We start from the raw sequence: 56,431 nt of genomic DNA, 5'->3' as shown, positions 1-56,431 counted from the left end.
ATTTACCCCAAATCGGACTCACCGGTCGAAACCTGGAAATCTTTCTCCTAGACGGCGATCGAACCAGTCGCCGACCCTCGGCCGCGAATCGGTTTCACCATGGCCCGCGCGTCCGCAGACCCACCCGTTCGGACGGTGGAAATGGCACCGGAATTGCTCCGATAATCGATTCTCGGGAGCGACCGGAACGCCACCCGGCGATTCCTAGGTTCCTCCCAGCCACGGCCGGCCGGTTATGCACTACATTTCTCGGTGCGTGACCGTGCCGCGACAGGCCTCGAGAAAGATGGCCTGCTCAGCCTAGTTTTTCGCGATCTTGGTGAACCCTCGACATCATCCGAACGGATGATGCCCGGGGTTCGGGCCCGATCCCATATTTCTTCCTTAAGTTCCGGCTAAGAATTCATCAATTCTCCAGCGTGAATTGCATTTCCGCGGGCCGGCTCATACCGTCTGGGAGCCGGCGGGAATCAAGGGCCGGATGAGTCTTCAAAGAAGAGGTATCGCATGCGCAGGTCCGCCTACCGTCGTGCGGCCGCCTCGTCCGGGGGCAACCGCCGGATGCTCGCGGTCGGCGCGGTGGTCGCCGCGTTGGGCGCCGTCGTCGCCTTCACGACGATCTCCAACGCCGCCACCAACGACAAGCCCGCCGGAAGTGACGCCGGCAAGGTCGTCAACGGCCAGACGATCCTGACCGACACCTGCGTCGACAGCACGCTGCCGCCGCACGCCGGCTTCCAGGACGGCGACCGCTGCGTCTCCACCGAGTTCGGTGAGGTCGGCAGCGCGGCCAACAACCCGTCGCTCCTGATCACCGACGCGCCGACCTCGGTCACGGTGAACACGCCCTTCACGCTCAAGGTCAGCACCCGCAACCTGATCCGGGACCGCTTCCTCGCGGCCGGCGCGGGCGGCTACTACGTCGAGAGCTCGGTCCTCAAGGACGGCATCGAGCGCGGCCACTTCCACACCTCGTGCCGCATGCTGCCGAACACCGACGAGGCCCCCGACCCGTCGCCGGTTCCCGCGTTCTTCGTGGCGACCGAGGACAGCAAGGGCGGCAAGACGCCGGACGTCGTGACCATCCAGGTGCCGGGCCTGCCGACGACGGGCACCGCGCAGTGCGCCTCGTGGGCCGGTGACGGCTCGCACCGCATCCCGATGATGCAGCGCGCCAACCAGACCCCGAGCATCGACGCGGTCCGCCTGACCGTGAAGGCGGCCGGCGACAACGGCGGCAACAACGGTGGCGGCAACAACGGCAACACCGGTGGCAACACTGGTAACACCGGTGGGAACACGGGCAACACGGGCGGGAACACCGGCAACACGGGTAACACGGGCGGAAACACCGGGAACACCGGTGGCAACACCGGCAACACCGCTGGGAACACCGGGAACACGGGCGGGAACAACAACAACGGTGGCACGGGCAACACCGGCGGCGGCAAGGGCGCGACGACCGCGCCGACCACGAAGCCTCCGGCCCAGGGTGGCAACGACAACGGCGGGACGAGCACGACCGGTCCGACCACCAAGGACGACTTCACTCCGGGCACCAAGGCCCCGACCACGAAGGCCACGACCAAGCCGTCCGACTCCCACGCGACCAAGTCCTCCACCACCGGCTCCACCAAGGCCGATGAGCCGGAGAAGTCGACGCGTACGGAAGACGCCCAGAGCGACAACGACGCGAGCGACAGCAACACGCCGGACGTGACCCCGACGACGAAGGCCGCGAAGCCGAAGGCGAGCAGCAGCTCAGCGGCGGCGGGCGACTACGCCTACTCCAACGACGACGGTGTCCCGAACTCGGGCGTCAAGGGCGAGGACCTGAAGAACGTCGCCAACCCCCCGGCGGCCAAGTCGAGCGGCCCGCTCGCCCTGACCGGCAGCAACACGATGGCCTTCGTCGGTGCCGGCGCGGTCATCCTGCTGGTCGGCCTGGTCGTCCTGGCGATGACCCGGCGCCGGCGGCCCACCGGCGGCAACTGGCAGGGGTAACCCGCGAACCTCTTGATGAGGGCGGCCCGGATTTCCGGGCCGCCCTCCTTCGTGTTCGAGGTCACGCCGGCGGCTTGGGCCGTGAGGGTAGCCTTACCGAGTTCGAGAGACCCCCTCGAGGAAGAGGACTTCCATGGCGAACAGGCCGTCCCGTCCGGTGACCCAGGCCGAGGTCACCCGGGTGGAGCAGCTCACCCCGCACATGGTCCGGGTGGTCGTGGGCGGCGAGGCGCTGCGGCGCATCGAGGCCGGCTCCTGCACCGACCACTACGTCAAGATCCTCTTCGGGCGTCCCGGCGTGACCTATCCGGAACCGTTCGACATGGGCGCGATCCGCGAGACCATGCCGGCCGAGTCGTGGCCGGTCGTGCGCACCTACACGATCCGCCGGTGGCGGCCCGAGGTGCCCGAGATGTGGATCGACTTCGTGGTGCACGGCGACGAGGGCATCGCCGGCCCCTGGGCGGCCGCGGCCCAGCCCGGCGACCCGGTGCGGTTCATGGGCCCGGGCGGCGGCTACGCGCCCAACCCGGCCGCCGACTGGCACCTGCTGGCCGGCGACGAGAGCGCGCTGCCGGCGATCTCGGCCGCGCTCGGCGGCATGCCGGCCGGCGCCCTGGTGCACGCGTTCATCGAGGTCGCCGGCCCGGCCGAGGAGCAGCCGCTGCCGACCACGGCCGACGCGCACGTCACGTGGATCCACCGGGGCGACGCGCCGGTCGGCTCGACCCTGCCGAGCGCGATCCGCGGGCTGGCGTTCCCCGAGGGCCGGGTGCACGCGTTCGTGCACGGCGAGGCCAACTTCGTCAAGGACATCCGCTCGTTCCTGCGCAAGGAGCGGGGCATCCCGCTCGACCAACTGTCGATCTCCGGCTACTGGCGCCGCGGCCTCAACGAGGACGGCTGGCAGTCGTCCAAGCGCGAGTGGAACCAGCAGATCGAGCGCGAGCAGGAAGCGGTTAGTGCAGACCAGCGATGATCATGCGGTTCTGATCGAGGAACCGCCGAAGGGCCGCACCCGCCTGATCGCCGTGGTGGCCGTGCTGCTCGCCGCGTTCAACCTCCGGCTCGCCGTGACCAGCGTCGGTCCGGTGCTCGACGAGATCCGCGACGCGCTCGGCATGAGCGGCACCGTGGCCGGCCTGCTCACCTCGGTGCCGGTGCTGTGCTTCGCCGTCTTCGGCCTGGCCGCGCCGCGCCTGGCCCGGCGGATCGGCGCCGCCCGGGTGATCATGGCCGGCCTGGCCCTGCTCACGGTCGGCCTGATCGTCCGCCCGTACGCTCCCGACACCGCCCTGTTCCTGTTGTTCAGCGTCGTCGCACTGGGCGGCATCGCGGTGGTCAACGTGCTGCTCCCGGTGATCGTTAAGGAGCAGTTCCCGCACCGGGTCGGCGCGATGACCGGGTTCTACTCGGTCGCGCTCAACGCGGGCGCGAGCATCGCCGCGGCGGCCACCGTCCCGGTCAGCCACGCGTTCGGCGGCTGGCGGCTCGGCCTGGCCTGCTGGGCGGTGATCTCACTGATCGCGCTGCCGTCCTGGTTCCCGCTGCTACGGGACCGGGCCGGCGAGGTACGCCAGGAGGCGCCGGCTCCCGACGTACGTGTCAGCCGCAGTCCCGTCGCGTGGGCACTGGCCGTGTTCTTCGGCCTCCAGGCGACCGGGGCCTACGTGATCATCGGCTGGCTGCCCCAGATGTTCCGGGACGCCGGCATCTCGGCCGAGGAGGCCGGCCTGCTGTTCGCGGTCGCCTCGGTTCTCGCCGTGCCGATGTCGTTCCTGCTCTCCGCGATCACCGGCCGCATGCACAGCCAGAGCGGCCTCGCCGCGGGCCTGGCGGTCGCCGGGATGGCCGGGTGGGCGGGCATGTGGTGGTCGCCGGCCGCCGCGCCGTGGCTCTGGGCGGTGCTGCTCGGCATCTCGAACGCGGCGTTCCCGCTCGTGCTGACGATGATCGCCCTGCGCGGCAGCACGCCGGCGACCGTGGTGCGGCTGTCGGCGTTCGCCCAGGGCGTCGGCTATCTGATCGCGATCCCCGGGCCCATCCTGATCGGCTTCCTGCACGACCGGAGCGGCGGCTGGCGGGTGCCGCTGGCGCTCAGCATCGCGCTGCTCGTACCGCAGCTGCTGGCCGGCCTCGCGGCCGGCCGCAACCGCCAGGTCTAGTTATACGAGCCGGAGCAGTTCGGTGGCGACCTCGGCCGGGAACTCGATGTGCGGCGAGTGGCCGCAATTCGGGTAGACGACCTCGCGATAGGCACCGCCGGCCGCCGCGTAGCGCTCGAGGACGGCCCGGGTCTGGCCGATCATCGGCTGGGGCGGGCAGGCCTCGGCGCCCGGCCAGCCCGGAACGACTCCCAACTGCCCGAGGTAGGCGAGGTCGAACAGCGAGGTGTCGGAGACGATCACGTCGCGGTCGCCGCGTACCCAGGTCACCGGAGGCTTCGCCGGGACCGCGACCAGGTCCTCGGCGATCCGGAAGTGGTTGGGGGCCATCGTGTTGAGGACGCCCCGGCCGCCGGGTGCCATGCCGGGCCAGTTCTCGCTCGGCGTGCTGTCGCCCGGGTAGTTGTCGTCGCCGGTCCGGGTCGACAGGACGGTGTCGAGCAGCAGTTGCTCGTCGTCGCCGAGTGAGGCCGGGTCGGCCACATAGGCGGTGCGCAGCACGCCGAGCGGGCTGGTCGGGCCGTCGGGGCTGCGGTCGCCCTCGGCCAGGCGCCGGACGAAGTCGGGGTTGCCGGTGCCGCCGCCGGTGCCCGCGAAGTCGGGGGTGGTCGGGGTGCCGTCGAGGTCCCGGGTGCCGCCGAAGCCGTACGGGCTGACCGGCGCCTCCAGGAACAGGGCCTTGACGCGGGCCGGGTGGTCGACGAGGAGCCGCATGGCCACGCCGCAGCCCATCGAGTGGGCCGCCACCACGACGGGCTCCCGCACCGCGAGGGTGTCGAGCACCGCCGCCACGTCGTCGGCGAAGTCACTCAGCCCGCGGGTCGCGTCGACCGGCGCCGCCTCCGAGCCGCCGTAGCCCCGCAGATCGGGTGCGATCAACCGGAGGGTCGGCGGCAGGTGCCGGGCCAGCGGCTCCCAGAATGCGGCCGACGAGCAGTTGCCGTGGATCAGGAGAACCGGGGTGCCGTCGGCCGGTCCGGATACCAGAATTTGCTGCGTGATTCCGCGCGCGGAGATGTGTTTCGCTTCCATAAGTGGCAGCATTTCACCAGGTCGCGGCCGCTGCATTGTGGGATAGCCACATATGTGGACAATGACAGCTGGTGGTTTCCCAATCAGCCCGTTGACAGCCAATAGAAAAGCGGATTTACTGTTAGGCCTCTTGCCAATCCCCCAAGTGGCTACGAGGTCATCCCCATGAAGAGAAGAACCGTACTCACGTCGGCACTCACCGCGGCCGTCGTCAGCACCCTCGGCGTCGTCGGCATCACCGAATCGTCCGCCGCGACCACGCTCAACCCCGACGTCTCCCCCGGCGGCAACTTCAACCTGGCGATCTGGCAGCTCCAGCTCCCGGTCGGCTCCCCCGGCGCGCCGACGACGATCCAGCCGGCCCAGCTCAAAGGGGCCAGTGGCTACTCCAACCCGGCCTATTTCTGGACCGACAAGAACGACGGCTCGATGACGTTCTGGGCGCCGGAGAAGGGCGTGACCACGCCGAACTCCAACTACGCCCGGTCCGAGCTGCGCGAGATGAACTCCAACGGCAGCGCGGCCGACTGGACGCTGGCCGGCAACCACACCCTCAGCGCCGAACTGCGGGTCGTCTCGGTCACCAAGAACGTCTGCGTCGGCCAGGTGCACCTGGGCAGCGGCGGATCGTCGACCAAGCCGCTGCTCGAGCTCTATTACCACAGCAACGGCGACATCTATCTGGGCACCGAGAACTCGCCCGACGGTGGCCAGACGCTGCACTACATCACCAACGTGGCGATCGGCGCCCACTTCACGTACGTCATCAACGTGACCGGCAACAAGATCAACCTGACCGTGAACGGGGCCAGGACCAGTTACTCGATCCCGACCTCGTTCAACGCGTACAAGCAGTACTTCAAGGCCGGCTCGTACAACCAGTCGTCGTCCGACAGCACGTCCAACGGCGCGAAGGTGAAGTTCTACACCCTCACCGTCTCGCACAGCTGACACAACGCTTACCTGACTCGAACGGTGGGGCGGCCACGGGCGCCCTACCGTTCGCATCATGATCCGTCGATTCGTGGCTGTCGCCGCCGCCCTGAGCCTGGTCGCCGGTTGTTCGCATTCCACCGGACCCGCTCCCAGGCCCTCGAAGACCAACATCGTCATGGTGCTCACCGACGACCTGTCGATGAACCTGGTGCAGTACATGCCGCACGTCATCGCCCTGGAGAAGCGGGGCACGACGTTCGCCAACTACACGGTCACCGACTCGCTGTGTTGCCCGTCCCGGTCGTCGATCTTCTCCGGGCGGTTCCCGCACGACACCGGCGTCTATACCAACAGCGGAAAGGACGGCGGCTTCCAGACGTTCAAGTCGCGCGGCGAGGAGAGCTCGACCTTCGCCACCGACCTCCAGCACGCCGGCTACCGCACCGCGATGATGGGCAAATATCTCAACGGCTACCTGCCCGGCGACAAGTACGTGCCGCCGGGCTGGACCGAGTGGGACGTGGCCGGCAACGGCTACCCCGAGTACAACTACAACCTGCTGTCGAACGGACAGATCCAGCACTACGACCACTCGCCGGCCGCCTACCTGACCGACGTGGTGAGCGCCAAGGCAAGCAGCTTCATCACCGGCTCGGTGAGCGCCGGGAAGCCGTTCCTGGTCGAAGTGGCCACGTTCGCGCCACACGCACCCTACACACCGGCCGACCAGGACAAAGACAAGTTCCCCGGGCTTAAAGCACCCCGGACCGCCGCCTACGACGTGCTGCCGGCCGACCCGCCGGCCTGGCTCGCCGACCGGGCGCCGCTGACCGGCGCCGAGCAGAGCGCGATCGACACCGCCTTCCGCAAGCGGGTGCAGGCGGTGCAGGCGGTCGACCGGATGATCGGATCGCTCGAGAGCACGCTCGACCGGGCAGGCGTCGCCGACCACACGGTCGTGGTGTTCACCTCGGACAACGGCTATCACATGGGCGAGCACCGGCTGAACCCGGGCAAGCAGACCGCCTTCGACACCGACATCCAGGTGCCGCTCGTGATGGCCGGCCCCGGCGTCCGGCCGGCCTCGGTCAGCAAGCCGGCCGAGAACATCGACCTGCGGCCCACCTTCGACGCGCTGGCCGGAGTCACCGCGCCCGCCGACGTCGACGGGCAGAGCCTCGTCCCTCTGCTCGCCGGGTCACCGCCCGCGAACTGGCGGACGGCCGCGCTCATCGAGCACCACGGGCCGGACAACGACCCGAAGGACCCCGATCACCCGGCGCCGAACAGCGGCAACCCGACCAGCTACGAGGCGATCCGCACGACCGGCTACACCTACGTCGAATACGCCGACGGCAACCGGGAGTACTACGACCACCAGGCGGATCCGGACCAGCTGCACAACACCGTGCACGGGCTGCCGGCCGACCGGCTGGCCGACCTCCACCAGACTCTGCTCGGTCTCCAGGCCTGCCATCACGCGTGCTGATCACTTCTTCAGCACCTCGATGACCTCGGCGAACTGCTCCATGAACTGGCCGTTGACGCCGAGGTAGGAGACGTGGAACTCCTCGCGCCGGCGGCAGAGGGTGTCGGCGATCCGCTCCGGCGAGCCGGTGAGCAGCGAGATCGCGCCGCGCTCGGCCATCTCGCGCGGGTCGCCGCCGACCATCCGCTCCAGGTAGGCCGGGAACTCCGACGGGTCGGCGGCGACCGCCGCCAGGTTGAGGTGCAACTCGAGGTCGGCGGCCCGGTCACCCGCGGCGGCGCGGAGCGCTTCGACCGTACGCGCGAGCTCCGGTTCCGTGGTCTTCGGCGCGAGACCCATCGCGACGGTGTCGGCCCGTTCGGCGGCCAGGCGCAACATTTTCGGGCGGCCCGCGGCGACCAGGACCCGGGGCGGCCGGTCGAGTTTGCTGACGGCGTCGATGACGTCGGCGACGCGGTTGAGGCGCTCCCCGGGCGTACCGAAATCGGCGCCGACCGCGGCGGCGTCGTTCTCCGCCCCCGGCCGGCCGCCGCCCAGCCCGAGCTCGAACCGGCCGTCGCTGAGCTGTTGTAGCGTCTCGGACTCCCAGGCCACCAGGCCCGGGGTGCGGTTGGGGACGCTCAGCACGTAGGTGCCGACGTGCAGGGTGGTGGTGGCGGCCGCGGCCGCGGCGAGCGCCGGAAACGGCGCCAGCGTGTTGCGGGTGTCGGGCACCAGCAGCGTGTCGTAGCCCAGCTCCTCGGCCCGGCGGGCCAGACCGGCCCAGCCGGTGCCGGACGGGGTGCGGCCGACCACGACTCCGAATCGAAACTCACGCTCAGTCATGCCGGAAATCCTCGCGCGCACGCTCCGCGAGCGCGTCCATCCGGGGGCTACATCCGGCGTACTCCCCGGGGAGTACGCCCTCGTCACGGGCGCAAGGGTTTTCCCCATTTCGGAGAAGGTCATCGATGCCTAGCGTCTCGTCTCAGGTAGTCCCGGCACGACGCAACGTCGGCCGGGAGCTGAGCCCGCCCCAAACCCCCGGGCGGGGAAGGAGCACCCGCGTGAAACGTCGAACCCCTCTGATCATCGCGCTGGCGGCCGGTACCGCGGCCGCGTCAGCCATGGTCGCGGTGGCCGGACCGGCAACCGCCCAACCCGTCTCGCCGTCGGCCGCCGCGGCGAACGCCGCCAGCGGCGCCGCGGCCCTGGTCGCCTCCCGACCGGCCGTCCTCCAGGCGAGCGCCGACGACGCCTTCGTGGCCGGCGTCCCGACCGTCTCCCACGGCCTGCACTACACGCCGTACTCCCGGACCTTCAAGGGCCTGCACGTCAGCGGCGGCGACATGGTCATCGCCACCGACGACTCGGGTGCGGTCAAGGCCACCTCGGTCGCCCAGGACCGCCCCATCAACCTCGCGTCGGTCACGCCGAAGATCAGCTCGGCGGCCGCGCTGAAGACGGCCGAGAGCCGGCTCAAGACCGTCACCAGCGTCGAGGGCACCCCGGCCCTGGTCGTCTACGCCGGTGAGGGTCGCAACGCCGCCCTGGCCTGGGAGACGACGATCCGGGGCACCGGGTCCGACGGCGCCAGCCGCCAGACCATCGACGTCGACGCGAACACCGGGGCGTTCCTGCACTCGCAGGAGCACGTCACCGACGTGGCCGGCACGGGCACGGGCTTCATCTACGGCTCGGGTGTCCCGCTGCAGACCACGCAGTCCGGTTCGACGTTCACCATGAAGGACCCCAGCGAGACCAACCTGAGCTGCCAGAACGCGGCCAACAACACGACCTTCTCGGGTCCCGACAACAACTGGGGCACCGGCGTCGGCACCGACCGGGAGACCGGCTGCGTGGACGCGCTCTACGTCGCGCAGACCCAGACCAAGATGCTGTCGCAGTGGCTCGGCCGCAACGCGCAGGACGGCAGCGGCGGCGCCTGGCCACTGCGGGTCGGTGACCAGGAGGAGAACGCGTACTACGACGGCACCCAGGTGCAGATCGGGTACAACTCCAAGGGGCAGTGGATCGGTTCGTTCGACGTGGTCGGCCACGAGCTGGGCCACGGCATCGACGACCACACCCCGGGCTCGATCTCGGGCAACGGCACCCAGGAGTTCGTGGCCGACACGTTCGGCGCGGCGACGGAGTGGTTCGCCAACAACCCGAACGACCCGCCGGACTTCACCGTCGGCGAAGAGGTCAACCTGGTCGGCAGCGGCCCGATCCGCTACATGTACAACCCGTCGCTGGCCGGCGACGACAACTGCTACTCCTCCAGCACCCCGTCGGAGGAGGTGCACGCGGCGGCCGGTCCCGGTAACCACTGGTTCTACCTGCTCTCGCAGGGCACCAGCGGCAACGGCCAGCCCGCCAGCCCCACGTGCAACAGCTCCTCGGTGACCGGCGTCGGCATCCAGAAGGCCATCACCATCATGTACAACGCCATGCTGCTGAAGACCTCCAGCTCGTCGTACCTGAAGTACCGGGTCTGGACGCTGACCGCGGCCAAGAACCTGTACCCGGGCGACTGCACCGCGTTCAACACGGTCAAGGCGGCCTGGACCGCGGTCTCGGTTCCGGCCCAGTCCGGCGAGCCGACCTGCACCGGCGGCACCACGCCGCCGACCACCCCGCCGACGACCGGTCCGACCACCCCGCCGACCGGCGGCAGCCAGCTGCTGGGCAACCCGGGCTTCGAGAGCGGCACCGCGCCGTGGACGACCACCTCGGGCGTCGTCTCGACCGCGTCGGGCACCGCCACGGCACACTCGGGCACGCACTTCGCGTGGCTCGACGGCTACGGCACCACCCACACCGACTCGGCCTCGCAGTCGGTGACCATCCCGGCCGGCAGCCACGCGACGCTGAGCTTCTACGTGAACATCAGCACGGCTGAGACGACCACCTCGACGGCCTACGACAAGCTGACCGTCAAGGCCGGCTCGACGACCCTGGCCACGTACTCGAACCTGAACAAGGGCGGGTACACCCAGAAGTCGTTCGACCTCTCCTCGCTCGCCGGTCAGACGGTGACCATCACCTTCACCGGCACCGAGGACTCCAGCGCCGCCACCTCGTTCCTGATCGACGACACCGCCCTCAACGTCAGCTGACGGCATCCAGCAGAAGGGCCGGCGCGGTGACCGACGCGCCGGCCCTTCCGCGTTCCTCCCCGAAGCCGATCAGGGCGTGGAATCGCTGGCTGTGGTTCCCGGGCTGCTGTCAGTCGCGTGAAGGGTGCACAATGCAGCCGTGGCGAGTGACTCGGTGGTAGGCAAGGTCGGCACCGTGGTCAACGGAATCCGGGGCGGCGACCGGCCGGGCGAGGTTCGGCTCGTGGTGGCGGGGATCGCTCACTATTACCTCGCGTACGCCGCGACCGCGTTGGCGGCCGGCACCGACGTACTCGTCATCAACAACCGTGGCGCGCGCCAGGTCGACGTCGAGCCATGGCCCACTGTGCCGCCGGGTGCGGACCCGGACGGCGTCGTAGAAGGGCTGTAAAAGTGTTCGGTTATCGGGTGCCCGCTCCCAATGAGGCGCTTCTGATCAGCGGTCGGAAGCAGCGGGGCGCGGACGCGTTGCCGTTCAAAATCGTCACGGGACACGGCGTGTTCGTCGCGCCGATCTTCTCCAAGGCGAGCCGGCTCACACTGGCGATGCAGGAGGCCGAGGTTCTCGAGGACTGCTACACCAACCAGGGGCTCACCCTCTCGGTGCACGCGGTCATCGCGTTCAAGGTCGGCGACGACCACGAGTCGATCGCCGCGGCGGCCCGCCGCTTCCAGGGCGACCAGACGCAGATGCCGACGCTGGTCGGCCGCATCTTCTCGGGTCACCTGCGCAGCATCATCGGCAGCATGACCGTCGAGTCGATCATCCGCGAGCAGCAGACGCTGGCCGACGCGATCGTCGACGCCAGCAAGACCGAGATGGCCCGCATCGGCCTCGCCGTCGACTCGCTGCAGATCAGCAGCATCGACGACAAGGGCGTCGGCTACATCCGGGCGCTGGCCGCCCCGCACCAGGCCAAGGTCAACCAGGACGCCAAGGTGGCGCAGGCCGCGGCCGACCGGCAGAGCGCGTCGGCGCAGCAGGAGAGCGCCCGCTACCAGGCGGAATACGCTCGCCAGACGGCGATCGCCCAGGCGCAGTACCAGGCCGAGATCGACCAGGCTCAGCAGACCGCGTCCCAGGCCGGCCCGCTCGCCAACGCCCGGGCCCAGCAGGAGGTCCTCGCCGAGCGGGCGATCGTCGCCCAGCGCAACGCCGAACTGCGCCAGGCCGAACTGATCGCCGAGGTGGTGCGCCCGGCCGAGGCGGAGGCGGAGCGCATCCGGGCGCTGGCCCGGGCCGAGGCCGACGCGACCAAGCTGTCGGCCGAGGCGGCCGCCGCTCAGGACCGCATCGCGCTCGACCAGGCCATCATCGACAAGCTGCCGGAGATGCTCCGGGCGGCCGCCGAGGGCCTGCAGGGCGCCAACGTGACCGTGCTCGACGGGGCCGAGGGGCTCAACAGCGTGGTCGCCTCGCTGGCCAGCCAGGGCATGACGATGCTCGAGACGCTGCGGTCGGGGCTGCGTACGGCCGCCCAGCCGGGCACCGACGTGACGCCGCTCAACGGCAGCAAGGTGACGCCGGGCGCCTGACGGCGCGTACACCCGCGGGCCGGCCCTCTCCGGGGGCCGGCCCGTTTTGATCGTCCCTGGTCGTGGGACTGCCGGGCCGCGCCCGGCGCACTATATTGAGCAGCGGCCCCGACCAGGAAGTGATCTCTTTGCGACTCAAGGTCCGAAATCTCGTAGTCATCGGGGTGAGTAGCCTCGCGCTCGCCGCCTGCGGCGGTTCCGCGGCCCACAGCGCCGACGGGCCCAGTTTCGTCGAGCCGAGCGCCACGCCGGCGATCGGCACCGACGCACTGCCCGACGCGGCGGCCGCGGCGGGCTCAACCTCGGCCTCGCCTCCGGCATCGCCATCTGCTTCGGCATCCGCATCGGCTTCGGCGAAGACCGCAACGAAGATCACCTACGCTTTCCCGGTCATCGGCAAGAACTCGTACGCGCACGTCCACCACGACTACCCCGCGACCGACATCATCACGAAGTGCGGCAACAAGGTCGTCGCGGCCACCGGTGGCACGATCGTCAACGTGGTCCGCAAGGACACCTGGACGGCGAAGAAAAACCTGGGCGCGACCCGGGGTGGCCTGGCGGTGGCGATCCTCGGTGACGACGGGGTGCGCTACTACGGGTCGCACATGTCGGCGATCGACCCGTCGATCGCGATCGGGGTCCGGGTCAAGACCGGCGCGACCCTGGGCAAGACCGGCGACACCGGCGACGCGAGCGCCTGCCACCTGCACTTCGGCATCTCCCCGCCGTGCGCCAAGGGCAGCGACTGGTGGAACCAGCGGGGCACGATCTGGCCCTGGCCCTACCTCGACTCGTGGCGCACGGGCGGCGCCAAGTCACCGGTCACCGAGATCAAGTCGTGGAAGTCGAAGAACGGCTGCCCCACCAAACCCCGCACTGATCCCTAGGCGGTCTCGAAGTCGGCCATCATCGCCATGTCCTCGTGCTCGAGGTTGTGGCAGTGCAGCATGAACCGGCCCGGATAGCCGGTGAAGCGGGTGATGATCTCCACCGCGGCGGACGGGTGCACGTCCACTGTGTCCTTCCAGCCGGCGTCGTAGGGTCCGGCGCCCCGCCCGTCGCGGCCCAGCACCTGGAACGGGTCGAGGTGGACGTGCACCGGGTGGTGGAAGTCGGTGACGAAGCGCCAGATCTCGGTCGTTCCCAGCCGGGGGCGGGCCAGCGGCCGGCCGGGCTGGTACTCCCGGTTGTTGATGGTCCAGGTGCCGTTGAGGGCCTGCCGGAAGACGAAGGTCCGGGTCGTGACGGCGCTCCCCGGATCCAGCTTCGGCACGTCACCGAGAACGCTCGGGATCCTCGCCTCCACCCGTTTCGTCCCGTCGACGTCGAAGCGCATGATCTCCTGCGTGCGGCCGCTGCCCAAACGGTTCCGCAGCCTCACCTTCGTCCCGGCTGGGTAACGGCCGAAGTCGACGACCACGTCGAAACGCTCGGCCGGAGCGATGTCCACGGCGTCGTGGGCGGCCGGCCGGGCCAGCAGGCCGCCGTCCGAGCCGATCTGCACCAGCGCACCGCCGCCCGGCGGCTGCGGATCGAGCTCGAGCCGGTAGCGCCGGGCATTCGAGGCGTTGAGGAACCGCAGCCGGTAGTGCGCCCGGTCGACCCGGTGAACCGGCCAGGGCGCCCCGTTCACCAGGACCACGTCACCGAGGACACCGTTCATGTGCCCGGCGGTCCGATAGCGGAAGCCCCCGTCCTCGGCGAACGAGCGGTCGGTGATCATCAGGGGCAGGTCGTGGTCGCCCCGCGGAAGAGGCAGCGCGTCCTCCTCGTCGTCGTGCACCAGATGGAAGCCGGAGAGCCCGCGATAGACGTTGGGACCGGTGCGGCCCATGGCGTGGTCGTGGTACCAGAGCGTCGCGGCCCGCTGGTCGAGCGGGTAGCCGTAGTCGCGGTAGCCGGTCGCCACGTCGCGGGCCCGGTAGCGCGCGCTGCCCATCGGCGCGATCAGGTCGATCGGGTAGCCGTCGCTGTCGGCCGGGGTGTGACCGCCGTGCAGGTGCACCACCACCGGGTCGGGCAGCTGGTTGCGGTGGCGCACGACGGTCCGGCGGCCGGCCCGGGAGACAAGCGTCGGGCCGGGCCAGCTGCCGGCGTACGTCCAGGCCTCGGTTCGCAGGCCGGGCAGGATCGGCAGCCGGGCCACCTGTTGGGTGATCTCGTAGTAGTCGGTCGTCGCGTCGGTGCGGGACGGCGTCAGGACCGGCGGGACCGGGAGCGGCGCCCGGAAGGCGGGCGGGAGCGGGGCGGTGCTCGGCAGGAGCGTGCCCGGCTGGCCCTCGGCCAGCAGACGCGGGGCGAACGGGGCGAGGGCTCCGGCGGCCGCGATCGCGCCTCCGGCGCGCAGGAAGGTACGCCGTTTCATGCCGCCATCTCGCTCACTTGCTTTGCGGCCGGCGCTTCCCAGGCCTCTTCCGGCAGGTCGCTCCACACCGTGCGCATCATCCGAACCAGGCCGACCACCATGAACGCCCCGATCGGCACGTGCAGGAGCAGAATGTGCGTCATCCCCAGCGCGGCCTGCGCCGCCAGCGTCACCGGCAGGATCAGACCGACCCGCACAAGTTCGGAGGGCCCGCCGGCCCGCCGCACGAACAGCACCACGACGGTCTGCACCACCGCCAGCACGACCATCGAGACCCCGCTGTAGAGGTGCATCCGGAGCATGTCGTAGTGCCCGGCCAGGAAACCCCCGGCCAGGAAGGCCTGGCCCACGCCGAGCAACGCGAGCGCCGCGGTGGTTCCGCGGAGAATCAGGTACGGCCATCTCGTCGTCATGCCCGACACCCTCCCGCCCCGCCCCGGTCGCGGTCGTCCGGCTGGAGATGACAATGCGGCTGCTCCCCCGGGCGCAGATCTACCGCCGACTACACCCCCGGCGGTAGACGAACTACAACCCCGGGTTGACGCGCCCGGAGGCCGAGGTGGAATACCGTGCCAGGCATGGCAATCAGGCGATGGCGCGATCCGGCATCGGCGGCGGCGACCGCCCTCGTCGCGGTGGCCAGTGCCGTCACCTCGCCGCCCGGGCGCACCCCGCTCGACGTGCTCGGCGTCGCGCTCCTGGTGGTCGCCGGTCTGGGCACCGCCGTCCGCACCCGGGCGCCGCTGGTCTCCCTCACCGTGACCGTGGCCGCCGGCCTGGGCTACGAGGCCCTCGGCTACCCGGGCCTCGCACCCATCGTGCCGTTCCTGGTCGCCCTGGCCACCGCCGCCTGGAGCGGCCACCGCCGCCCGGCCGTCACCGCCGCCGCGATCATGGTCGTGGGCGGCCTGACCGTCCAGCAGACGATCGGCAGCGCACCCCGCGACACCCCGCAAGACGTCACCCAGCGCTGGTTCCTGGCGATCGGCTGGATGGTCGCCGCGATCGTCGCCGGCACACTGGCCGCGCGCTATCAGACCTATCTCGCGGCGGTCGAGCAGCGGGCCGAGGAAGCCGAGCGCACCCGCGAAGAGGTGGCCCGCCGCCGAGCCGACGAGGAACGCCTGCGCATCGCCCGCGAACTCCACGACTCCCTCACCCACAGCATCTCCATCATCAAGGTGCAGGCCGGAGTCGCGATCCACCTGGCCCGCAAACGAGACGAGCCGGTGCCCGAGGCACTCCTCGCGATCGAACAGGCGGGCGGCGAGGCGATGCGCGAACTCCGGGCGACCCTCGAGGTCCTGCGCGGCGACGAGGAGACCGGCTCGGGCCTCGAGCGGCTCGACCACCTGGTCGAGGGCGCCCGCCAGGCCGGCCTGCCGATCCAGCTCGACGTCACCGGCGACCCGCGCGACGTGCCCGCACCGGTCGGCCGGGCGGCCTACCGCATCATCCAGGAGTCCCTGACCAACGTCCGCCGGCACGCGGGCCCCCACGCCACCGCCTCGGTCCGGCTGGCCTACCACAAAACCGAACTGACCGTACGCATCGACGACGACGGCCCCGGCGCCACCAGCGAGCCCACCGCGAACAGCGAAGCCGCGCTGAACAGCCGAGGCCCGGCGAGGGGTGAAGGCGCGGTCAGCAGTGGAGGCCCGGTCAGCAGCGGAGGCTCGGTCAGCAACGGAGCCGTGCTGTTCAACGCGACCGGCGCGGGCAGCACGACCAGCGGCGACAGCGGAACCGGAAGCGCCGGCATCAACGGCACGGCCGGCGTGGGCATCGTGGCCGGCAGCGCCAGCACCAACCGCACGGCCGTGGCGACCGCCGGGGGCGGTGCGAACGGCGGGGGCAGCACGACCGGCGTGAGCGGCGTGAGCGGCGTGAGCGGCGGTGCGACCAGTGTGGACAGTGGGGCAGGGGTGGGCTTGCGGGGCATGCGAGAACGGGTGGCCGCGCTCGGAGGGTCGCTGGAGGCCGGGCCGGCCGACGGGGGCGGCTTCCGAGTCCACGCCCGCCTCCCCCTGGAAACCCCATCATGATCGCGCCGTCTTCCGGGCTGTTGTCCGCCCGGCGGCCTTCGTCAGCCCTCAACACGGCACCCGCCCGGATGCTCCCGCCACCACGGGCCTGCGCGGTGCCGCCGGCCGGGCCGCCGTCGACAGAATCAGGAGCGGGCGCAGAACCGGTCCACCCAACGGCCTCCGAAGTGTCGCCGGGGGCCACCGGCAGCGGAGCGGGGGTGGGGGCGTGATTCGGGTGCTGCTGGCGGATGACCAGGCGCTGATCCGGGCCGGGTTTCGGGCTCTGCTCGACGCCGAGGATGACATCGAGGTGGTGGCGGAGGCCGTCAACGGCAGTGAGGCGGTTGCGCGGGCGGTTGAGTTTCGGCCTGATGTGGCGCTGGTCGACATTCAGATGCCGGTGCTCGACGGGATCGAGGCGGCGCGGCGGATCGTGGCCGACCCGGCGCTCGGCGGGGTGCACGTGGTGATGCTGACCAACTACGGGCTCGATGAGTATCTTTACCGGGCGCTGCAGGCCGGGGCCTGTGGGTTTCTGGTCAAGGACACCGACCCGGGCGATCTGCTGCACGGCATCCGGGTCGCGGCGCGAGGTGACGCTCTGCTCTCGCCGGCCATCACTCGCCGGCTGATCGGGGCCTTTGTCGCCCGGCCGCCGCAGGCCGCCTCCGGGTCGGCGCTCGAGGTGCTCACCAACCGGGAGCGGGAGGTCGTGATGTTGGCCGCGCGGGGGCTCTCCAACGACGAGATCGCGGCCGGCATGGTGATCAGCCCGGCTACGGCCAAGACCCACATCAGCCGGGCGATGACCAAGCTCCGGGCGCGGGACCGGGCCCAGCTGGTGGTCTGGGCGTACGAATCGGGCCTGGTGTCGCCCGGTTCGGGGTAAGGCGGTCGCCGCACGGGTGCAGGGCGGTTCACCCGCTCAGCGCGGCCCGCACCCCCTCCGAACGGATCTGGCGTAGCCAACCCGTAGGAGGAGATTTCGTGACCCGCTTCGCTCGCCGTGCCGCCGCCCTCGCCGCCCTCGTCGCCGCCCCGGTTCTCGCCGTCGCCGGTCCGGCGTTCGCCGCCGGGTCGGGGCACGCCGCCGGGACGAAGTCCGTCGCGGTCGACAAGGTCGCCTACGAGAACCAGGTCGTCGCGCTGACCAACGCCCAGCGCAAGGCCCACGGCTGCGGCGCCCTGCACATCGACAACCGGCTCGTCCAGGCCGCCCGCGCCCACAGCACCGACATGGTGCGGCGGGGCTTCTTCAGCCACACCGGCTCCAACGGCAGCAGCTTCGTCGCCCGTGAGATCGGCGCCGGCTACCCGCGGAAGGGGCCGTCGGCCGAGAACATCGCCTGGGGCTACCGCACCCCGAAGGACGTCGTCACCGGCTGGATGAACAGCCCCGGCCACCGCGCCAACATCCTCAACTGCGGCAGCATCGCGGTCGGCGTCGGCCTGGCCTACACCGCCGGCGGCAGCGCCTACTGGACGCAGGACTTCGGCCGCATCTGACGGTCGTCACCGCGTCGCGAAAATCGCCCGCCCGGCACCGGGCGGGCGATTCGCGTCGGCACCGACCAAACTGAAGGCGCCCGACCGACCTGAAGGCGCCCGGCCGAAGGTCTCAGGCCGGGCGGAAGCTGTCGCGGGCGGCCGGGGCCGCATGCTTGATCATCACGTGGTGGGTCACCGAGTATTCGGCGATCGACTCCTGGCTCATGTCCTTGCCGAAGCCGGAATTCTTCACGCCGCCGTGCGGGGCCTCGGAGGCGATCGGCAGATGGTCGTTGATCCAGGTGACGCCCGCGTCGAGCCGGTGGGAGACGCGGAGGGCCCGGGCCACGTCGCGCGTCCAGATCGACGAGGCGAGACCGTAGCGGGAGTCGTTGGCGAAGCCGATGCCGTCGTCCTCGGCGTCGAACGGGATCGCCACGATCACCGGCCCGAAGATTTCGTCCTGCACGATTTCGCTGCGCTGGTCGGCGTCGAGGACCAGGGTCGGCGGGAAGAAGAAGCCGGGGCCGTCCAGCGGCTTGCCGCCGACCGCGATGCGGGCGCCGTCGGACGAGGCCCGCGCGACGAACCCGGCGACGCGGGTGCGATGGGCGGCCGAGACCAGGGGGCCGATGTCGGTCGCCTCGGACCACGGGTCGCCCGGGCGGATGCGGGCCAGGGCCGACTCGATCGCGTCCACCGCGTCGCGGTAGGCCGGGCGTTCGATGTAGACGCGGGTGGCGGCGGTGCAGTCCTGGCCGGTGTTGTAGGTGGCGCCCATCGCGACACCCCCTGCCATTTCGGTCAGGTCGGCGTCGGCGAAGACCACCGCGGGGGCTTTGCCCCCCAGTTCCAGATGTACGCGTTTCAGACCGTCGACCGCGCCGCGCATCACCTCCCGCCCGGTACGCGTCGAACCGGTCACGCTGACCATGTCGACGCCGTCGTCGCGTACGAGGGCGGAGCCGACCTCGGCACCTCCCGTCACCGCGCCGACCAGCCCGGGTGGCGCCCCCGCCTCTTCGAAAAGGCGCGTCAGCGCCAGGGTTGTGCGGGGCGTCGCCGGCGCCGGTTTGATCACCACGCCGTTGCCCGCGGCGACCGCCGGGCCGAGTTTCCAGACGGCCATGACCAGCGGGAAGTTCCACGGGGCGATCGAGCCGACGACGCCGATCGGGCGGCGCACCAGCATCGAGGTGTAGCCGGCGGAGAGCATTCCGGCCCCGGTGCCGTCGAGGGAGCGCGCGCCGCCGGCGCAGAAGCGCAGGTTGTCGACGCTGAACGGGAGTTCGCCGTCGCGCATGACCGGGAGCGGTTTGCCGGTTTCCTCGACTTCGAGGCGGGTCAGTTCGGTGGCGTCACGTTCGACCAGGTCGGCGACTTTGAGCAGGACGCGGGCCCGTTCGGCCGGGGTGGTCTCGCGCCACTGTTCGAAGGCGGCCCGCGATCGTGCCACCACTTTGCTCACGTCGGCCGGGGCGGTGTCGGGGATTTCGGCGATTTCGGCTCCGGTCGCCGGGTTGATCAGCGTCGTCATGCGCCCAGCCCCAGCCGTTCGATCGCGTCGGCCGCCACCCGCAGCCCGTTCGACGCCCGAATCGCCCGGCCGGCCTCGGCCGCTCGGTCCTGCAGCGACTTGTCGTTCAGGAGCCGGTCGATGGCGGCGAACAACTCGTCGTCGGTGAACGCGTACGTGTCCAGCCGCACCCCGAATCCCTGCTCGTCGACCCGCTGGGCGTTGTCGTACTGATCCCAGAACAGCGGCAGCACGATCATCGGCTTGCCGAAGTGCATCGCCTCGGTGGTCGTGTTGTTGCCGCCGTGGGTGATCACCAGGTCGACCAGCGGGATGATCGACGTCTGGGGCAGGAACTCCGCGCCGATCATGGTGCCGGCCAGCTCGAGTTCGTCGTGCAGCGGGCCCATCGAGACGATGTAGCGGTGCGGCGTGCGGCCGAGTGCCCCGATCACCCGCCGCATCAGCTCGACGTCGGCCGATCCGAGCGATCCCAGGCTGAAATAGATGGTCTTGCGATCGTCGGGCGCCAGGTCGTAGGAGACGTCGGTCTCGCGCACCGACGACTCCAGCCGGCGCCAGGCCGGGCCGAGTGGCCGCGCGTCCGTGTAGTCGAGCGCCGATGGGTAGACGTACAGGTTGAGGTCGCCCTCGTGGATGAACTCCAGGTCGGGCAGCGGCGGCGCGCCCTGCTCGACCACCCAGGCGTTGAACTCCTCCCACATCGGACGGTGGGTGCGGTCGTATTCGGCGCGGAACGCGTCCCACTGGCCGCGGTCGCCGGCCGGATAGCCGGAGAAAGCCGGGGCGATGCCGGCCCCCTTCACCTCGAGCGGGTTGCACGAGACGATGCGGACGAACGGCACCCCGGCCGTGTTGAGCGCCGGGAACGCGATCACGTTGTCCTCGACGATCACGTCCGGCTCGACCCGGTCGATGATCTCCAGCAGCCGGGGCTGGCAGAAGCGGGCGCCGTCGATCAGTTCCTGCCAGACCGGCTTGACCCAGGTCTCGAGCTGCTCGATCGTCGGTTTGCGGAACTCGGGCGCGGTGTCGCGGATGAAGTCCTTCCAGAACTGCCCGGCGTCCTGCGGCGTCTCGGGTGGCGGCGCGAGGTGCACGAGATCCTCGTCGAAGCCGAGCGCGGTCAGCTTGCCCGCCCAGGACGCCTCGGCGGCGAACACCACCCGGTGGCCGTGCCGGCGCAGCACGTCGCCGATGCCGATGCAGTTGTTGGTCGGCCCGTACGCGCTCTCGGGCATGAAAAGGACGGTCAGCGACATCGACGCTCCCGAAACTGGAATTGAAGCGCAATTCAACAAGGGGTCTTGTGCGGCGTCAATACCCAGGGCCTATGGTGGGGGCCCGCAGCTGAACGGAACCGCCAATGACGACCCGCAAGTCGCGCGCCGAGCGCCGAGCCGACCTGATCGAAGCGGCCCGGCGGGCGATGCTGCGGCACGGCACCGACGGGGTGCTGCTCAACCAGGTCGCCGAGCAGGCCGGCCTGACGTCGGGCGCGGTCCTCTACCACTACCCCGACCTGAGCGACCTGCTCCTCGAGGCGCACCAGGCCGGCATGGAACGGTTCTACGAGCAGAGGCTGCGCCGGGTCGCCGTTCTGGATGACCCGGTCACGAAGCTGGTCGTCACGATCCGGTCCGGGCTTCCGACGGACGCCGACGACGATGACGTACGCCTGCTCTGCGAGCTGGGCGGGTCGGCCGGTCGCAACCGCGTCTACGCCACGCTGCTGACGTCCCTGTTCGACCGGCAGGTGTCGCTCTATCAGATGATTCTCGAGCTGGGCGCGGCCCGCGGGGCGTTCACGCTGGCCGCCGACTCGCTGACGATCGGGCGCAACCTGGTCGCGCTGGAGGATGCGTACGGCTACCGCATCGTGGCCCGCCATCCGACCCTGCGCACGCCCGAGGCGGCCGAGTTGATCCTGTCGTACGCCCGGCAGGCGACCGGCAACCCGCTGGCGATGACCGCATGAGCGAGTCGGCCGACCTGGTCGCGGCCGTGATCAGCGGCGAGGGAAGGCCGGGCCTGCGCGTGTTCGCGCCGATCGATCCCGGCCCGTTGCAGGAGCGCCCGATCACGGTCGATCAGACCAACCGCTCGGTGGTCGTCGGCGAGCGTGTGATCGTCAAGTGGATGCGCTCCCCCGGACCGGACCGGTCCCCCCGGCTGCTGGCCCACCTGGCCGAGGCCGGGTTCACGCGGATGCCGACGCCGCACGCCGCGCTCTTTCGCGGGGACGACCTGGTCGCGCTGATCACCCAGTTCCTGCCCGGGGCCCTCGACGGGTGGGACTGGGGTGTCGACGCGCTGCTCGACGGCGAGGCCGACTTCGGGGCCGAACTGGGCGTGCTGGCGGCCGAGTTGCACGCCGCGCTGGCCACGCCGAGCTCGGTCATCCCGTCACCGGTCCGGGTCATGGCCGGCGCCGACGACTGGAAGACCGCGGTCGACGAGGCGGTCGCGGCGGCCGGGGACGACTGGGTGCGCTCGATCGCCTCGCGATTGGCCGTCGATCTTGCACCCGCCGCCGCCCCCGCCGCCTCCCCCACCCCGGAACTGGGTGGGACGAGTAAACCGGGCGGGTACGACAACTTCGCGGCGTCGTCCACAGAGTCTCTGTCGGTCCGTGAGCGGCCCGGCCCGGCGCTGCTCCTGCACGGAGATCTCCATATCGGACAAATACTAAAATGGCGCCCGAAGGGACGGAGCGAACTTGCCGTCACCGACTTCGACGGCCACCCGACCGCGGCCGACCGGCCCGAGCCACTGGCGCGCGACATCGCCCAGCTGCGCACGAGCATCCTGCACGTCGCCGAGATCGCGAACAAACGCACCGGCGGGCAGCGGGTCGAGGAGTTCCGGGCGTGGGGCCGCCGGACCGCCGACGACCTGCTCGCGGCCTACGTCGACGAGCTCACCGACCGCAATCTCTCCCATCTGTTCGACCCGGCCCTCCTCCGCCCGTTCGAGGTCGAGCAGGAGTGCCGGGAGCTGGTCTACGCCGCCCGCTTCCTGCCCCGCTGGCAATACGCCCCGATGGGCGTCCTGAAATCGTGGTATGCCCGATGAATCCGCACCTGTTCCTCCGGGACCTCGAAGCCAAACCCGCCACCCTGCGAGCCCTGGCCGACACCCTGGACAACCCGTGGCGACACGTTCCACCCACGACCCGCGTGATCATGCTGGCATGGGCAGCTCCCGCTACGCCGCCCAGGTCGCCGCCCGCCGGCTCCGCGCCCGCGGCATGGACGCGGTGGCCGAATACGCGAGCGCCGAGCAGCGCCCCGCCTTCCCGTCCGGCGAGACCCTGACGATCGCGATCTCGGCGACCGGCGGCAGCCGCGAAACCCTCGACGCCGTCGGCCACGACTTCGTGGCGTTGACCAACGACCCGGCCTCCGAGCTGGCCCGGCGCGCGACCACGGTCGTCGAGATGCACGCCGGCGTCGAGGAGGGTGGCGTGGCCTGCCGCAGCTTCCAGCACACCCAGCTGCTGCTGCACGCCCTGGTCGAGCACCTGACCGGCGGCGATACCGCGAGGACCGCCGAGCTCGCGCGCCGGACCGCCGAGGCCACCGAGGACCTCCTCGACCGCCGCGACGCCTGGCTGCCCACCGCCCTCGAACTCCTCGCCGAGGACACCTGCGACGGGATCTTCCCGATCGCGCCGGCCGAGCGGATCTCGTCCGCCCTGCAGTCGGCGCTGATGTTCCGCGAGGGCCCGCGCCGGGCCGCCGACGGGTGCGAGACCGGCGACTGGGCGCACGTCGACGTCTACCTGACCAAGACCCTGCGCTACGCCGCGGTCTTCCTCCCCGGTTCCCGCTATGACGAGCAGGCCCTCGACTGGCTGCACCGGCGAAAATCGACGATCGTCGGGGTCGGCGGCGAGGTGCCGGGTGCGGCCCTGGCGGTCCGCTTCCGGCATGACGGCCATCCGGGCGTACGCCTGATGACCGAGACCCTGGTCTCGGAGCTGGTTGCCGCGGTTTTGTGGTCGCGGGGCCAGGGCCAGTCCTAGTCGAGACCGGCCAGTTCGGCGGTCGGGATCAGGCCGAGCACGACGCCGGCCGCCTGTTCGGCCTGGATGCGGCGCTGATAGAGGCGGCTGGCGACGACGACCACCCGGCTGCCGATCATCAGCCGCCAGCCCCAGCTGGACGGGCCGCTGCGTACGGTGATCGGCTCGGCCCGCCCGATCGTGGCCTGCAGTTCGCGGATCGCCACCCGGCACGCCTCGGCGTCCGGGTAGCCGGCGGGTGCCCGCCCGAGGTCGCGGTTGTTGGTCGCCAGGAGTCGCCAGCTGAGCGTGCCCGCGTCGGCGTCGCTGTCGGTCGCCGTGCGGTGCTGAAGGATTCGAAAACGCGCAGCTGCCAAGGTGTCGCCCCATTCGTACCGGATGTCGAGCCCACACACGTTGACGGGCGCTGGTACACGGCTGACGCACAGCTCGTGAACGACGGGTACTGAAGAGACGACTTCAGGCCTTGCGGGGTTTCCGGGCTTGCGGGCCTCAGGGCTTGCGGGCGACCACGGCCCAGAGCGGCACCTCGGCCGCCGCGCCGTCGGCGTGCCACTGCGGCGCCGAGATCAGGCCGGGTTCGACCAGGTCGAGACCGTCGACGAAGGCGGCGATCTGGGCCCGGTCGCGGGTCCGGATGCGGGGCCGGGCCCGCTTGTTGTAGAACTCCATGGCCAGCACGTTCATCTCGCCGCCCAGCTCGACCGTGGGGTGGGTGATCGCCAGGTAGCTGCCCGACGGCACCGCCTCGACCAGCTCGGCCACGATCTGGCCGGCCTCCTCGTCGTCGAGCACGAAGTTGAGGATGCCGAGCATCATGACCGCGACCGGCTGGTCGAAGTCGAGGGTGCGCCCGGCCCCGCTCAGCACCTCGTCGACGTGGTGGACGTCGGCGTCGACGTAGTCGGTGACGCCCTCGGGGCTGCTGGTCAGCAGCGCCCGGGCGTGCACGAGCACGAGCGGGTCGTTGTCGACGTAGACGATCCGCGACGACGGTTCGATCTTCTGCGCGACCTCGTGGGTGTTGTTGGCGGTCGGCAGGCCGGTGCCGATGTCGAGGAACTGCCGCACCCCCGCCTCACCGGCCAGATAGGTCACGGCGCGGCGGAGGAACCGGCGGCTGTGCCCGGCGACGTCGCTGATCACCGGGAACATCTCGCGGATGCTGTCGCCCATCCGCCGGTCGACGTCGAAGTTGTCCTTGCCGCCCAGCCAGTAGTCCCACACGCGAGCGTTGTGCGGGACCGACTTGTCGATCGAGGTCACGGCGGGAGCCTACTTCTTCGGGGCCTCGGCGACGAAACGGGAGTTCTCGACCGCCATCTTGTGGATCTCGTCCTGGCTGAACCCGGCCTCGAGCAGGCGGTCGGCGAACAGTGCCAGGCCGTCCTCGACCGGCGGGTTGAACGGCTGCCCGAGGTCGCTGGAGATGATCGAGTGCTCGGGCCCGACGTCGCGGATGTGGGCGAACAGGTCGTCCCACGAGACCTTCCCGGTGTACGGCGTGGTGAAGCACCGCTCGAGCAGCGCGCCCAGTTCGGCGAGCTCCCGCTGCTCCGGGACGCCCAGGCGCTGGGAGGTGAACTCGGGGTGGGTGACGATCACCCGGCGTACGCCCTCCTCGCGGGCGGCCCGCACGACCGTGACGATCTCGGGCGCCGCGAGGTGGCCGGTGGCCAGCACCATGTCGTGCCGGGCGATCACCCGCAGCACCTTGCGGACGATCTCGAGCACCTGCCCGTCCTCGTCGACCACGTGCACGATCTCGGGCACGATGCCCTGCGCGTGCAGGTCGGCCTGGAGCGCGCCCCACATCGCGGGCTTGGCGCCGGGCAGGTCGGCCGCGGTGTTGGTGCGCTGGTTGCGGGAATCGACGGTTGGCATCCAGACGACCCGGGCGCCGAGCCGGCCGGCGATCTCGACCGCGGCCGGGTTCATGCCGCCCATCGACCCGTTGAGGGTGATCGCGCCGAGCGCATCGACCCCGGGCACCGCGTTGCGGACGACCTCGGCCCGCTCCGCGGTGGTCACGTAGTGGGATTTCAGCACGAAGCCGGCGAGCCCGACCTCGAGGCAGCGGCGGGCCAGCCCGAGGTCGTCGATGCGGCGTTCCATCACGTCCGGCGCGATGTGAACGTGCGTGTCGTACGCGCCGGTGACCAGCGCACGGGCCGCGGCCGAGGGAGCATCGACGTCTGACATGGTTCTCCTCATCACGTGTGCCGTACTCCGTGTGCTCATCACGACCGAAGTAGACACATCGAACACGGTTCTAGCAGCTACGATTCGTCCTTCACTACCATGGCGCGAGTTCATCACTGATTTTCGATCACGCGTGGAAATCGTCGACAATCTGGTCTACGATCCTCCCCGGCGCGCGACCTGGATAAACGTGCGTCGATCAAGTCCCCCACGCAGGACACTCACTCACTCCCACCCGGTCCGGGTGGGCTCAGGAGGAAACGCATGATCAGACCTACCCGCGCCCTCGCGGCCGTGCTGCTCGCGGGCGTGGTCGCGCTCGCCGGTGCGTGCTCGAGCTCGGACGACAAAGACGGCGGCAAGGGCTCCGACGGCAAGACCCTCGACAAGGTCTCCTACGCGACCGCGTTCGGCGCGGTCGGCCGTGACTCGTTCGTCTGGGTCGCCAAGGAAAAGGGCTTCTACAAGGACGCCGGCATCGACATCGACATCCAGAAGGGCGCGTCCGGCACCAACAACCTGACGCTCCTCAAGTCGGGCAAGGTTCAGTTCGCCGCCCTCGACTTCACCGGCGCCATCATCCAGGCGGGCCTCGGTAAGTTCACCGACTGGCGCGCGGTGGCCGCGATCCACCAGCAGACGCTGGTCTCGATCATGACGACCAACGACACCGGCATCACCCGCCCGACCGACCTCAAGGGCAAGACCGTCGCCACGGCTTCGGGCTCGGTGAGCGAGCAGCTCTTCCCGGCGTACGCGAAGCTGGCCGGCCTCGACCCCAAGACGGTCACGATCAAGGGCGTCCAGACCACCGCGCTCAACGGCCTGATGAAGCAGAAGCAGGTCGACGCGCTGAGCACCTTCCTGCTGAGCCAGACCGCACTGCAGACCGTCACCGGCAAGCCGGTCGTGGTGCTGCCCTACAGCCAGTACCTCAGTGACCTGTTCGGCAACGCGATCATCACCTCGCCGGACACCATCGCCACCAAGAAGGACCTGGTCACGCGGTTCGTCAAGGCCACCATGCAGGGCCTGCAGTACACCGTGGACCACCCGGACGAGGCGGCCCAGATCCTGAACAAGGCCGAGCCCACCTCCGCCATCCCGGCGGCCAAGGGCGAGATCAACGCGATGAAGCCGTACGTGACGCCGGCCAACGGCGCCCCGATCGGTCACATCGACCAGGCTCGCCTCGAGAAGGGCATCACGATCCTGCAGGGCGCCGGGCTGATGCCCGCCGGCCTGACCCCGGACAAGGTCGCCGACTTCAGCTTCATCGGCGCCAGCTAGCCGGTTCGACCCTCGCGTCATCGGGGCCGGGTGGGGAGACCCGCCCGGCCCTTCGCCCTCCACCTGCGATACCGTGCCACCACCCACGATCACGATCGGTGACTCTCTATGACCGACGAACCCACCGGATCGACCCGTTCCCGGGTCTGGGCCAACGTGTTCCTGCCGGCTTCCGGACTGGTGCTGGCGGTCGCTCTGTGGTGGCTCGCCACCATCGTCTTCAGCATCGATCCGTTCTACGTCCCGTCGCCCGCCGACGTGGTCGAGTCCTTCGACAAGGTGCCGAAATACCTGCTCAGCGAGACCTGGGTGACGGTCTGGCGGGTGCTGATCGGCTTCGTCATCGCGATGGTCGCCGGTCTCACCATCGCCATCGTGCTCGCCGCCTCGCAGACCATCGAGCGCATGGCCATGCCGGTGCTCGCCGCGGTCAACGCGATCCCCAAGGTCGCGCTGGCTCCCCTGCTGCTGGTCTGGTTCGGCTTCGGCGACACCCCGAAAATCGTCATGGTCGTGCTGGTCAGCTTCTTCCCGGTGATCGTCTCGACGATGGCCGGCCTGACCTCGGCCCCCGGCGACCTGCGGGTCCTGGCCCGCTCGCTCTCCGCCACCTGGTGGCAGACCTTCGTCAAGGTCCGCCTGCCCTGGGCGCTTCCCCAGATCTTCGTCGGCCTCAAGGTCGCCACCCCACTGGCCATCATCGGCGCGGTGATCGGCGAGGTCGTCAACCCCGATCACGGGCTCGGCTCGGTCATCTCCGGCGCCGGCACCAACAGCGACACCCCGCTCGCCTTCGCGGCCCTGGTCCTGCTCGCCATCATCGGTTCGATCTTCTATTACCTGATGGCCGGCATCGAGCTCCTGCTGGTGCCGTGGGCCCGAGCGATCAACGGCTGATACCGGAGGCTGCCATGATCAACATTAACGGCGCGGGCCAGACCTATCGCGGCAAGCGCGGCACGGTCGAGGCCCTCCAGGACATCAACCTCACCGTCGGCCGGGGCGAGTTCCTGACCCTGATCGGGCGGTCCGGCTGCGGCAAGTCGACGCTGCTCAACATGATCGCCGGCCTGCTCAAGCCGACCGCCGGCGAGATCACCATCGACGGCACGCCGGTCACCGGCCCGCGACGCGACGTCGCCATGGTCTTCCAGCGGCCGGCCCTGCTCCCCTGGCGCAGTGTCGAAAAGAACGTGATGCTGCCGGCCGAGATCTTCGGCTGGCGCAAGACCGACGTGCGGGAGCGGGCCGACCGGCTGCTCGAGCTGACCGGCCTCACCGCGTTCCGCAAGCGGCTGCCGCACGAGCTCTCCGGCGGCATGCAGCAGCGGGTCTCGCTGTGCCGGGCGCTCATCCAGCAGCCGACGGTCATGCTGATGGACGAGCCGTTCTCGGCCCTCGACGCGCTCACCCGCGAGGAACTGGCGGTCGAGCTTCAGCGCATCCACCTCGAGATGCAGACGACGATCGTCTTCGTCACCCACTCGATCCCCGAGGCGGTGCTGCTCGCCGACCGGGTCGCCGTGCTCAGCTCCCGGCCCGGCCGCCTGGCCGAGCTCGTCGAGATCGAGATCCCGCGTCCTCGCACCTTCGGCCACAACGCCCACATGGAGCAGGTCACGGCCGCCTCGGCCCGCCTGCACGACCTGCTGCTCGTATAGGGCCGGTCCAGGCCATCTGTCACCGTCACCGGTGGCCGTTCTGTCATGCCGCATCGTGGACGTTCGCCACGTCCCGGCCGCCCGCCGCGGCCCTAGCGTCGTCATCGATGGCTTCCGATCCCGGAAGCCGCCCTTCCGCAGGAGGATGCGATGACAACGGGGATTCTCGCCGCGCTGGTGGCCGGGACCATGGTGGTCACGGCCGCCGCGCCGCCTTCGGCCGGCGACACCGTTTCCGTACGCCCGCAGACCGCGCTCGCCACGGTGCGCCCGGGCGCGATCGGGGTGAACGAGCCGCTCTGGAGTCCGGTCTTCACCGACCCGCGGGTGCCGGAGCTGATTCGCCAGGCCGGCATCCAGACGCTGGAGTTCAACGGTGGCGGGGTCAGCGACCTCTACCACTGGAGGACCGGCACCGAGCAGGCCGACCCGGACCCGGCCGGGCACCCGGACTACGCGTCGATCCCGCCCGCGTTCTCCTTCGACCAGTTCGAGAACGTCGCGCACGAGACCGGGGCGCAGACGTTCGTGCACGTCAACTACGGCACGGGCACTCCGGCCGAGGCGGCGGCCTGGGTGCGCTACGCGAAGCAGAAGCACGACCACGTCGACCGGTGGGCGGTCGGCGAGGAGGTCTGGGGTAACGGCGGCATCGACGGCATCGACTTCGAGCCCGACGCGCACGCCGACAAGAGCCCCCAGGCGTACGCGAAAAACGCGCTGACCTTCATCGCCGCGATGAAGAAGGCCGACCCGCGAGCCCAGGTCGGTGTCGAGCTGCTCGGCGTGCCGGGCGGCGCCTACCAGCAGTGGGACGAGGCCGTCATGTCGATCGTCGGCGCGAAGGCCGACTTCGTCGACATCCACGCCTACCCGTTCGGGCTCGACGACAACTCGGACGCCGGCGTGCTGGCGTTCCCTCGCGGGAACGCGGCGAAGATGGCCGCGCTGCGGCAACTGCTCGACAGGTACGCGTCCCCGCGCACCCAGATCGTGGTCGGCGAGACGAACTCGGCCGCGGCACCGACCAAGCAGCAGATCGGGCAGGTCAACGCGCTCTACCTGGCCGACGACATGCTCGGCCTGCTCGACGGCGGGGCCCGCGGCGTCGACTGGTTCGGACTGCACGTCGGCGGCTGGGCCGTCTACGGCGACTCCGACCTGGGGCTGCTCTCGACCGGCGACTGCAACGACGACAACACCGACTGCGCGCCGCCGGCCCAGACGCCGTTCCGGCCCTACTGGGCGATGCGGATGGTCGGCCAGATGACCCGGCGCGGCGGGGTGATGGTGCCGGTGACCTCGTCGAACCCGCTGCTGATCGGGCACGCGCTCCGCGGACCCGGCGGCACGCTCCAGCTCCTGGTGCAGAACGACGACCCGGCCCGGGCCGCCACCGCCCGGTTCTCCGTTCCGGGCTATCACGCCGTATCGGCCGAGCAGTACTCGCCGGCCGATTCCCAGCCGCACCCGGTGGCGGTCGGGAAGGCGCTGCCCGCGTACTCCCTGACCCTGATCGAGTTCCGCCGCTAGGGTGATTACCTGTCACATCGGCTCGGTCGACGAGTGGTCAAACAACACCCCGAGGGAGACTCCGATGCGCTACCTGATGCTGTCGAAGACCGCGAGCAACGAGCCCGACGAGAAGCTGTTCACCGAGATGGCGGCCTTCATCGAGGAGATGACCGCGGCCGGCGTGCTGCTGGCGACCGGCGGCCTGGACGGCACCGGCTTCAAGCTCACCTCGAAGGACCACGAGATCACCGTCACCGACGGGCCGTTCACCGAGGCCAAGGAGGCGGTCGGCGGGTTCGCGCTGGTCGAGGTCCGCACCAAGGAGGAGGCGATCGAGCTCGGCCGTCGCTTCCTGCGGATCGTCGGCGACGGCGAGAGCGAAGTGCACGAAGTCTTCGCCTGAGCCGGCCGATGTCGGTCCAGGGCACGGTCGAGGCCGTCTGGAAGCAGGAGTCCGCGCGCATCGTCGCCGGGCTCCTGCGGACGGTCCACGACGTCGGCCTGGCCGAGGAGATCGCCCAGGACGCGCTGGTGGCCGCCCTCGAACAGTGGCCGGCCCAGGGCGTGCCCGGCAACCCGGCGGCCTGGCTCACCACGGTCGCCAAGCGGCGCGCGATCGACCACCTGCGGCGGGCCCGGCGCCTCGAACCGCTCTCCGAGGATGCCGGCCCGGAGTCGACGTCCGACGACATGCTCCGGCTGATGTTCACGAGTTGTCACCCCGTACTGTCCATGGAAGCCCGGGTGGCACTCACCCTGCGCGTGGTCGCCGGGCTCTCGCCCGGAGAGATCGCCCGGGCCTTCCTGGTCGGCGAATCCGTGATCACCCAGCGGATCGCCGAGGCCAAGCGCGGCCTGGCCTCGGTGCCTTACGAACTGCCGTCCGGCCCGGAGCTCACCGCCCGGCTCACCTCGGTCCTCGGCGTCATCTACCTGATCTTCAACGAGGGCTATTCGGCAACCGCGGGCACCGACCTGATGCGCCCCGGCCTGTGCCTGGAGGCGCTCCGGCTGGGCCGTCTGCTCGCCGAACTGGCCCCGTCCGAGGCCGAGGTCCACGGCCTGGTCGCGCTGATGGAGATCCAGCAGTCCCGCTCGGCCGCCCGCACCGGCCCGTCCGGGTCGCCGGTCCGGCTGCACGAGCAGAATCGCGGACGCTGGGACCGCCTGCTGATCCGTCGTGGCTTCGCGGCGATGCTGCGGGCCCGCGCGGCCGGCGGCGCCCCCGGCCCCTACGTTCTGCAGGCGGCGATCGCGGTCTGCCACGCCCAGGCCCCGTCGGCCGCGGACACCGACTGGGCCCAGATCGCGACGCTCTACGCCGCGCTGGAACACTTCCTGCCGACCCCGATCGTCCGCCTCAACCGGGCCGTGGCCGTCGGCTTCGCCTACGGTCCGCGGGCCGGCCTCGACCTGGTCGACGGGCTGCGTTCCTCGCTGGCCGGCTACCACCTGTTGCCGAGCGTCCGCGGCGATCTGCTGCAGCGCCTGGGCCGCCCGGCCGAGGCGCGCCAGGAGTGGATCCGCGCGGCGAGCCTGACCCGCAACGACGCCGAGCGCACCTTCCTCCTCGACCGCGCGGCCGCCCTGAACCTCCCGGCTCCGGCCGGCCCCACGCTGGGCGCGGCGATCGCCGCCTTCCTCGCGCGGCCTTCGCTTGCGCCGGCGACCACGCGGGCCTACCGGCAGACCCTTCTTCGCGTACGCCGCACCCTGGGCGACCGCGCTCCGATGACCTCGCTGACCGCGGCCGCCGTGTCGGACGCCGTCTCGTCGGCATGGCCGTCGGTCTCCCCGCGCACCTGGAACCGGCACGTCTCCGCCGTACGCTCTTTCCTGGTCTGGGCCGGGCATCCCTCGTTGGCGTCGGAGCTTGCCCAACAGGCCGTCGCACCCGCGCCACGCACGTCACTGTCCATCTTGGAGTTTCAGGCCGCGCCGCTGCGCGAACGCACCCTGTGGCTGCTGTTGCGCGAATCCGCGGCCCCGATCGGCGCGGTCCTGGCCCTGAACGTCGAAGACCTCGACCGGCCGGCCCGCCGGTCCCGTTCCGGGATCACCTGGCGCGACGGCACCGCCGAATTGTTGCCCTCGCTGGTCGGCAACCGAACCCGGGGCCCGCTGTTCCTCAGCGACCGCCGCCCCGCTCCGGCCCGCCGGCCGGACGACGCCGACCTGTGCCCCGACACCGGCCGCCGGCGCCTGTCCTACGAGCGGGCGGAATACCTGTTCAAGAAGGCGACCGGCCACAGCCTCGGCCAGTTGCGCCCGCGATGACCGTTATCCGACGCGGACCGCAATGTCCTGATAGGACAGAGCGAGCTCCCGGCCCAGCTTTCATCGGTCTCCCTGCTCGTCACCCGGAGCCGCCGCGGGGGCTCGCACACTTCCACCCGCGCCCGGCTTTCCAGGGCGGCCGCCCCGACGAACAAACGGATTCCACCGCCGGGCCGGAGGCTGTAGACGCGGCGTTGCGCGTCCGGGCGCACCTACCAATCCCAGTTACGTGACCGTCAAGGTACGACGACTGTCCACATTGGTGGCTGTAGTCCACTGTAGACATTCACTTCACCGGGAAACGGCGGGCGCTACCAAGACCTTCACGCACCCGCTCAACGCGGAATGGCTCGCCACCATCAGGCCGGACGTCACGCGTCCTCGACTGCAGGCGCCGAGTTGGCCGGCCTTTGCTTCGAACAGACCCTCGGCGTGGACACCTCGGCGGGCCGGCCAGACGGCCGGTCCTAAGCGGCGCGGGCCACGACCGGGCGGCGCCCGGAGCGCGGCGCCGGGCGGCTCGCCGGAGCCAGGTGGTGGACGTCGGCGGCGCGGACGGCGGCCGCCACGTACTCGCGGCGGAGGCTGTCGCGGGAGCGGACCGCCAGCTGGGCGTCGTGGGAGGCGGTCACCTCGGCCGCGGCGGCCCGGCGGTAGCACTCGCGGCGGTGCTCGACGATCGCCCGTGCCACGGCCACGTCCTGGTCGAACTGGTGCAGGCGGGCGTCCCAGCCCCGGCCGGCCAGGGCGTCGGCGACCGCGGTCGCGGGCAGGTCACCGCGGTCGGCGGCGGCCCGGACGGCCCGGTGCAGGTAGTGGTCACGGTCCGCGTACTCCGACGGGGTCGGCGCGGTCCACGGGTTGGCGAAGGCGGCCGCGGCGCGCAGCCGGGTGAGCTCGCTGCCCGCCTCCTGCCAGGCCTGCCAGGCCACGGTGGCCGCGGTGGCGGCCCGGTCGCGGCGCTGCTCCCAGCGCGCGGCGGCCACGATCGCCTGGTCGGCGGCGACCCGCATCTCGTCCGCGTACCGGATGGTCTCGACCGCCTCGGCCCGCAGCCGCAGGCGGAGTTCGCCCCGGCGGCGCACCGCGCCGACGACGTCGAGCAGGGCGAGGCGGGGGTGGCGCAGGCTCTGCGGGCTCGCCAGCAGGAACACCGCCGGCAGGCACAACAGCATCAGGGCCGCCCAGATGGCGGCGGGGGTGGGCTCGTTCAGCAGCATTTCGGCAACCGGGTTCATCGAAGATCATCCGTCCGCTCGGCGTGAGATCGCCGGCTTCCGCCGGCAGGAAAAAGCCCACGGACGGGTACGCCGTCCCGGGCGCTCAGACCAGCGGGGAGGGAGGTGCTCGCGAACCGTCGGCGCCGACGGTGATCTGCGCGTGGAGTGCGCGCGGGCGCTGCTCGATGGGGTCGGCGCCGGGCGTGGACGGTGCCTCGGGCTCGGCCGACGGGTCGGCGGAGTGTCCGGAATGCACCGCGGCCGGGGCGGCGACGGTCCTGTAGGCCGTGGCTTGGGGAAGGGCGGCAGCGTGAGGTGCGGGCTGCTGCGGGGCCACCAGAAGGCCGAGGACCAGGGCGAGCAGGGCAGGCAACGTCCGCAGCAGGAAGCCGCGGTTGAAGATCGTCGCCATGGCTCCAATGTACCCATACCGGCCCCGACCTCCCACATCGGGGGGGTACTCAGATGATCACGGTCGGTTCTTGTCGGGCGTGCCGGGTAGGTTCCGGTCATGGCTGAAGCTCCCTGGGAACCCCCGTTCGCCGGCACCGAGGCCGAGGCGCTGCTCGGAGCGCTCGAGCGGCAGCGGGCCACGTTCCGCTGGAAGACCGCCGACCTCGGCGCCGAGGGCCTGCGCGCCCGGTTCGGCGCGTCCACCCTGACCCTGGGCGGCCTGCTCAAACACCTGGCGCTGCAGGAGGACCACGCCTCCGCCACCAAACTCGCGGGCGACGAGCTGGGCCCGCCGTGGGACACCGCCGACTGGACGAGCGACCCCGACTGGGAGCTCACCTCGGCCGCGACCGACTCCCCGGCCGACCTCTACGCGCTCTATGACGCGGCGGTGGCGCGCTCCCGGGCCCGGTTCGCGGCGGCGCTGACCCGGGGCGGCCCCGACCAGTTCGTCCACCTCACCCTGCCCGACGGCCGCCCCGTCAACCTGCGGCGGCTCCTCTGCGACCTGCTGGAGGAATACGCCCGGCACACCGGCCACGCCGACCTGATCCGCGAGTCGGTCGACGGCCGCACGGGCGAAGACCCGCCCGCTTAGGACCTGCGCGCGGAAGCTGGCAACCGCGCGGCCGGGCACGAGGCGAACTCAGCCGCGCGCCACCCCGCAACACCACACAGACGGCTCCGCCTACCCGGTCACCGTCCTGGGCGGCCATTCCCCGAGAAGCTGCCACCGGCTTCCGGCGGCGGCCGCGCACCGGTTCCAATCGCCGTGACCACCGCGAAACGTGGCTCGACCGCTACCGCGCCGAAGGAGCCGCGGCATGTCGGACCGGTCCGGCCGCAGCCCGAACCGCACACCGGCGCCGGTCGAACGCTGTTGGCAGCACCTTCGCCGCAGCAAACGGCCCGGTCCGGATCGGCCGGCGCCTGGGCCTGCCGCCTCGACCCGCCACGCGATCGCGCAACGGGCCGGCGCCGGTCGCCTCGCCCGCCTGGACCGGCCGCCGCCACGAACAGCCCGCACCCGGCGATCTGGTCCACGTCGAGGTCAAAGAACTCGGCCCGGCGCAGCCCCGGCAGAACGTCTAAGGCCGCGACGCCAGGAGGGAAAACGTGTTGGGCAGATCGCCGTCCCAGGCGGCCGCGGTCACACCGCCCATGCGCCAGAACGGTTCCGGGTGTTCGCCGAGGTGCCGGATGCTCAGGCCCGCGCCGGCGAGGGCCGTGACGATCTGGCCGAGGGTCCATTGCCATTCGACGGCCCCGTTCGCCGGGAAGCTGTCGTTCACGTGGCCGGGGCCGAAGTAGCTGCGGTCCGGGCGGATGCGGGGGCGGTCGGCCTCCCAGGTCCAGAGTGGCACCGCGGGGTGGCCCTCGAAGACGAAGAGATGGCCGCCGGGGCGCAGGAGGCGGGCGGCGTCCCGCGCCCACGCGTCGATGTCGGGCATCCAGATCAGCGCGCCCTTGCCGGTGTAGACGAGGTCGGCGGCGCCGTCGGCCAGTGGGGCGCCGGGCAGGGCGGAAACCGTGTAGTGGCAAGGGAACCCGAGTTCGACCGCGCGACGCCGGGCGGCCGCGGCGGCGACGGCGCTGTAGTCGACACCGACCACGAGGCGGGCGCCGCCGCGCACCAGGTCGACGTCGTCGACGCCGTGGCCGCTCTGCAGGTGCACGACCGCTGGGCCGCCGGCCACCAGCGGGTCGAGCAGGGCGTGCTCGACCGGCGTGAGCGAGCCGCCGGCCCGGGCCGCCTCGAGCAGCTCGGAGTATTCCCGCACGTGCTTCTGCGAGGCGACTTCCCAGGCGGCCCGGTTGGCGCGCGTCGTCGGATCCACTAGCGGGGTTGGTCGAGCGGGGTGAGCAGGACGACCGGGATCTCGCGGGGACTCTCCCGGAACCAGGTCGGGTCCTCGTCGGCGCCGCCCGTGGTGCCATAGATCGGGCAGTTGCGCCGTGGCGTGCCGCCCGAGGCGAGGTAGGTGCGGGTGTGCTCGGCGACCCGGTCCCACTGCGAGTCGGTGGCCATCGCGGCGGTTCCTCCTACTTCGTGATCTCGTAGCGCAGGAGTACCACGCCATTGTCGAACATGGTGGCCTCGACCGGTTTCAGGTCCGACCGTTCCTCGAAGATGCGCGTTCCCTTACCTCGGGCCACCGGGCACACCAGCATCCGGACCTCGTCGACGACGCCGGTGGCGAGCAGGGAGTGCATGAGTTTCAGGCTTCCCCACAGCCAGATGTCCTTGCCGCTGAGTTCCTTGAGCTGCTGGATGGTGGCGGCCGGGTCGCGCGTCACGGTCGCGGCCGGGAAGTCGCCCCACGGCGCGTCGTTCAGCTTCGACGAGGCGACGAACTTGGTGAGACGGTTGAGCTTCTCGCCGTATTCGCCCTGGTCGTCGGCGTACGGCCAGTAGTTCTTGGTCTGGGCGTAGGTGTTCGCGCCGAGGATCAGCGTGTCGACCGAGTCGATGAGCCCCATCACGCCGGCCTTGAACGCGGGGTCGGTGGTGTCGGAGAAGGGTTCCCCGGAGACGAAGCTGAGCCCGCCGTCCTCCTCGGCGGCGATGTTGTCGACGGTGACCCACTGCTGGACTACGAGCTTTCGCACGGCTGTGTTCCTCCGGTTGTGGACGGTGCGGCCACGTCGGCCGCATCTGCCCCGGGGACGGAGCCGTCGCGCCGGTCTCGACAGCCCGGCCCGATTTCAGACCGGAACTTTGCGGCCGAGGAAGGCCAGCAACCGGTCGGCCGCGCCGGCGTCCGGGGCGGCCGGGAACGCGCGGGCGAAGCGGCCGGGCCGGTCGGGCGGGCGGATCAGCAGGACGGCCAGGTCGAGGAGCTCGTCGGCCAGGTCTTCCGGGATCGGGCGGGGCGAGCCGCACGCCTGGGCCACGTCCCAGCCGTGCACGGTGATCTCGATGGCGCCCGCACCGGCGATCACCGGTGCGGTCACGGGCGCGGCGGCGACGCGTACGGTCGGAGCGCACGGACCGTTGGTCCAGGCACCCAGCAGTTGCACCGCCCGGTCCCGGGTTTCCGCGATGACCGCGTCGGCGTCCGGCAGCGGGCTCAGATAGATCTCGCCGCACTCGGCCGCCTCCTGCAGGGCCGCCATCGAGTCGCTGAAGTGGTGCAGCAGGTCGCGCAGGTCCCAGCGGGGGCACGGTGTCGGCCGGATCAGCAGCGGCGGCGTCACGACGGCCAGGCTGCCCAGGGCATAAGAGATGGAGCGCTCGAGAACTGCCACCCCCGCGGCGAGCGCGTCCATCATGAGCCGACCGGAATGGACGCCGGTAGGCCGAACGTCTCGAACAGGCGCAGGTCGAAGAAGCACGACACGTGGCTGACGCCGTCCGGGGTCAGCGTGAGCACGGGCAGGTTGAACGGCAGGTATTCGTCGCCGGAGCGCATGTAGAGGCCGAACGCCGGCTGCCCGTTGGCCCGGGTCGGCACCAGGCGCATGTCGCCCGGCCCCTCGGCCGGGCAGCGGGTGTCGACCAGGCGCACGATGTCGAGAGGGCCCTGGTACCAGCCGGTGAACGGGGGCATCTCCCACACCGCGTCGGTCGTGAAGATCTTGACCATGGCGTTGACGTCTTTGGCCTCGAACGCGGCCACGAACCGGTCCAGCAACTCGCGCTGGTCGGAGGCCGACGGTTCGGACATTTCCGTCGAAGACGGCGAGGCGGTGGCAAGCTGGGCCCGCGCCCGCTGCAAGGCGCTGTTGACCGAGGCCACCGTCATGTCGAGCATCGACGCGACCTCGGCGGCCGGCCACTGCAGCGCGTCGCGCAGGATCAGCACGGCCCGCTGGCGGGGCGGCAAGTATTGCATGGCCGCGACCACCGCGAGCCGGATGCTCTCCCGGTCGGTCACCACCGCGGCCGGATCCCCGCCGAGCATCGCGTCGGGCAGCGGCTCGAGCCAGGGCACCTCGCGCTGCTCGATCAGGTCGTCGCCCGGGTCGGAGCTGGGCGCGCCGAGCCCGATCGGCAGGGGCCGCCGGCTGCGGGACTCGAGGGCGTTCAGGCACGCGTTCGTGGCGATCTTGTGCAGCCAGGTACGCATCGAGGAGCGGCCCTCGAACCGGTCGTACGACTTCCACGCCCGCACGTACGTCTCCTGCACCAGGTCTTCGGCGTCGTAGACCGAGCCGAGCATGCGGTAGCAGTGGGCGAGCAGTTCCCGCCGGTAGGGGTCGGCCTTCGTCACGAAGTCGGTGTCCACCAGATCCTCCATGCCTGTGTTGACCGGCCCCGCCGCGCAAACTCATCGCGGCCCGGCCGATTAATTCTGGAAAACTGCGCGGTCTTACCCAGCGATCGTAATAACTAGGAGGGGACGGCGACCGTGCCGAAAAAACTAGCGCTGGGCGTGCTCTGCACCGGGATGCTGATGATCATCCTGGATGTCACCATCGTGAACGTCGCACTGCCGGCCATCCAGCACGACCTGGGGTTCAGCCCGTCCGGCCTGGCCTGGGTCATCAACGCGTACCTGATCCCGTTCGGCAGCCTGCTGCTGCTCGCCGGCCGGATCGGTGACCTGGTCTCGCGCCGCGGCGTCTTCATCGGCGGCCTGATCCTGTTCACCGCCGCCTCGGCCGCCTGCGGGCTGGCCGACAACCGGACCGTGCTGATCGTGGCCCGTTTCGTGCAGGGTGTCGGCGGGGCGGCGACCTCGGCCGTCATCCTCGGCATGATCGTGACGATGTTCCCCCGGCCGCGGGAGCAGGCCCGGGCGATCGGCGTCTACAGCTTCGTCGCGTCGGCCGGCGGGGCGATCGGCCTGCTGCTCGGCGGCGTGCTGACCGAGGCGGTCAACTGGCACTGGATCTTCTTCGTGAATGTCCCGGTCGGTTTGGTCACGGTCGCCGCGGCACGGCGTTTCCTTCCGTACGACCGGAGCCGCGCGACCGGCCGGCGGAGTGCCGACCTGGCCGGGGCCGCCCTGATCACGTCGGCGCTGATGGTGACGGTCTACACGATCGTGAGCCCGGGCGGCTCGGCCCGTACGGTCACGCTGGCCGCCGTCGCGGTGGCCCTGCTGATCGCGTTCCTGGTGCGGGAGGCCACCGCCTCGTCCCCGCTCATCCCGCTGCGGGTCTTCCGGTCCCGCACCCTGACCGGCGCCAACATCGCCCAGTTGCTCAGCGCGGCCGGAATGTTCGGCACCTTCTTCGTCGGCGTGCTCTACGTGCAGCACGTGCTCGGCTACGACCCGCTCAAGATCGGCTGCGCGTTCCTGCCGATCACGGTCGTGATGGGCGGCCTGTCGCTGCGCTACACCGACCGGCTGATCGCCCGCTTCGGCGCCCGCCGCCTGGTGATCACCGGCCTGGCCCTGGTCGCGGCCGGTCTGACGCTGTTCGCCCGGGTGCCGGTCGACGGGCACTACCTGACCGACGTGCTGCCCTCGACGATCCTGCTCGGCCTGGGCGGCGGGCTGGCGTTCCCGGCCCTGGCCGCGCTGGCGATGGGCGAGGCGACCCCGGACGACGCCGGCCTGGCCTCGGGCGTCTTCAACACCACCGCCCAGGTCGGTTCGGCGCTCGGCCTGGCCGTCCTGGCCGCCCTGTCGGCCGGCCGCTCCTCGGGCCTGCGCGCCACCGGCGTCTCCGACGACCTCGCCCTGACCGGCGGCTACCGCCTGGCGTTCCTGACCGCGGCCGCCCTCGCCCTGGCCGGCCTGATCGTGATCGTCGTGGCCCTGCGAACCCCGGCCCCGGCCGCGGAGCCGGAGGAGTCGCGCGAGCTGGTCACCGTCTGATTGGCTACGGGCATGTCTCTTCCGCGCCGGATGTGGTCGCTGTTCGAGCCCGTGCACGCCGTCACCTACTTCTCGCCGCAGGCCGGGCCGATCTTCGAGGCGGCCGGCCTGCGCGGCTTCTGGCGGCGCTACTTCGCGGGCCGCGCCGCCCCGCTCGGACCGGTCACCGCCGGGCCGGTGGTCGCCGCGTTCTTCGGCTTCTCCCCGGCCATGGTCGGCCGCGCGTTCCCCGACGTCTGGACCCGCATCACCCCGCAGGCGGCCACCGAGGCCCGGCTGGCCGGCGCCCGGGCCGCACTGGCCGAGACCTGCGGCGACCTCGACCTGGCCGAGGCGGCCGACCGGCTGGAAGCCGCCGCCCGTGAGATCGATCTGCCCGGCCGCACGCTGGCCGCCGCCTACGCCGACCTGCCCTGGCCCGGCGACGCCCCCGGCCGGCTCTGGCACGCGGCCACCCTCCTGCGCGAGCACCGCGGCGACGGCCACGTGGCGTCCCTGCTCATCGCCGGTTTCGACGGATGCGAATCGCTGGTCCTGCGCGACGCCCTCGAGGGCGGCCGGCTGCGCGCCTCGATGCAGGCGGCGCGCGGCTGGACCGACGAGGAATGGCAGGCCGGCGCCGAGCGCCTGCGGACCCGCGGTTGGCTGGGCTCCGACGGGAGCGTCACGGTCACCGGCTCCCGGACGTACGCGGAGGTGGAAGCCCAGACCGACCGGCTGGCGCAGGCACCGTGGCAGCGCACGGGAGCACCGGCGACCGAGCTCTGCGCCGCCGCGCTGCAGCCGATCGCCGACCGCCTCCTGCCGCTGATCCCGGCCGACAACCCGGGCGCCCTGCCGTCTCGCGCCTGATGCGTCTTCGATCGGAAAACCGGGTGCGGTGACCGGGGTGGCTGACTAGCGTCCGGCCGTGGCCCATACCTATCCCCCGCTGAACGTCGAAGTCCGCACGCCCCGCCTGACGCTGGCCGGCGCCTCCGACGACCTGCTGGAACGTCTCGTGCCGCTCGTCCGGGCCGGGATCGCCGACGTCGAGCCGTGGCCGTTCGACGACCCGATCTCGTTCTACGCCGACAGCCCGGAGCGCGAATGGCAATGGCTGCGCGGCATCTGGCGCGGCCGCGGCCGGGTGAGCCCGGATTCGTGGCGGCTCTACTTCGCCGTGCTCGTCGACGGCGAACCGGTCGGCATGCAGGACCTCAGTGGCACCAACTTCACCCGGTTCGGCACGGTGTCGAGCTTCTCGTGGCTGGCCCCCGGCCACCGGCGGCAGGGGCTGGGCAAGGAGATGCGGTCGGCGATCCTGCACCTGGCCTTCGCCGGGCTGGACGCCCGCGAAGCCGGCAGCGACGCCTTCACCGACAACGAGGCGTCCAACCGCGTTTCCCGCGCCCTGGGCTACGAACCGAACGGCTTGGACTGGGACACCCGCCGCGGCGAGCCCGCCCAGATCCAGCAGTGGCGGCTCACCCGCGAGACGTGGGAACGGGCCCGCCGAGACGACATCGAGCTGACCGGCGTCGACGAGTGCCGGCCCGTCCTCGGCATCGGCCCGGCACAACCGGTCTAGTCGGCGATGACGCGGTTGCGGCCGGCGTTCTTGGCCGTGTAGAGGTGGCTGTCGGCTCGGGCCAGGACCGTGCGGCTGTCGTCCTCCGGCCGCAGTTCGGTGACGCCGATGCTGGTCGTCACGTGCATGCCGGGGGCGAGCGACGACCAGTCGTACGCCGCGATCGCCAGCCGCAGGCGTTCGCACAGGCGGGCCGAGGTGTCGCGGTCGGCGTCGAGGTAGACCACGAACTCCTCGCCGCCGTGCCGGCCCGACCGCCCGACCGGCTCGGCCACCTGACGCAGCAGGGCCGCCACCTGGCGCAGCACGTCGTCGCCGACCGCGTGCGAATAGGTGTCGTTGACCTGTTTGAAGTGGTCGAGGTCGAGGATGGCCACGCTGAACGGGCCGCTCCGCGCCTCCAGCCGGGCCGCCAGGTGGGCGTCGCAGCGCCGCCGGTTCCACATGCCGGTGAGCGGGTCGCGCTCGGCCAGCTTGCGGAAGTGCTCGCTGTTGCGCCGGGCCTCGTCGACCGCGAACCGGGCCTGGGTGACCAGGGTGAGCGCCTCGCTCTGCTCGGAGCGGCGGCGCGTCCAGGCGTCCTGGAACTCGACCATCTCCCGGTACGCCGACTCGAAGTCGCCGGTCTCGGCGTGACAGTCGGCGAGCAGCCGCAACGCGTGGGCGTCCATCTCGGCCAGCCGGTTGGAGATGGTCGTCTTGCGGCAGCGTTCGAGCAACTCGATCGCGGCCGGCACGTCGCCGGCGCCCCGCTTGATCTCGGCCATCGCGATCAGGCACGCCGGGATGCCGTCGCTGTCGGTCGACGGGGCCTCGACGAGCGCGGTCTCGAGGATCTCGGCCGCGCGCGCGGTCTGACCGTCGGCGACCAGGATGCGGGCGATCGTGTCGACGCAGTTGGTGTTGAGCAGGCGCCCGGAGCTGGTGCTGACCGCGAACATCCGGTGGACGAGCGCCATCGCGGCCGGGATGTCGCCGTTCTGCAGCAGCCCCCAGGCCCAGTTGTTGAGGTTGCCGACGATCATGTCGGGTTCGCCGAGCCGCTCGGCCAGTTCCTGGGCCCAGCGGTACTCCGCCTCGGACACCCGGCCCATCCGCTGGTCGTTGACCTGGATGGCGAGGATCAGCGCGTGGTCGACCCGCAGGCAGAGCGGGTCGTCCTCGGTCAGCAGCCGGTCGGCCTGGAACGCGTGCTCGACCGCCTCGGCGTTGTCGCCCAGCCGCCACAGGCCGCCGGCCAGCACCGCGTGGGCGTGGGCGGCGACAACCCGGTCGGCCCCCTCGTGCAGCATCGCGTACGCCGTCTGCAGCCCCTCGGCCCAGCGCCCGTTGCGGTTGTCGATGTCGGCCCGCACCAGCCGGCCGAGCAGCGCGTTGCGCTCGTCGCCGGCCTCGGCCGCCGCCCGCTCGAACGCGAGCGCGCGTTCGGCCAGACCCTCGTGACTCGCGTAGACGGCCGCGACCAGCGCGACGAGCTCCTCGTCGAGGTGGTTACGCGCGTCTGCCCGTACAGCGGTGTCGACCAAGACCAACCCCCTGAAGTGCCTGCTGCTGAAGCATCGGCGCCCCGACTGTCATTTTTAGCGGATTCGCCGGGGAACGTCACCCATCGACGGATTCGATCGCGCGATGCGGCCAGACGTCGCGCGGACCGGGCTTACCCCAGAGGAAGCCCTGACCGTAGCGGACACCGAGCGCGTTGAGGGCGGAACGCTCGCCCCGCGACTCGACGCCCTCCGCGACGAGCACCGCACCGATCTCGGCCGCGAACCCGACCAGCGAGCCGGCCAGGGCACGGCGTACGGGATCGAGGTCGATGCCGCGCACCAGCGCGATGTCCAGTTTGATCACATCCGGCTGGAGATGCAGGATGTGGCTGAGGCTGGCGAAGCCGGCCCCGGCGTCGTCGACGCCGATCCGGATGCCGGCGGCGCGCAGCGGCCGCAGGGCCTCGGTGAGCCGGTGATAGTCGGAGACCGGCGTGTGCTCGGTGATCTCGAGCAGAATCCGCTGCCCGCCGACATGCCGCATGAACAGGGCGAGCGCGGCCGGGTTGAGTACGGTGTCGGCCGAGATGTTGACGCCGAGCCAGCCGTCGTCGGGGGCAAGGTCGAGGTGGGCGAGGGCACTGCCGGCCGCCATCAGCTCCAGCTCGGCGCCGAGACCGCTGCCGGCGGCCATCGCGAACGCCCGCTCGGGCCGGGCCGACAATGGGTGGTCGAAGCGGGACAGCGCCTCGTAGGCCACGATGCCGGCGTCGGCCAGGCGGACCACCGGCTGGAAGACGGTACGGATCGCCCGCGCGTCGAGGACCGCCCGGATCTGCTTCTCGGCCGGCCGGCCGGCCCGCGCGGCCGGACTGCCCAGATGCTCGGTGACCAGGTCGGCCAGCAGACCGAGGTAGCGCGCCGAGTAGTCGTCGAGGCTCGGGTCGGGCGTACGGCTCAGGCAGCACAGCATGCCGCCGATCGTCCCGTCCGCTTCCCGCCAGGGCGCCCCGACGTACGAGCCGATGTTGAGCTCCTGGGTCGCCCCGTGCTCGCGGGCGATCGGATGCCGCCGCGCGTCGGTGACCACCCGGCCCAGCCGCCCCGCCAGCACCTGCGTGCAGAACGCCTGGCTCAACTCGACGCCCCGCCCGAGAACCACGTTCATCTCGGCCAGCGCACCCTCGGCCGCGACGATCACCTGCTGCCCGTCGCGGAACACCGACAGCCAGGCCACCTCCATGCCAAGATGGGCCCGGGCGAGCGACAGCAGCCGCTCGAGAATCGGATCCGCCATGTTGTCTCGCCTTCCCCGCCGGTCACCGACAGCGCGGCCCATCGACTCGAAACGGGCCGCCATGAGAGAAACGGGCCGAGCCACAAACGCTGGTGTGAAAAGCCTCAGGCGGCCACCCCGGCGACCCGCCGCCGGCCGGTCAAGCCGGGTCCTCGGCGGCTACTTCGCCGCCCACCTGCGCGGAGAGCGCAACCACAAGGCCGGCGCCGACCAGATCGCCGCCGAAGCCTGGGCGCCCAGCTCTCAGCGCTCTCACCGCTGCCGCGCCCACCCGCCGGCTACCACCAGCGGGTGCCGAGCCACATGCGGGAGGCCCAGCCCTGGTAGGTGATGAGCTGGCCGACGAAGATCGGGTAGAAGTAGGCGAAGCACAGGGCTATCACGGCCATGTAGAGGCCGGCGATCACGGTGCCGAGCAGCTGGTGGTCGGTGCGCATCTTGCCGGTGGCCATGCCGCCGGGTGGGGTCATGATGGCGCCGAGGGTGTAGACGACGGCGAGGATCAGGAACGGCAGGCCGGGCAGCAGATAGAAGTTGAACATCGTGCGGCCGTCGGTGACCGCGTAGTAGTACCAGGGGAGCATGCTGCCGACGGCGGGGATCAGGATGGCTGGGGCGCGCCAGTCGCGGCGGGCGATGCCGAACCAGAGCACCGCGATCAGCGCCGGCAGGAACGACCACCACAGCAGGGGCGTGCCGAGCAGCAGGATCTCGCGTACGCAGCTGGGCGCCCCGCAGCCGGTCGGCGTGCCCTTGTAGAGCAGCACCGGCCGGCCGAGCAGGAGCCACTGCCACGGCCACGACTGGTAGGGGTGCTTGGCGGTCAGCGAGCTGTGGAAGCTGTAGGCCTCGTGGTGGTAGTGCCACAGGTTGAGCAGGGCGCCCAGGACCGGCGGCTCGCTGAGGCCGTTGGCCTGGCGGTAGTGGCGGAAGTAGCCGTCGTTGGTGACGAACCAGCCGGTCCACGTGGCGAGGTAGAAGATGAGGCTGAGCGCGATGCTCGCCGCCCACCAGCCGATGTCGCCGGCCGACCGGGTGCGGAGGCCGGCCGAGCGGCGGGCCTGCCGGCGCCAGATCAGTACGACGAGCACGAAGAACGGCAGGAAGAACAGGGCGCTCCACTTCACCCCGCACGCCAGCCCGAACACCGCGCCGCCGGCCAGCAGCCACCACGGGACGATCCGCGGAGCCCCGGAGCCGTCCTCGAGCGCGCGGAGCAGGCGGCGGCGATAGTGGTCGCGGTCGATCAGCAGGCAGGCGAACGTGGCCTCGACGAACAGGCCGAGGAAGATGTCGAGCAGCGAGATGCGCGACAGCACGAGTTGGAAGCCGTCGAGCGTCATCAGCAGGCCGGCCGTCCCGGCCAGCACGATCGAGTGGAACATGCGGTAGGCGATCCGGATGAGGATCAGGATCATCAGCGTGCCGGCGATCGCGCCGGGGAACCGCCAGCCCAGCTCGTGGTTGCCGAACGCCTTCTCCCCCAAGGCGATCAGCCACTTGCCGAGGGGTGGATGCACCACGTAGGCCGGGCCGCCGTGCTCCGGGTCCCACTCGACGCCGTGCTGCAGCATGTCGGCCGCGTCGGTCGGGTAGTAGACCTCGTCGAAGATGTAGCCCTTGATGCTGGCGAGCCCGTACAGCCGGGTGATCGCCGCGATTCCGGTGATCACGAAGGTGACCAGCCACGAGTAGGGGTTCAGCCAGTCCTCGAGCGTGGCGAGCCGGCGCCGGACGATGTCGGGAACGCCCGCGGCAGGTGTTACCGCGGGCGTTTCCGTGTCGGGATGAGTCGTCGCCGTAGTCACTGCGCGATCGTATGGGTTCGACGCCGCGCAGTGATACCCGGCGATGGGTCAGACGGCGACTTCGGTCTCGGCGACTTCGGCCGCCGACTCTTCGGCGGGCGAGGCCGCGCCGAGCTGAATCCGGGTCACGCTGATGAAGACCAGCACGATCGCGACGACCACTACGGTCATGCCCCAGACCAGGCTCGACGCCCCGGCCACGAACCCGATGATCGGCGGGCCGACCAGCAGACCGGCCGTGCCGGTGGCGGCGACCAGCGCGAGCGCGTCCGGTCCGTGCTTGGCGGCGGCGACGTAGATGCAGGGCGCGACCGCGGCCATGCCCAGGCCGACGCAGGCGAAGCCGATCAGCGCGGGCAGCCAGCCGCCGGCCAGCAGCGCGCCGCCCAGGCCGACCGTGGCCAGCACCGTGCCGGCCAGCACCACCCGCTTGTCGCCCCACTTGGCCCGCCAGCGGTCGGCGAAGAGCCGGGCCAGCACCATCATCGCCGAGACGGTGGCGATGCCGAGCGGCGTCACCGAGGTCGCGGCGTGGGTGACGTCGCGCAGGTAGAGGGCCGACCAGTCGTTCATCGCGCCCTCGGTCAGCTCGCTGAAGATCATCGCGATGCCGAGGCCGAGGACGACCATCGACGGGATGGCCCAGCGACGTTTCGCCGACGGCGTGGCGTCGGTGGCCCCGGCGGTGTCGGCGGGAGAAGGAGAGGAGGCAGGCAGGAGGCCGGTCCACGAGACGGCCAGCATGGCGACCAGCAGGACCCCGGCGATCAGGAAGTGGATCGGCAGCTTCCCGTTGAACGACGTCACCGCCGACGCGAGCAGCGCCGCCCCGAACGTGCCGCCGCTGAAGACGGCGTGCAGCTTGGCCATCGTGTTGCGTTCGAACCTGGTCTCCAGGTCGGCGCCCTGGGCGTTCATCGCCACGTTCAGGCAGGCGATCAGGATGCCGTCGAGGAACAGCACCACGATGGCGACCGCGAAGTTGGGCGCCACCGACAGCGCGGCCAGGATCACCAGCAGGGCGATCGCCGAGGTGATGCAGAGCAGCCGCGAGCCGAGTTGTTTCATCAGCCGGGCGACCAGGGGGAACGACACCGTCGCGCCGATGCCGGGGGCGAGCAGCAGCAGGCCGACCTCGACCGTGCTGAGGTCGAGGTGGGACTTGAGGTAGGGAACCCGGGAGACCCAGGTGCCGTATTGGAAACCTAGGAAGCAGAAGAGCGCGGCGATCGCGACTTGTGAGCGTCGGAACGACATATCGGGTGGTTCCTTAGGTCAGAGCGAGCGGGACATGTAGGTCGCGCCCGGGCCGTATCCGGCCGGGGCCGGCACCTCCGGTCGCGGTTGGAACCCGTGCCGGGTCCAGAAGGCGCCGCTGCCTCCGACCGAGACGAGAGAGACCCGGGCATAGCCTTGCGCCCGGGCCGACGAGAAGAGGTGTCCGGCCAGCCGGCTGCCGAACCCGGCACCCCGGTGCCCGGCGGCGATGACCATGTCGTGCAGGTGAAGATCCGCCGCCGCCGGCGCGTCGGCCGGAGTCGACACATCGGCCAGACAGGGAAAGCGGCCGTACTCGAACGGCAGCGCCAGCAGGTAGCCGGCGACGGAGGATTCCAGCGACAGCACGAACGAGGTCCCCGCCCCGGCCCGGCTGCGCAGGACGACGGGATCCTCCGACAGCCCGAGCGGCGAGTAGGTCGTCGACTCCAGCCGGGCCACCGAGGGCCAGTCGGCCGCGGACAAGGCCCGGATCGAGGCGGTCAGCACGCCGCGACCTCGTCCCGCGCCCCGATCACCCGGTGCGGCAACGGATCGAACCCGTTGAAGCCGACCGTGGTGTAGCTGACCGAGTACGCCCCGGCCGACATGATCCACACCGGATCGCCCGAGGACAGCGCGGCCGGCACCGGAATCAGCGCGCCCGGCCCGAACGCGTCGTCGCTGTCGCAGGTCGGCCCGGCGACCCGGGCCATCACCCGCGGCCCGGACGGGTGGGTCGGGAACTCCAGCCGGTATTGAATCTGGTCGAGCTCGTAGAGCCCGTTGAACCGGCCGCAGCTCAGATAGAGCCAGTGCTGCTCGCGTTCGGTGAGCCGCACGGCGTGGGCCCGGATCGCGCCGTGGTCGGCGACCAGGTGGCGGCCGGGTTCGAGCACGAAGTCGAGCGGCCCGGCGGCGACCAGCCGCAGCCGCCGCATGCCGTCGCGGATCGCGCCGAGAATCGCCGGCAGCGGCGGCCTCAACAGAACACCCGACCGGTCGAGGTAGCCCATCGCGGGCAGGCCGCCGCCCAGGTTGACGTGGTCGAGGCGGATCCCGAGCGCGTCGAGGCGGGTGATCGCCCCGGCCAGTTCGGTGAACGCGTCCCGCCACGCCGCCACGGTCATCTGCTGGGAGCCGACGTGCAGCGACAGCCCGGCCGGGACCAGCCCGTGCGCGCGGGCCGCGGCCAGCACTTCGAGGGCCTGCGGCACCGAACATCCGAACTTCCCGGACAGGCCCCACAGGGCGCCGCGGCCCGGGGTCGACAACCGGCAGAACACGCGCGATCCCGGGGCGTGCGCGGCGATCGCGCGTACGTCAGCCAGGCTGTCGGTGGCGAAAAGCCGGACCCCCCTCCGATAGGCCGTGGCGATGTCCTGATCGGACTTGATGGTGTTGCCGTAGTGCACGCGGTCCGGCGGCACGCCGGTCCGCAGGGCCTGGGCGATCTCGTTGGGGCTGGCCGCGTCGAAGCCGGCACCGCCCCGGGCCAGCGCACCGAGCACGTCGTCGACCGGGCATGCCTTGACCGCGAACCGCACGTCGACGCCGGGCAGTTCGCGCAGCAGGTCGTCGTGCCGGTCGACGATGCCGGCGAGGTCGAACACGATGCGGTCCGCCGTCGCCTCGGCGAGGGCGGACCGCAGGGCAGAGCTGGAGAACATCAAGACAGGCCGCTCGCCTTGGCCGCCGTGACCAGCGGCCCCCAGACCTCGATCAGCAGGGCGAACTCCTCGATGTCCTGGCGTGCCTCGACGACCAGCTGCTCCTGACGCCCGGCCAGTCGATCGGCGAAGGCCGCATAGCGGCCACCGATGCTGCGGTACGCCCGTTCGAGTTGAGCCATCTTGGCGAAGTTGGGCGTCGGGTCCAGAGTGGAGCTGGCCCGCACCATGTCGGCCAGCATGGGCACGCGGATCCGGTGGTTCCCGTCGAGCAGGTGCGAGCCGGCCGCGCCCATCCGGGCATAGATCTCGTGCAGGTAGAGCATCGACAGGAAGAACTTCACCAGGCGCAGGTGGTAGACGTAGAACGCCTCGTCGGCCTTGCGGTCCGGGGTGTGGTAGTTGATCACGTGCCGGTTGTGCAGCACGCCCGGGAGCGTGCTGTCGGGCACCAGGTGGATGTGGAAATAGTCGCTGCCGATGGTGTCGGTCATCGGCGGCAGCGGCACGTCCTCGTGCACCTGGTAGTAGCTGATGTTGCTCATGTCGACCCGCATCGGGTCGACCAGGCTGAGGATGGAGCGGTCGCCGGTGAACTCGCCGTCCGGCGACCCGGTGAACGATTCCTCGACCAGTTCCCGCTTCTCCTGCTCGGTGGTGCCGGGCGCGGCCCACAGGCTGACGATGTCGAAGTAGGCCTGCGGGTTCTGTTCGCGCACCTCCTCGATGTCGACCGACAGGTCGCCGATGAACGACGCGCCGACCGTCACGACCGGCTTGTCGAGGTGCTTCGGGTCGAGCGCGACCTCGGTGACGCCGGCGACCGCGTCACGGGCGGTCTTGCCGATCGACATCAGCTCGTGGTGGATCGGGTAGACCGGCTCACCCTCGAACTCCTGGAACGCCACGTCGGAGTCGCGCCGGTGCACCGACTCGCAGCCCAGCGCGGCCGCGATGATGAAGGCCCGGTTGGTGCACGCCCCGTAGGACGCCCGGTTCGGCAGCATCAGCTCGAAGATCAACTCCGGCTTGGCCACGCCGGACCCGGCGATCGCCCGATTCAGGAACTCGGCCTGAGCGGCCTCGTCGAGATGGGTCACGCTGACACCGCCGGCCTGCGGCAGATTCCGTACGGCGTGAGCGTGCGCCGCGTACGTTTCGGGGTCACACGAGTCGAGGATCAGGAACTCGACCTCGACCCCGAACGTGCTCGCGCCGTACGCGGCCTCGGCGTGGATCGCAGCGATGGTCCCCGCGCACTCGCGGTGGGTGGGCAGGGCCAGGCAGACTCGGCGCATCGTCACCACTCGTCCACGCCGAGGAGACGACGGCCGTGGTCGGTCAGTTCGGCCGGGCCGTAGCGCAGCGACTCGTGCTTGTGCACGTCGCCGACCAGGGTGCCGTTCCACTCCGGGGTCATCAGTTCGCGCCACGACTTGACCCGCGACTCGACCAGCTTCTCGTGGGTGGGCAGGGCCGGCATCATCGTCAGGTACTGCACCGAGCGGCACTTGTCCTTCGACCGGTTCGGGGCGACGCCGTGCGCCACCAGGCCGTTCCAGATCAGCAGGTCGCCGGCCTTGAGCTGCGGGCGTACGACCGGGAACTCGTTGCGGTCGATGTTCGGCCGGACCGGGTCGCGGTCGGCCGGCTGGCGCAGCCGCCAGTCCTCGAAGCGGCGGAACAGTTCCGGGTCGCACTGGAAGCCGCCCAGCTCCTCCTCCGTGTCGTGCAGCGCGATGATGCCCTGGACCCGCTGCGGCAGCACGGTGAGCGTGGTGTCGACGTCCCAGTGCAGGTTGATGTCGAAGCCGCGCTCGGTCGGCGGGATCATCGCGCGGGCCCGGTTGCCGACGTTGGGCGGGTTGAGGTTGAGCCGGTCGAGGCTCACCCACAGCTTCTCGGTGTCCCAGACGTCGACGAACGCGTCGTAGACCCGCTGGGCCATCCGGGTGTCCCACATGAGCTGGTGCTGGTAGGCCTCGACGAACCCGAGCACGTACAGGTCGCGGTCGAGCTCGTCCTTGAACTCGCGCTCCGGGTACCAGGTGGCGGGGTCGTCCGGGTCGAAGCCCTGGAACTCGAAGGCGAACTCCATCATCTTCTGGGCGGTCTCCCGCGGCACGGCCTCGCGGACGATGGTGTAGCCGTACGTCTGCCAGAACTCGAAGTCCTCTTCGGACAGCACGCGCAGCGGCAGGGTCTTCTTGAGGTCGCGCAGTGGCATCTCGGCCAGGTAGGTCTCGCCGTCCCGGCTGAAATACGGCACTTCGGACGATGAGCGGTACAGGAACTGGTCGCTCTCCGGCATGGCATTGCTCCCACGAGTGAATAGGTGCTTCACCGGGCTGCTCGCCGAGGAGGCGGTGTTACGCAGGGACGTTCTGCGAACGCGACGATAAACCGGCAGCACAGATCGAGATATGCAAATCGGTGGGCCTAGGTCGCGGGGAAACCTAGCACGAGGAGTCACCCGGAATAGCAATGTGGACGGAAGGGCGAGCGGACGGTTTTTTCGGGCAACCGCCCAGCTCAGGGCGACTTCTTACCCCTTCCCGCCATTCTTTTGAGTGACCTTGATCACTAAAGTTTGTTATTAGTTCTCTTGAAAAACAAAAGAAAACCGTCGCTGGGTGCCGCATCCATTACCGAAAGTATTGATATCCTTCGCCCGTGGCTTCGCGCAGGGAACGCCCGGCAACCGTGGCCGATATACATTCGGTGGCCTCGGCGATGCCGCACGTGACGGTGGTGTACGGCGATAAGCACGACAATCCGGTCTATCAGGTCGGCGGGAAGTCGTTCGTCTTCTTCCGCACACCCCGGCCGGACGCGTTCGACCCGTCCACCGGCGAGCGCTACACCGACGTCATCGTGTTCTGGGTCCCGTCCGACGACGACAAACAGGCGCTGGTGCAGGATCCGGGGTCGCCGTTCTTCACCACACCCCACTTCAACGGGCACCCGTCGGTGCTGCTGCGGGCGAGCCGGGTCGGCGAGCTGACCCGGCGGGAGCTCACCGAGATCGTCCAGGACGCGTGGCTCTCCCAGGCGTCCAAACGCCGGGCCAGCACCTGGCTGGCCGAAAACCGGCTCCCGGACCGCTGATCCGCGCCATTCAGATTCGGCCATCGGCTTGATGAGCTGGACCAGCATCTGCCCGGTCTGGTGGCTTCTGGTGCGCGATCGACACCCGCCCGGTCTCGGCCGCCGGGTGCTGCCGGACCGGCACACTGCCGTCGACGGTGGCGAGGTAGGCACGGATCTGGCCGGACGCCGTCGTATCCGGACCGGCAGCCGGTGGCCGGCAAGACCGCGCCCGGATAATCTGCCGGGAACGCGGGAGGATTCGATGAAGGCCGAAATAACACGACTGCGGGCCGACGCCCAGCGCAACCGCGACCACATCGTGGCTGTGGCCCGGGTCGTGTTCGCCGAGATCGGCCCGGGCGCGCCGATGGACGAGATCGCCCGGCGGGCCGGAGTCGGCGTCGGCACGCTCTACCGCCGCTTCCCCGACCGGGGGTCGCTGCTGCGCGCCGTGGCCCTGGAGAGCCTCTCGGCGATCCTGGCCGACGCCCACGCCGCGATCGGCGAGGAGCCGACCGCCTGGGACGCCCTCACGCGCATCGTCCGCCGGGCCGTCGACCTGCGGTTCAGTGCGCATGTGACCATGATGGACGAACACACACGGCAGGCCCTCAAAGAGGCACCCGACTTCCGGCCGACCCGCGCCGCGGTGATCGACGTGGTCGAGCACCTGGTCGAGCGGGCCCAGGCCGAGGGGTCGATGCGGTCCGATGTCGGCGCCGGTGACGTGTTCGCGATGGTGTCGTACCTTCTCAAACCGCCACCGAGCCGGTCCGCGGAGATGTCGGAGCTGCTGATGCGACGCTGTTTGAGCCTTGTCCTGGACGGCCTGCACTCCGGCGGGCAGAGCGTGCTTCCTGGCGAGCCGATCAGCGTGACCGACCTCCACCTGGATTCCTGACGACCTCACTGTCGACTCTGGACGAATGTCCGGATTCAGGGCTATTCTCGGCGAATAAGCGGAGGGTTTTATTCCGCTTAGATTCGACTGCGACCGATGGAGGTTCTCGGTGACCGCTCCCGCCCTGCAGACCACCCGCCGCTGCCCGTACGCACCCCCGGACGAGCACACCCGCATCCGGGACACCGAATCCGGGATCTCCCAGGTCACGTTGCCCAGTGGCCAGGTCGCCTGGGCGCTGAGCCGGCTCGAACACATCCGCGCCATGCTCACGGATCCGCGGTTCAGCTCCGACCGCCGGCATCCGAACTTCCCCCGGTTCACCCGCGAGCAACCCGCCTTCGACCTCATGCGCCGATCGATCATCCAGCTGGACCCACCCGAGCACGGTCCCGCCCGCAGGGCCGTGGTCGGCGAATTCACCGTGCGCCGCATGGCCGGTCTGCGGCCGCGCATCCAGCAGATCGTCGACGACCACATCGACGCCGTGCTGACCGGTCCGCGCCCCGCCGACCTCGTACAGGCGCTCTCCCTGCCGGTCCCGTCCCTGGTCATCTGCGAGCAGCTCGGCGTGCCGTACCACGACCACGACTTCTTCCAGACCCGCAGTTCAGCCCTGCTGAGCCGCGCCGTCAGCGCCGAGGGACGCAAGCAGGCGGTCACGGAGCTGCGCGACTACCTCAGGGACCTGATCGCCGAGAAGGCCGCCGAGCCGGCCGACGACCTGCTGGGCCGTCAACTCGCCCAGGGCAACGACCCCGAGGACGTCCTGTCGCTGGCCTTCCTGCTGCTGATCGCCGGCCACGAGACCACCGCCAACATGATCTCGCTCGGCGTGGTGACGCTGCTGGAACGCCCACAGGAACTGACGGCGCTGCGCGCGGACCCGACGCGCACGCTCCCCGCGATCGAGTAACTGCTGCGGGTCTACACCATCGCCGAGTTCGCCAACTCCCGCGTCGCCGTCGAGGACGTCCAGATCGGCGGCGTGACCATCCGGGCCGGCGACCCCGTCCTGGCACTGAGTAACGCGGCCAACCACGACCCGTCGGCCTTCGACGAGGCGGAAGAGATCAAGCTCGACCGGGGCGCCCGCAACCACGTCGCCTTCGGCTTCGGCATCCACCAGTGCCTCGGCCAGAACCTGGCTCGCATGGAACTGCAGATCGTCTTCGACACCCTCTTCCGCCGGATTCCGACGCTGCGGCTCGCCAAACCCGCCGACAGGCTGCCCTACAAGGATGACGCCTTCATCTACGGCATCCACGAGGTGCCCGTGACGTGGGAGGACCCGGCATGACCAAGATCGTGGCGAACCTCGACCGCTGCGTCGGAGCGGGTCAGTGCGTCCTGACCGACCCCGACGCGTTCGATCAGAGCGATGAGGACGGCACGGTCGTCGTCCTCCAGGACGCCCCGGCGGACGACCAGGCTTTGAAGCGGGCACGGGTCGCCGTCGAGATCTGCCCGAGCCGGGCCCTCTTCCTGGCGGAGTAGCCGCCGGCACGCCGCGCGGCCAGGCCCGGGCGGGAGGAGACAGGACCATCGACCCCACCTCGGTCGTCCTTGCCGCGCCGGGCCGGTCGGCGAACGCCGTGTGCGTGACAGTTATCCGACCGCTCGCCGCGGTCGCCCTGCGTGTTCAATCCGTGCCATTGTGTCAGGCGTGTCGGAAGCAGCGTCCTCCCCCATCCGCGTCGCGGTCGTGCAGGACGAGACCCTCTATCGCGGTGCACTCGCTGCTGTCCTGCGCACCCAGCCCGATATGCACGTCGTCGCGGAGCTGGCCGCGTGGCGCGACGCCATCAGCCTCCTGGTGCCGCCCGACCTGACGTTGCTGGACCTGGGCGGTGACGACGATCCGCTCCCGGCCGCCGCGACGATCTGTGCGGCCCTGCCGCAGACGAGGGTCCTCGTCCTCATCGACGCCGACCGGCACGACGTGCTGGCGCGGCTGGCACCGGAGGGCACCGATCGAGTGGGGTTCGTGACCCGGCGCGCCTCCGTCGAGCACCTGCTCTCCGCGCTGCGAAGCCTGGCCGGCGGCAACGCGGTGCTCGACCCCGAACTGGTCGTCTCGCTGTTGGTGCAGTCGGAGAACCCGTTGACCGGCCGGGAGCGCGAAGTGCTGGCCCTGGCGGCGCAGGGCCTCGCAGCCGACGACATCGCCCACAAGCTGGCGCTGTCACCGGCCACCGTCCGCAACCGCCTCAGCCGGATCACTGTCAAGCTGGGCGCGCGGAACCGGGCCGACGCCGCCGAGCAAGCGCGCCGGGCCGGTTGGTTGTGAGCCGAGCGTCGCCCAGTAGCCGGTCATCTCCCGGTACCGCGGACTGATCGCGCGCAGGCTCTGGTGAGTGCCGAGCAGCGGGCCGTCCGGGTCGAGCAGCAGCACCCGGGTCGCGCGCTCCGCCGAACTGATCCGGTGCGCGATCACCACCAATGGGCCGCGGGCCGCGAACGCGTGTTCCACGCGCTCCTCGGCGGCCGGGTCGAGGTGGCAGGTCGCCTCGTCGAGCACGGCCACCGGAGCCGGTGCGAGGTAGGCGCGGACCAGGGTCAGGAGCTGGCGCTCCCCGGCCGACAGCTCGGCGGGACGGACGTACGCCCGCAGGCCGCCGAGCCGTTCGAGCAGCTTCTCCGCACCGAGCCGCTCGGCGGTGGCGAGCAACTCCGCGTCGGCCGCCGCCGGCTTCAGGTAGCGCAGGTTGTCCCCGACGGTGCCGGGGAAGACGTACGCCTCCTGCGGGATGAGTACGCGGCAGCGGGCGCGGGCGGCGGAGTCCAGGTCGGACACCGGGACACCGTCGTAGTGGACCGCGCCCTCGTTCGGCTGCAACATGCCGCACAGCAGACCGGCCAGCGTGGACTTGCCGGCGCCGCTCGGCCCCACCACGGCAAGGTGGTCACCGGGCCCGACGCTGAGGTCGGTGTCCCGCAATACGGGCCGCGCGCCAACACCGTAGCGGAACGTGACGCCCCGAAGTTCCAGGCACGTCGCCGGGCGGCCGAGCGAGGCGGCGGCAGCCTGCCCGGCCGGCGCGGGAGCGGCCCGGTGCAGCAGCCGGCCGAGGGTGACCACGAACCGCAGGCCGGCGTTGCCGACCGTGGCCACGAACAGGTCCAGAGCCGGTACGAGCACCTGAGCCAGGTAGGTCAGGACACCGATCAGCGCACCGGTGCTGATGCCGTGGCCGGTGAGTCGACCGGCCACGGCCAGGACGGCGGCCAGCGGCAGCCAACCGGCGACGA

General features: G+C 70.8%; 55 protein-coding genes and 1 pseudogene. 31 read left to right on the top strand and 25 right to left on the bottom strand.

Going from position 1 to position 56,431, the window contains the following annotated elements; all coding sequences use genetic code 11:
- Positions 1-687: 687 nt before the first annotated feature.
- The 3 genes and pseudogenes from AB0M88_RS21645 to AB0M88_RS21635 all read left to right on the top strand — a co-directional run.
- A pseudogene (locus AB0M88_RS21645) lies at positions 688-1,218 on the top strand (hypothetical protein); the annotation flags it as partial.
- Between the two features lie 919 nt (positions 1,219-2,137).
- A complete protein-coding gene (locus AB0M88_RS21640) occupies positions 2,138-2,983 on the top strand; it encodes a siderophore-interacting protein (RefSeq protein WP_364104828.1) in 846 nt (281 codons plus the stop codon).
- The gene (locus AB0M88_RS21635; protein WP_364104825.1) at positions 2,967-4,169 is read left to right on the top strand and encodes an MFS transporter; all 1,203 of its coding nucleotides are present in this window, start codon (positions 2,967-2,969) and stop codon (positions 4,167-4,169) included. Before AB0M88_RS21640 ends, AB0M88_RS21635 begins: the two co-directional genes overlap by 17 nt.
- Here the strand turns inward: AB0M88_RS21635 and AB0M88_RS21630 are convergent, their stop codons facing one another.
- On the bottom strand, positions 4,170-5,201 hold the full coding sequence (locus AB0M88_RS21630) for an alpha/beta fold hydrolase (protein ID WP_364104822.1): 1,032 nt from the start codon (positions 5,199-5,201) through the stop codon (positions 4,170-4,172). It abuts the gene before it with no gap.
- Between the two features lie 165 nt (positions 5,202-5,366).
- On the opposite strand from AB0M88_RS21630, the gene AB0M88_RS21625 reads away from it, so the two are divergent.
- Both AB0M88_RS21625 and AB0M88_RS21620 read left to right on the top strand, forming a co-directional pair.
- Positions 5,367-6,152, top strand: a complete 786-nt coding sequence (locus AB0M88_RS21625) for a polysaccharide lyase family 7 protein (protein ID WP_364104819.1) — start codon at positions 5,367-5,369, stop codon at positions 6,150-6,152.
- Positions 6,153-6,210: 58 nt separating this feature from the next.
- Positions 6,211-7,626 (top strand): sulfatase, encoded by a 1,416-nt coding sequence (locus tag AB0M88_RS21620; RefSeq protein ID WP_364104816.1) that lies wholly within the window; start codon positions 6,211-6,213, stop codon positions 7,624-7,626.
- On the opposite strand, the gene AB0M88_RS21615 is transcribed toward AB0M88_RS21620, so the two are convergent.
- Complete coding sequence (locus tag AB0M88_RS21615) at positions 7,627-8,451, bottom strand: LLM class flavin-dependent oxidoreductase (protein ID WP_364104813.1); 825 nt, start codon at positions 8,449-8,451, stop codon at positions 7,627-7,629.
- A gap of 281 nt (positions 8,452-8,732) precedes the next feature.
- On the opposite strand from AB0M88_RS21615, the gene AB0M88_RS21610 reads away from it, so the two are divergent.
- The 4 genes from AB0M88_RS21610 (at position 8,733) to AB0M88_RS21595 (ending at position 13,153) form a co-directional block, all read left to right on the top strand.
- On the top strand, positions 8,733-10,727 hold the full coding sequence (locus tag AB0M88_RS21610; protein WP_364104879.1) for a M4 family metallopeptidase: 1,995 nt from the start codon (positions 8,733-8,735) through the stop codon (positions 10,725-10,727).
- 139 nt (positions 10,728-10,866) lie between these two features.
- A complete protein-coding gene (locus tag AB0M88_RS21605) occupies positions 10,867-11,118 on the top strand; it encodes a hypothetical protein (protein ID WP_364104810.1) in 252 nt (83 codons plus the stop codon).
- 17 nt (positions 11,119-11,135) lie between these two features.
- Entirely contained in the window at positions 11,136-12,263 is a 1,128-nt protein-coding gene (locus AB0M88_RS21600; RefSeq protein ID WP_364104807.1) for an SPFH domain-containing protein, read from the top strand.
- 164 nt (positions 12,264-12,427) lie between these two features.
- Complete coding sequence (locus AB0M88_RS21595) at positions 12,428-13,153, top strand: M23 family metallopeptidase (protein WP_364104804.1); 726 nt, start codon at positions 12,428-12,430, stop codon at positions 13,151-13,153.
- On the opposite strand, the gene AB0M88_RS21590 is transcribed toward AB0M88_RS21595, so the two are convergent.
- Both AB0M88_RS21590 and AB0M88_RS21585 read right to left on the bottom strand, forming a co-directional pair.
- Entirely contained in the window at positions 13,150-14,631 is a 1,482-nt protein-coding gene (locus AB0M88_RS21590; protein WP_364104801.1) for a multicopper oxidase family protein, read from the bottom strand. The two genes, AB0M88_RS21595 and AB0M88_RS21590, sit on opposite strands and share 4 nt — an antisense overlap.
- On the bottom strand, positions 14,628-15,044 hold the full coding sequence (locus tag AB0M88_RS21585) for a hypothetical protein (protein WP_364104798.1): 417 nt from the start codon (positions 15,042-15,044) through the stop codon (positions 14,628-14,630). The genes AB0M88_RS21590 and AB0M88_RS21585 overlap by 4 nt, the downstream gene beginning before the upstream one ends.
- A gap of 165 nt (positions 15,045-15,209) precedes the next feature.
- On the opposite strand from AB0M88_RS21585, the gene AB0M88_RS21580 reads away from it, so the two are divergent.
- The 3 genes from AB0M88_RS21580 to AB0M88_RS21570 all read left to right on the top strand — a co-directional run bounded on the left by AB0M88_RS21580 (position 15,210) and on the right by AB0M88_RS21570 (position 18,164).
- Positions 15,210-16,676 (top strand): histidine kinase, encoded by a 1,467-nt coding sequence (locus AB0M88_RS21580; protein ID WP_364104795.1) that lies wholly within the window; start codon positions 15,210-15,212, stop codon positions 16,674-16,676.
- Positions 16,677-16,884: 208 nt separating this feature from the next.
- Positions 16,885-17,547, top strand: a complete 663-nt coding sequence (locus AB0M88_RS21575) for a response regulator transcription factor (RefSeq protein ID WP_364104792.1) — start codon at positions 16,885-16,887, stop codon at positions 17,545-17,547.
- 98 nt (positions 17,548-17,645) lie between these two features.
- A complete protein-coding gene (locus tag AB0M88_RS21570; RefSeq protein ID WP_364104789.1) occupies positions 17,646-18,164 on the top strand; it encodes a CAP domain-containing protein in 519 nt (172 codons plus the stop codon).
- Positions 18,165-18,276: 112 nt separating this feature from the next.
- Here AB0M88_RS21570 and AB0M88_RS21565 read toward each other — a convergent pair whose 3' ends face one another.
- Both AB0M88_RS21565 and AB0M88_RS21560 read right to left on the bottom strand, forming a co-directional pair.
- Complete coding sequence (locus AB0M88_RS21565) at positions 18,277-19,683, bottom strand: aminobutyraldehyde dehydrogenase (RefSeq protein ID WP_364104786.1); 1,407 nt, start codon at positions 19,681-19,683, stop codon at positions 18,277-18,279.
- Positions 19,680-20,945 carry a glycosyltransferase gene (locus AB0M88_RS21560; RefSeq protein ID WP_364104783.1) on the bottom strand — a complete coding sequence of 422 codons (1,266 nt, stop codon included), beginning with the start codon at positions 20,943-20,945 and terminating at the stop codon, positions 19,680-19,682. Before AB0M88_RS21560 ends, AB0M88_RS21565 begins: the two co-directional genes overlap by 4 nt.
- A 104-nt stretch (positions 20,946-21,049) precedes the next feature.
- On the opposite strand from AB0M88_RS21560, the gene AB0M88_RS21555 reads away from it, so the two are divergent.
- The 3 genes from AB0M88_RS21555 to AB0M88_RS21545 all read left to right on the top strand — a co-directional run bounded on the left by AB0M88_RS21555 (position 21,050) and on the right by AB0M88_RS21545 (position 23,710).
- Positions 21,050-21,661: a TetR family transcriptional regulator gene (locus tag AB0M88_RS21555; RefSeq protein WP_364104780.1), complete on the top strand. Its 612-nt coding sequence runs from the start codon at positions 21,050-21,052 to the stop codon at positions 21,659-21,661.
- Positions 21,658-22,758 (top strand): hypothetical protein, encoded by a 1,101-nt coding sequence (locus AB0M88_RS21550; protein WP_364104777.1) that lies wholly within the window; start codon positions 21,658-21,660, stop codon positions 22,756-22,758. Before AB0M88_RS21555 ends, AB0M88_RS21550 begins: the two co-directional genes overlap by 4 nt.
- Positions 22,759-22,876: 118 nt before the next feature.
- On the top strand, positions 22,877-23,710 hold the full coding sequence (locus AB0M88_RS21545) for an iron dicitrate transport regulator FecR (RefSeq protein ID WP_364104774.1): 834 nt from the start codon (positions 22,877-22,879) through the stop codon (positions 23,708-23,710).
- Here the strand turns inward: AB0M88_RS21545 and AB0M88_RS21540 are convergent.
- The 3 genes from AB0M88_RS21540 to AB0M88_RS21530 all read right to left on the bottom strand — a co-directional run bounded on the left by AB0M88_RS21540 (position 23,707) and on the right by AB0M88_RS21530 (position 25,912).
- The gene (locus tag AB0M88_RS21540; RefSeq protein ID WP_364104771.1) at positions 23,707-24,066 is read right to left on the bottom strand and encodes a hypothetical protein; all 360 of its coding nucleotides are present in this window, start codon (positions 24,064-24,066) and stop codon (positions 23,707-23,709) included. The genes AB0M88_RS21545 and AB0M88_RS21540 overlap by 4 nt on opposite strands.
- 136 nt (positions 24,067-24,202) lie before the next feature.
- Positions 24,203-24,976, bottom strand: a complete 774-nt coding sequence (locus AB0M88_RS21535; RefSeq protein ID WP_364104768.1) for an SAM-dependent methyltransferase — start codon at positions 24,974-24,976, stop codon at positions 24,203-24,205.
- Positions 24,977-24,985: 9 nt separating this feature from the next.
- Positions 24,986-25,912, bottom strand: a complete 927-nt coding sequence (locus AB0M88_RS21530; RefSeq protein WP_364104765.1) for a DUF6282 family protein — start codon at positions 25,910-25,912, stop codon at positions 24,986-24,988.
- Between the two features lie 264 nt (positions 25,913-26,176).
- Between AB0M88_RS21530 and AB0M88_RS21525 the strand changes: the two genes are divergently transcribed.
- The 6 genes from AB0M88_RS21525 (at position 26,177) to AB0M88_RS21500 (ending at position 32,655) form a co-directional block, all read left to right on the top strand.
- Positions 26,177-27,202: an ABC transporter substrate-binding protein gene (locus tag AB0M88_RS21525; protein WP_364104762.1), complete on the top strand. Its 1,026-nt coding sequence runs from the start codon at positions 26,177-26,179 to the stop codon at positions 27,200-27,202.
- 108 nt (positions 27,203-27,310) lie between these two features.
- Positions 27,311-28,099: an ABC transporter permease gene (locus AB0M88_RS21520; RefSeq protein WP_364104759.1), complete on the top strand. Its 789-nt coding sequence runs from the start codon at positions 27,311-27,313 to the stop codon at positions 28,097-28,099.
- A 14-nt stretch (positions 28,100-28,113) separates the two neighbouring features.
- Entirely contained in the window at positions 28,114-28,863 is a 750-nt protein-coding gene (locus AB0M88_RS21515) for an ABC transporter ATP-binding protein (protein WP_364104756.1), read from the top strand.
- A 150-nt stretch (positions 28,864-29,013) separates the two neighbouring features.
- Entirely contained in the window at positions 29,014-30,396 is a 1,383-nt protein-coding gene (locus AB0M88_RS21510) for a hypothetical protein (protein ID WP_364104753.1), read from the top strand.
- A 64-nt stretch (positions 30,397-30,460) separates the two neighbouring features.
- On the top strand, positions 30,461-30,781 hold the full coding sequence (locus AB0M88_RS21505; protein WP_364104750.1) for a YciI family protein: 321 nt from the start codon (positions 30,461-30,463) through the stop codon (positions 30,779-30,781).
- 8 nt (positions 30,782-30,789) lie between these two features.
- Positions 30,790-32,655 carry a DUF6596 domain-containing protein gene (locus tag AB0M88_RS21500; protein WP_364104747.1) on the top strand — a complete coding sequence of 622 codons (1,866 nt, stop codon included), beginning with the start codon at positions 30,790-30,792 and terminating at the stop codon, positions 32,653-32,655.
- Positions 32,656-33,122: 467 nt separating this feature from the next.
- Here the strand turns inward: AB0M88_RS21500 and AB0M88_RS21495 are convergent, their stop codons facing one another.
- Positions 33,123-33,893, bottom strand: a complete 771-nt coding sequence (locus AB0M88_RS21495; RefSeq protein WP_364104744.1) for a hypothetical protein — start codon at positions 33,891-33,893, stop codon at positions 33,123-33,125.
- A gap of 85 nt (positions 33,894-33,978) precedes the next feature.
- Positions 33,979-34,287, bottom strand: coding sequence for a hypothetical protein (locus AB0M88_RS21490; protein ID WP_364104741.1), 309 nt, complete (start codon positions 34,285-34,287; stop codon positions 33,979-33,981).
- Positions 34,288-34,386: 99 nt separating this feature from the next.
- On the opposite strand from AB0M88_RS21490, the gene AB0M88_RS21485 reads away from it, so the two are divergent.
- A complete protein-coding gene (locus tag AB0M88_RS21485; RefSeq protein WP_364104738.1) occupies positions 34,387-34,926 on the top strand; it encodes a DUF664 domain-containing protein in 540 nt (179 codons plus the stop codon).
- A gap of 490 nt (positions 34,927-35,416) precedes the next feature.
- On the opposite strand, the gene AB0M88_RS21480 is transcribed toward AB0M88_RS21485, so the two are convergent.
- From AB0M88_RS21480 to AB0M88_RS21460, 5 genes are all read right to left on the bottom strand, one after another.
- Positions 35,417-36,166, bottom strand: coding sequence for a class I SAM-dependent methyltransferase (locus tag AB0M88_RS21480; RefSeq protein ID WP_364104735.1), 750 nt, complete (start codon positions 36,164-36,166; stop codon positions 35,417-35,419).
- The gene (locus tag AB0M88_RS21475; RefSeq protein ID WP_364104732.1) at positions 36,166-36,357 is read right to left on the bottom strand and encodes a hypothetical protein; all 192 of its coding nucleotides are present in this window, start codon (positions 36,355-36,357) and stop codon (positions 36,166-36,168) included. Before AB0M88_RS21475 ends, AB0M88_RS21480 begins: the two co-directional genes overlap by 1 nt.
- Positions 36,358-36,371: 14 nt before the next feature.
- Positions 36,372-36,938: a dihydrofolate reductase family protein gene (locus tag AB0M88_RS21470; protein WP_364104729.1), complete on the bottom strand. Its 567-nt coding sequence runs from the start codon at positions 36,936-36,938 to the stop codon at positions 36,372-36,374.
- A gap of 96 nt (positions 36,939-37,034) precedes the next feature.
- Positions 37,035-37,601, bottom strand: a complete 567-nt coding sequence (locus AB0M88_RS21465) for a TIGR03086 family metal-binding protein (protein WP_364104726.1) — start codon at positions 37,599-37,601, stop codon at positions 37,035-37,037.
- The gene (locus AB0M88_RS21460) at positions 37,598-38,569 is read right to left on the bottom strand and encodes a sigma-70 family RNA polymerase sigma factor (protein WP_364104723.1); all 972 of its coding nucleotides are present in this window, start codon (positions 38,567-38,569) and stop codon (positions 37,598-37,600) included. Before AB0M88_RS21460 ends, AB0M88_RS21465 begins: the two co-directional genes overlap by 4 nt.
- A 111-nt stretch (positions 38,570-38,680) precedes the next feature.
- On the opposite strand from AB0M88_RS21460, the gene AB0M88_RS21455 reads away from it, so the two are divergent.
- The 3 genes from AB0M88_RS21455 to AB0M88_RS21445 are packed head-to-tail and all read left to right on the top strand — an operon-like array spanning position 38,681 to position 41,669.
- A complete protein-coding gene (locus tag AB0M88_RS21455) occupies positions 38,681-40,099 on the top strand; it encodes an MFS transporter (protein ID WP_364104720.1) in 1,419 nt (472 codons plus the stop codon).
- A 12-nt stretch (positions 40,100-40,111) separates the two neighbouring features.
- Complete coding sequence (locus AB0M88_RS21450; protein WP_364104717.1) at positions 40,112-40,951, top strand: hypothetical protein; 840 nt, start codon at positions 40,112-40,114, stop codon at positions 40,949-40,951.
- 58 nt (positions 40,952-41,009) lie between these two features.
- The gene (locus AB0M88_RS21445) at positions 41,010-41,669 is read left to right on the top strand and encodes a GNAT family protein (RefSeq protein WP_364104714.1); all 660 of its coding nucleotides are present in this window, start codon (positions 41,010-41,012) and stop codon (positions 41,667-41,669) included.
- Here the strand turns inward: AB0M88_RS21445 and AB0M88_RS21440 are convergent.
- From AB0M88_RS21440 to AB0M88_RS21405, 8 genes are all read right to left on the bottom strand, one after another.
- Complete coding sequence (locus tag AB0M88_RS21440; protein WP_364104711.1) at positions 41,666-43,195, bottom strand: GGDEF domain-containing protein; 1,530 nt, start codon at positions 43,193-43,195, stop codon at positions 41,666-41,668. The two genes, AB0M88_RS21445 and AB0M88_RS21440, sit on opposite strands and share 4 nt — an antisense overlap.
- A gap of 76 nt (positions 43,196-43,271) precedes the next feature.
- A complete protein-coding gene (locus AB0M88_RS21435) occupies positions 43,272-44,453 on the bottom strand; it encodes an EAL domain-containing protein (RefSeq protein ID WP_364104708.1) in 1,182 nt (393 codons plus the stop codon).
- A gap of 278 nt (positions 44,454-44,731) precedes the next feature.
- Positions 44,732-46,261, bottom strand: a complete 1,530-nt coding sequence (locus AB0M88_RS21430) for a phospholipid carrier-dependent glycosyltransferase (RefSeq protein WP_364104705.1) — start codon at positions 46,259-46,261, stop codon at positions 44,732-44,734.
- A gap of 48 nt (positions 46,262-46,309) precedes the next feature.
- Positions 46,310-47,518, bottom strand: a complete 1,209-nt coding sequence (locus AB0M88_RS21425) for an MFS transporter (RefSeq protein ID WP_364104702.1) — start codon at positions 47,516-47,518, stop codon at positions 46,310-46,312.
- Between the two features lie 18 nt (positions 47,519-47,536).
- A complete protein-coding gene (locus tag AB0M88_RS21420) occupies positions 47,537-48,028 on the bottom strand; it encodes a GNAT family N-acetyltransferase (protein WP_364104699.1) in 492 nt (163 codons plus the stop codon).
- Positions 48,022-49,188, bottom strand: a complete 1,167-nt coding sequence (locus AB0M88_RS21415) for a type III PLP-dependent enzyme (RefSeq protein WP_364104696.1) — start codon at positions 49,186-49,188, stop codon at positions 48,022-48,024. The genes AB0M88_RS21420 and AB0M88_RS21415 overlap by 7 nt, the downstream gene beginning before the upstream one ends.
- Positions 49,188-50,486: a DUF6271 family protein gene (locus AB0M88_RS21410; RefSeq protein WP_364104877.1), complete on the bottom strand. Its 1,299-nt coding sequence runs from the start codon at positions 50,484-50,486 to the stop codon at positions 49,188-49,190. Before AB0M88_RS21410 ends, AB0M88_RS21415 begins: the two co-directional genes overlap by 1 nt.
- Positions 50,487-50,488: 2 nt before the next feature.
- Positions 50,489-51,499: a phytanoyl-CoA dioxygenase family protein gene (locus AB0M88_RS21405; protein ID WP_364104693.1), complete on the bottom strand. Its 1,011-nt coding sequence runs from the start codon at positions 51,497-51,499 to the stop codon at positions 50,489-50,491.
- A 362-nt stretch (positions 51,500-51,861) separates the two neighbouring features.
- Between AB0M88_RS21405 and AB0M88_RS21400 the strand changes: the two genes are divergently transcribed.
- From AB0M88_RS21400 to AB0M88_RS21375, 6 genes are all read left to right on the top strand, one after another.
- Positions 51,862-52,296, top strand: a complete 435-nt coding sequence (locus AB0M88_RS21400) for an MmcQ/YjbR family DNA-binding protein (protein WP_364104690.1) — start codon at positions 51,862-51,864, stop codon at positions 52,294-52,296.
- A gap of 244 nt (positions 52,297-52,540) precedes the next feature.
- Positions 52,541-53,179: a TetR family transcriptional regulator gene (locus AB0M88_RS21395; protein WP_364104687.1), complete on the top strand. Its 639-nt coding sequence runs from the start codon at positions 52,541-52,543 to the stop codon at positions 53,177-53,179.
- 109 nt (positions 53,180-53,288) lie between these two features.
- On the top strand, positions 53,289-54,095 hold the full coding sequence (locus AB0M88_RS21390; protein WP_364104684.1) for a hypothetical protein: 807 nt from the start codon (positions 53,289-53,291) through the stop codon (positions 54,093-54,095).
- Positions 54,096-54,479 (top strand): cytochrome P450, encoded by a 384-nt coding sequence (locus AB0M88_RS21385; protein ID WP_364104875.1) that lies wholly within the window; start codon positions 54,096-54,098, stop codon positions 54,477-54,479.
- Positions 54,476-54,676 carry a ferredoxin gene (locus AB0M88_RS21380; RefSeq protein ID WP_364104681.1) on the top strand — a complete coding sequence of 67 codons (201 nt, stop codon included), beginning with the start codon at positions 54,476-54,478 and terminating at the stop codon, positions 54,674-54,676. The genes AB0M88_RS21385 and AB0M88_RS21380 overlap by 4 nt, the downstream gene beginning before the upstream one ends.
- Positions 54,677-54,845: 169 nt before the next feature.
- On the top strand, positions 54,846-55,469 hold the full coding sequence (locus tag AB0M88_RS21375) for a response regulator transcription factor (protein ID WP_364104678.1): 624 nt from the start codon (positions 54,846-54,848) through the stop codon (positions 55,467-55,469).
- Here the strand turns inward: AB0M88_RS21375 and AB0M88_RS21370 are convergent.
- A partial coding sequence (locus AB0M88_RS21370; RefSeq protein WP_364104675.1) for an ABC transporter ATP-binding protein occupies positions 55,365-56,431 on the bottom strand: 1,067 nt, incomplete at its 5' end. The genes AB0M88_RS21375 and AB0M88_RS21370 overlap by 105 nt on opposite strands.

Source organism: Actinoplanes sp. NPDC051411 (genome assembly GCF_040682075.1).
In the GTDB taxonomy this organism is placed as follows: domain Bacteria; phylum Actinomycetota; class Actinomycetes; order Mycobacteriales; family Micromonosporaceae; genus Actinoplanes.
Note: the sequence above shows the minus strand (reverse complement) of the source record. Positions and strands in the feature narration are given on the sequence as shown.

Bases quoted from the DNA above. Each gene is read 5' to 3' on its own strand.
- AB0M88_RS21485 (WP_364104738.1), top strand. From the start codon at position 34,387: ATGGCTGAAGCTCCCTGGGAACCCCCGTTCGCCGGCACCGAGGCCGAG.
- AB0M88_RS21520 (WP_364104759.1), top strand. From the start codon at position 27,311: ATGACCGACGAACCCACCGGATCGACCCGTTCCCGGGTCTGGGCCAAC.
- AB0M88_RS21560 (WP_364104783.1), bottom strand. From the start codon at position 20,945: ATGTCGCTGACCGTCCTTTTCATGCCCGAGAGCGCGTACGGGCCGACC.
- AB0M88_RS21465 (WP_364104726.1), bottom strand. From the start codon at position 37,601: ATGATGGACGCGCTCGCCGCGGGGGTGGCAGTTCTCGAGCGCTCCATC.
- AB0M88_RS21460 (WP_364104723.1), bottom strand. From the start codon at position 38,569: ATGGAGGATCTGGTGGACACCGACTTCGTGACGAAGGCCGACCCCTAC.
- AB0M88_RS21505 (WP_364104750.1), top strand. From the start codon at position 30,461: ATGCGCTACCTGATGCTGTCGAAGACCGCGAGCAACGAGCCCGACGAG.
- AB0M88_RS21550 (WP_364104777.1), top strand. From the start codon at position 21,658: ATGAGCGAGTCGGCCGACCTGGTCGCGGCCGTGATCAGCGGCGAGGGA.
- AB0M88_RS21380 (WP_364104681.1), top strand. From the start codon at position 54,476: ATGACCAAGATCGTGGCGAACCTCGACCGCTGCGTCGGAGCGGGTCAG.
- AB0M88_RS21510 (WP_364104753.1), top strand. From the start codon at position 29,014: ATGACAACGGGGATTCTCGCCGCGCTGGTGGCCGGGACCATGGTGGTC.
- AB0M88_RS21405 (WP_364104693.1), bottom strand. From the start codon at position 51,499: ATGCCGGAGAGCGACCAGTTCCTGTACCGCTCATCGTCCGAAGTGCCG.
- AB0M88_RS21395 (WP_364104687.1), top strand. From the start codon at position 52,541: ATGAAGGCCGAAATAACACGACTGCGGGCCGACGCCCAGCGCAACCGC.
- AB0M88_RS21615 (WP_364104813.1), bottom strand. From the start codon at position 8,451: ATGACTGAGCGTGAGTTTCGATTCGGAGTCGTGGTCGGCCGCACCCCG.
- AB0M88_RS21610 (WP_364104879.1), top strand. From the start codon at position 8,733: ATGGTCGCGGTGGCCGGACCGGCAACCGCCCAACCCGTCTCGCCGTCG.
- AB0M88_RS21495 (WP_364104744.1), bottom strand. From the start codon at position 33,893: ATGAACCCGGTTGCCGAAATGCTGCTGAACGAGCCCACCCCCGCCGCC.
- AB0M88_RS21620 (WP_364104816.1), top strand. From the start codon at position 6,211: ATGATCCGTCGATTCGTGGCTGTCGCCGCCGCCCTGAGCCTGGTCGCC.
- AB0M88_RS21555 (WP_364104780.1), top strand. From the start codon at position 21,050: ATGACGACCCGCAAGTCGCGCGCCGAGCGCCGAGCCGACCTGATCGAA.
- AB0M88_RS21625 (WP_364104819.1), top strand. From the start codon at position 5,367: ATGAAGAGAAGAACCGTACTCACGTCGGCACTCACCGCGGCCGTCGTC.
- AB0M88_RS21450 (WP_364104717.1), top strand. From the start codon at position 40,112: ATGTCTCTTCCGCGCCGGATGTGGTCGCTGTTCGAGCCCGTGCACGCC.
- AB0M88_RS21415 (WP_364104696.1), bottom strand. From the start codon at position 49,188: ATGTTCTCCAGCTCTGCCCTGCGGTCCGCCCTCGCCGAGGCGACGGCG.
- AB0M88_RS21500 (WP_364104747.1), top strand. From the start codon at position 30,790: ATGTCGGTCCAGGGCACGGTCGAGGCCGTCTGGAAGCAGGAGTCCGCG.
- AB0M88_RS21475 (WP_364104732.1), bottom strand. From the start codon at position 36,357: ATGGCCACCGACTCGCAGTGGGACCGGGTCGCCGAGCACACCCGCACC.
- AB0M88_RS21515 (WP_364104756.1), top strand. From the start codon at position 28,114: ATGATCAACATTAACGGCGCGGGCCAGACCTATCGCGGCAAGCGCGGC.
- AB0M88_RS21545 (WP_364104774.1), top strand. From the start codon at position 22,877: ATGGGCAGCTCCCGCTACGCCGCCCAGGTCGCCGCCCGCCGGCTCCGC.
- AB0M88_RS21565 (WP_364104786.1), bottom strand. From the start codon at position 19,683: ATGACGACGCTGATCAACCCGGCGACCGGAGCCGAAATCGCCGAAATC.
- AB0M88_RS21580 (WP_364104795.1), top strand. From the start codon at position 15,210: ATGGCAATCAGGCGATGGCGCGATCCGGCATCGGCGGCGGCGACCGCC.
- AB0M88_RS21435 (WP_364104708.1), bottom strand. From the start codon at position 44,453: ATGGCGGATCCGATTCTCGAGCGGCTGCTGTCGCTCGCCCGGGCCCAT.
- AB0M88_RS21525 (WP_364104762.1), top strand. From the start codon at position 26,177: ATGATCAGACCTACCCGCGCCCTCGCGGCCGTGCTGCTCGCGGGCGTG.
- AB0M88_RS21585 (WP_364104798.1), bottom strand. From the start codon at position 15,044: ATGACGACGAGATGGCCGTACCTGATTCTCCGCGGAACCACCGCGGCG.
- AB0M88_RS21425 (WP_364104702.1), bottom strand. From the start codon at position 47,518: ATGTCGTTCCGACGCTCACAAGTCGCGATCGCCGCGCTCTTCTGCTTC.
- AB0M88_RS21530 (WP_364104765.1), bottom strand. From the start codon at position 25,912: ATGTCAGACGTCGATGCTCCCTCGGCCGCGGCCCGTGCGCTGGTCACC.
- AB0M88_RS21590 (WP_364104801.1), bottom strand. From the start codon at position 14,631: ATGAAACGGCGTACCTTCCTGCGCGCCGGAGGCGCGATCGCGGCCGCC.
- AB0M88_RS21410 (WP_364104877.1), bottom strand. From the start codon at position 50,486: ATGCGCCGAGTCTGCCTGGCCCTGCCCACCCACCGCGAGTGCGCGGGG.
- AB0M88_RS21640 (WP_364104828.1), top strand. From the start codon at position 2,138: ATGGCGAACAGGCCGTCCCGTCCGGTGACCCAGGCCGAGGTCACCCGG.
- AB0M88_RS21630 (WP_364104822.1), bottom strand. From the start codon at position 5,201: ATGGAAGCGAAACACATCTCCGCGCGCGGAATCACGCAGCAAATTCTG.
- AB0M88_RS21490 (WP_364104741.1), bottom strand. From the start codon at position 34,287: ATGGCGACGATCTTCAACCGCGGCTTCCTGCTGCGGACGTTGCCTGCC.